We start from the raw sequence: 57,671 nt of genomic DNA, 5'->3' as shown, positions 1-57,671 counted from the left end.
CAGTTTGTCGGAACCTTCCACGAATTCGGCGTTTTCAATCAACGCTACGCGCAGGTCAACTTTGGCGAAATCGTCAAAGGTGATGGTTTCCTGAATCGGGTCATCCGCCAGCGGACCGGTTACTGGTGCGGCAGCGGCTTTCACTTCTTCTTTCGACGCTTCCACCAGCGCTTCAACTTGTTTCATGTCGATGCGATTGTACAGCGCTTTAAAGGTGTTGACCTTGTGACCGAGCAGTGGCTGCTCAATGGCATCCCAGCTCAGTTCGCAGTTCAGGAACGCTTCCACACGTTCAGCAAGCGTTGGCAGAACCGGCTTCAGGTAGGTCATCAGCACACGGAACAGGTTAATGCCCATGGAGCAAATTGCCTGCAGGTCGGCATCGCGGCCTTCCTGTTTAGCCACAACCCACGGTGCTTGTTCGTCAACGTAGCGGTTTGCCACGTCGGCCAGCGCCATGATTTCACGAATAGCTTTACCAAATTCACGGCTTTCCCATGCTTCGCCGATCACTGCTGCGGCGTCGGTGAAGGTTTTATACAGCGCCGGGTCGGCCAGCTCAGTCGCCAGAATGCCGTCAAAACGCTTAGCAATAAAGCCTGCATTACGGGATGCCAGGTTGACTACTTTGTTGACGATATCGGCATTAACGCGCTGGACAAAGTCCTCCAGGTTCAGGTCGATGTCATCAATACGTGAAGATAGTTTCGCCGTGTAGTAATAGCGCAGACTGTCGGCATCGAAGTGCTTCAGCCAGGTGCTTGCCTTAATGAAGGTGCCACGAGATTTAGACATCTTCGCGCCGTTCACCGTCACATAACCGTGGACGAACAGGTTGGTCGGCTTACGGAAGTTACTGCCTTCCAGCATGGCAGGCCAGAACAGGCTGTGGAAGTAAACGATATCCTTACCGATGAAGTGATACAGCTCGGCGTCGGAATCTTTCTTCCAGTATTCATCAAAGCTGGTGGTGTCACCGCGCTTATCGCACAGGTTTTTGAATGAACCCATATAGCCAATTGGCGCGTCCAGCCAGACGTAGAAGTATTTGCCAGGCGCATTCGGGATTTCAAAACCGAAGTACGGGGAATCGCGGGAAATATCCCACTGTTGCAGGCCGGATTCGAACCATTCCTGCATTTTGTTGGCGACCTGCTCCTGTAACGCGCCGCTGCGCGTCCACGCCTGCAGCATTTCGCTGAATGACGGCAGATCAAAGAAGAAGTGTTCGGAGTCACGCATCACCGGCGTCGCGCCAGACACAACGGATTTCGGCTCGATAAGTTCGGTCGGGCTGTAGGTTGCGCCGCAGACTTCACAGTTATCGCCGTACTGATCCGGAGACTTACATTTCGGGCAGGTGCCTTTAACAAAACGATCCGGCAGGAACATGCCTTTTTCCGGATCGTAAAGCTGGGAGATTGTACGGTTCTTAATAAAACCGTTTTCCTTCAGGCGCGTGTAAATCAGCTCAGACAGCTCACGGTTCTCTTCGCTGTGCGTCGAGTGGTAGTTGTCATAGCTGATGTCAAAACCTGCAAAATCAGTCTGATGCTCCTGACTCATTTCACCGATCATCTGCTCTGGCGTGATCCCAAGCTGCTGTGCTTTCAGCATGATTGGCGTACCGTGTGCGTCGTCCGCGCAGATGAAGTTAACCTGGTGGCCGCGCATTCGCTGGTAACGGACCCAGACATCAGCCTGGATGTGCTCCAGCATATGGCCGAGGTGGATTGAGCCGTTGGCGTACGGCAGCGCGCACGTTACCAGAATTTTCTTCGCGACTTGAGTCATAGTGGGCAATTACTTCTTTTGTAGTGAAAAGGGCTTTGATAGTACCAAAATGGTAATTACTGCGCCAAGCGATAAGGGCATTTATCCGTAAATGAATAATTGTTGCGGTTGGAGTAAACTACCTGGTGACTATTGTATATTCAGAACAACAAAAAGGAGTCGGGATGAACGCACAATCCCAGGCCAAATCACCAGAGACCCTGCGCGCCATGGTTGCCGGGACGCTGGCGAATTTTCAGCATTCAACCCTGAAGCATAATCTGACGACGCTTAAAGCGTTGCACCACGTCGCCTGGATGGATGACACGTTGCACGTTGAGCTGGTCATGCCGTTCGTCTGGCATAGCGCGTTTGAGGACTTAAAAGAGCAATGTAGCGCCGATCTGCTGCGTATTACCGGCGCGAAAGCGATCGACTGGAAACTGTCGCATAACATCGCGACGCTGAAACGCGTGAAAAACCAGCCAGGTATTAATGGTGTGAAAAACATCATCGCCGTCAGTTCAGGTAAAGGTGGAGTGGGTAAATCCTCTACCGCCGTGAACCTGGCGCTGGCGCTGGCTGCAGAAGGGGCGAAGGTGGGGATTCTGGACGCCGATATTTATGGTCCGTCTATCCCGACAATGCTTGGCGCGGAAAACCAGCGTCCAACCTCGCCAGATGGTACCCACATGGCGCCGATCATGTCTCATGGTCTGGCAACGAACTCCATTGGTTATCTGGTCACTGACGATAACGCGATGGTGTGGCGCGGCCCGATGGCCAGTAAAGCGCTGTTGCAGATGTTGCAGGAAACCTTATGGCCGGATCTTGATTATCTGGTACTGGATATGCCGCCGGGCACTGGTGACATCCAGCTGACGCTGGCGCAGAACATTCCGGTAACGGGCGCGGTTGTTGTCACTACGCCGCAGGATATCGCGCTGATCGATGCGAAAAAAGGCATTGTGATGTTCGAAAAAGTCGAAGTGCCGGTATTGGGTATTGTTGAGAATATGAGTATGCATATTTGCAGCAATTGTGGTCACCATGAGCCAATCTTTGGCACCGGTGGCGCGCAGAAACTGGCCGAGCAGTACCACACCCAACTGCTGGGACAAATGCCGCTGCATATTTCTCTGCGTGAAGACCTCGATCGCGGTACGCCGACGGTTATCAGCCGTCCAGACAGCGAATTTACCGCCATTTACCGCGACCTTGCAGGGCGTGTGGCGGCACAGCTGTATTGGCAGGGAGAAGTTATTCCGGGCGAGATTGCTTTCCGCGCGGTGTAATTTATAGCGTTACAGATATTCACCGTATTAATGTATTATTGATGCGGTGAATATATTAAATTTAAAAATATTACGATATTGTTCATTCTGCGTTTATAATTCATACCTTTTTCCGAATAAATCATCTCAATGCATCATTGTAATTGATCAAATCTATCTCATTAATCTACAATTTCAATTGGTTCAAACAGGGTAGTTAACCCATAATTCACAGTGCAGGCAGTTTGTATGCTGTTTTCCACCCATTACAGGAATAATGAACACAATGAAGAAAAGTTTATTCTTGGGAGTTATTACTCTGGCTTATGGAATGAGTTTGCAGGCTTTGGCTTCTGATACAATCGATGGAAAGCTAACAATCATCGGGCATATTGTTGAGTCCACATGCCATATCGATATGACAGGTGGCGAGCCTCAAAATGATTGCCAGTCAGATGCGGCTCGATTGACGGCTGGAAACGACAAACCAAACTACCAAGGGGTCAATACGAACCGTGTGATGTTACCGGGTGATACGACACGGCAAATAGTGCTCAATACCTACGATTAATGACCTCAGAATGAATCTTGTCAAACGGCAGTTTTACCCAGCGTAATACTGCCGCTTCTTTAATTTTTCCTTCTATTACATTTGCTTTCCGTTATTTATTATTATCGTCAATTACTTAAATATGTATTATCTAATTCTTGAATAATGCTTAGTGAAATTTGCTTTAAATCAAATAAAACATCATTTCACATTGCGGTAAAATTATTCTCGTGACATTTTGATTTCGAAGTTGTTAAAAGGATGTGTTTATTAAAGTTAATAAGGAATGACCAATGAAAAGATCCATTATTTTTTCGGCAATGTTACCATTTTTATCTGTCGGAATGGCGCATGCTGCGGATATCACTGATGAGGGACAGTTAATCATTCAAGCAACTGTAGAAGGGTCTTCTTGTCATTTTAATTCCAATGGTGGTGACTCGGCAATTATTGATATGGGTACAATTTCAACTTCTGATGTGTATAAAATTGGTATCGGAGCTATTAGCAATACAAAAGTTTGGAATACCGATGCAGATTCAATTGAAATTATTTGTCCGTCTACGGTAGAGTTAAAAAATATTACCTTTTCACCAACTAAATTCTCAGAACATCCGGGACTATTACAGGATGATGAGGACGATACTACCGGCGTAGGGTTCGCTGTTGATTTTTATAACACCACCACGAGTTTCGTTAATATCAACGAGAAAGACCAGGTTGTGGATGTTAGTGGGTTGAAAGGTGAGTCCATTGGAAATGAAGGTGTCAAGTACACCTTAAAATTTGATGCCCGATGGGCACGACTGGCTCAGGTTGTTAACGCTGGCGATGTAAAATCTACGATAAAATTTACTGTTGAAACTGATTAATTCTAAATGGCTATATTGTCGGGATGACTCGACAATATAGCGCTATCAATAAGGTAGTGTATTATGAAACGGATTTTACTTTCAGGCCTGATAGCATTGACGCTCCCGGCACACGCTGATATCGTGATTTATGGCACCCGTGTTATATATCCGGCAGAGAAAAAAGAGATTATCGTTCAGTTGATGAATGAGAGTACCAAGGCATCACTGGTACAATCCTGGATTGATGATGGCGATACTACATTACCTCCGGAAAAAATAGATGTACCATTTTTGCTGACTCCGCCAGTTATCCGTGTTAAAGGTAATTCAGGGCAGCAAATAAAAATCAAAAAAATTGCCAATAACTTACCAAGTGATAAAGAAAGTCTTTTTTATTTTAATGTGCTGGATATACCCCCAAATACAAATAATCAAGATGGGAAGAATACGCTAAAATTTGCCATGCAGAACAGATTGAAATTGCTGTACCGACCTAAGAGCGTCGAGTCAGTCACACAAAATAGTATTAAAAAGTTAAGTTTTTCTCGCAGCAACGGTGGGCTAAATTTAAATAATGCTACTGCGAATTGGATTACCATTCCCAAGATTGAAGCGAACAGAAATCAGCTAAATGGTAAAACTATTTTATTACCACCGTTATCCAGTCAACTGCTCCAACTGAGAAATAATGGTAGCAATCAGTATGTTGTGACCATTATTGATGATCGCGGTAATTATGTTAGCGATACGCTCAGAGTTAAATAATATGAGGTGTGGCCATGTTAAGGATAACTCCACTTGCTTCCACGATATTTTTTCTGTTGTTCTCGGGTCAGCTATTTGCTGAAGAAGAAACATTTGATACCCATTTTATGATGGGGGGATTAAAGGGTGAAAAGGTCAGTGATTTTAGATTTGATGGTGAAAAACCGATTTCTGGAACCTATGATCTAGATATCTATCTTAACAACCAATGGCGTGGAAAATATGAGTTGAATGTCAAAGATGAACCTGATGACACGTGTTTGACATGGGATCTCATTCATCGTCTTGGGATTAAGTCTGAAGGGATTAAAGTCGATAAAGAAGCACAATGTGTGCCTTTAAAAACTGCACTTAAAGGGGGAACTTCGACTTTTGATGTGAGCCGATTTCGCCTTGATCTCAATGTCCCGCAGGCTTTTGTCAATGAACTTGAATACGGTTACGTCGAGCCTGAAAACTGGGACAGGGGGATTAATGCGCTGTATACTTCCTATTATGTGAGCCAATACTATAGCGATTATAAAGACTCCGGTAACAGTAAAAATACTTTTGCTCGTTTTAATAGCGGGTTGAATTTATTTGGTTGGCAACTACATTCTGATGCCAGTTACAATAAGACTGATGATAGTAATGGTGAGTGGAAGAGTAATACGCTTTATCTGGAGCGCGGCCTCCCGGAAATATTGGGCACATTGCGCGCGGGTGATATGTACACATCATCAGATATTTTTGATACCGTTCGGTTTTGCGGGGTGCGCTTGTATCGCGATATGCAGATGCTGCCGAACTCAAAACAGAATTTTACGCCGTTAGTTCAAGGGATTGCACAAAGTAATGCCCTTGTCACTATTGAACAAAATGGTTTTGTTGTCTATCAAAAAGAGGTACCGCCGGGCCCCTTCTCGATTGCCGATTTGCAGTTAGCAGGCGGCGGGTCGGACCTCGACGTTAGCGTGAAAGAAGCGGATGGTACCGTTACGACCTATCTGGTTCCTTATTCGTCTGTACCTAATATGTTACAGCCTGGCGTGTCTAAGTATGATTTTGTTGCGGGTCGCAGCCATATTGAAGGCGCCAGCAACCAAAGTGATTTCGTTCAGGCCAGTTATCAGTATGGCTTTAATAATCTATTAACGCTGTATGGCGGTACAATGCTGGGGGATAACTATAATGCTTTTACGCTGGGAACTGGCTGGAATACGCGCATTGGTGCTGTTTCTTTTGACGCCACGCAGTCACATAGTAAACAGGATAATGGTGACATTTTTGATGGCCAGAGTTACCAGGTTGCGTGGAATAAATATGTTACGCAGACAGGGACGCGATTTAGTTTAGCGGCATACCGATATTCTTCTCGTGACTATCGTACATTTAACGATCACGTATGGGCGAATAACAAAAACAGTTATCATCGTGATGAAAATGATGTCTACGATATTGCTGATTATTATCAGTATGATTTCGGTCGTAAAAACAGTTTTACAGCCAACATCAATCAGTCGCTTCCTGAGGGGGGGGGAGCCGTATCGCTAAGCACATTATGGCGTGACTACTGGGGACGTAGCGGTAGCAATAAAGATTATCAACTGAGCTACACCAATAGTTGGCAACGGATTAGCTATACGCTTTCTGCTAGCCAAACCTACGATGAAGATCATAATGAAGATAAACGTTTCAACATCTTTATCTCCATACCCTTTAACTGGGGAGATGGCATATCCACGCCACGGCGACAGGTATATCTCTCGAACTCGACCACATTTGATGATGATGGTTTCGCATCAAATAATACCGGTATCAGTGGGATTGCAGGCGATCGCGATCAATTTAACTATGGTTTAAACCTGAGCCATCAGCGACAAGACAGCGAAACCAGCGCTGGGGCAAACGTTACGTGGCGTGCTCCTGTTGCAACGGTTAACGGTAGTTATAGTCAATCTACAAAATATAAACAAAGCAGTGGCAGCATCTCCGGTGGGGTTGTGGCGTGGGCTGGTGGTATAAACCTGGCAAACCACCTTTCTGAGACTTTCGCCATCATAAATGCCCCCGGACTTGAAGGTGCTTATATCAATGGGCAGAAATATCGGGAGACCAACAGTAAAGGTACGGTGGTATATGATGGGATGAGTGCGTACCGTGAGAATATGCTGACACTGGATGTCTCTAATACCAATAGTGAAACAGAATTACAGGGTAACCGTAAAAGTGTTGCGCCATATCGTGGGGCAGTGGTCAAAGCGCAATTTGATACCGACCAGCGTAAGCCCTGGTATTTTAAAGCACTGCGACCGGATGGTTCCCCATTAACCTTTGGTTATGAAGTGGAAAGCGAACAGGGCGAAAATATTGGTCTGGTTGGGCAAGGCAGTATGTTGTTTATTCGTACTAATGACGTACCTGCAAAAATAAAAGTTGCCATTGATAAACAACAAGGACGTTACTGCACAATCTCCTTCAATCAGGAAATTGATGTCAGTAAGACATACTCATGTCAATAAAAGGATAATGATGATGAGATGGATACTGTTAACGGTATTAACATTATGCTCTTTTTGGGCACAGGCTGATAAATGTGATTTTGTTCCTCCGCCAAATATTACGGGAGCATATTCTTTCACCCCAGATTCGATGTCCGGTGTACTTGATGGTAGTGTTTTTGCTTCTGGCCAGGATAGCACTGTTGTACTGGACTGTAAGTCACAGGAGAGGGCATGGTTGAAGGCCGCAATGGCCATCTTGCATAGCAGTGAATATGCTTTTAAGGTAGGCAGTCAATATTATATTGTTTCCTTTTCAGTGAGTTATCAAGCAAAGGATATTGTTGCAAATAAAGCAAAGTATACATTGTCAGATTTTTTTGACATGGCGGGTTTAGTACTGAACTATTCAATTGTTGCGGCCCCAGACCGCGGGGCCGCAACGATCATCGCCCCTGGTGCGACTATCCCTCTCGTTACTGAGTTGAGCCTTGAATACTGTCAGGGAAATAAGGATAACTGTAGTTCAAAAAAATTAAATTATAATTTAAATGTTACGATTATGGTCGATATCACAACCTGCTATTTTGGTAATCAGGAAATTGATCTGGGGAGGATAAATATTAATGATCTTGATAAAAAAGAATTTGAGCTTCACCCGGTAATATTCACCTGTCAGACAAGTGGGGCCGGGAATCTGAAGTTTACGCCTGTTAATCTATTATTTTATTTTGAACCGATGAGTCCGTTGGCGGAGGATTCGATAACCCTGACCAACGATTATGGTACTGCGGCGAATAGCGCAGGGTCGGTAGGATTTCAGTTATCAATGGACGGTTCAACCAGTATTGGCTATGGCAGAAGTAACCTGTATCGTTCTGACACTGTGAAAGGGAATACAGTACCAATCAATATTTACGCCCGCACCAGAACGTATGCAGGGAAAGTCACTGCGGGAGAAACAATGAGTCGGGTAAAGGTCGTTATTGACTATAATTAAAAAGTAAGCAAAGCAGGAAATTCACGCACCCAACTATACTGGGTGCGTTTATTTTACCGGTGATAAAAAATCTCGCCATCGTAAGCTTTAATGATCTTAGCATCGGCATCATTGACCAGCACATACGCGCCGCCCATGTAGGTCCAGTGGGTGCCTGCCGTCGGCGCGGGCAGATTGCGTAGATTCCACTGTTTAATGGTGTATTCTTCGGTGAGATACAGTGGTGGGACCTTGTCACCGGGTTTGAAATGGGTGAAGTCAGCAATAAAGCTGCTCAGTTCATATTTATCGATACCGGTGGGGGCAGCTGTTGCGGTTGGCGCGGCCCAGACGACGCTGCTTGCAAGCAGAAGTGCACCCAGCAACATTTTATTCTTCATACCCATCCTCTCTACCTCTTCGGGTCATCAAAATCAGTCATGTATCATTCCTGGCATACCGGATGTCTGACAAGCACTATTTTGTGATCACTCCAGTCATTTCGTAAAAAGTGTAAATGAAAGTACAGAATTGCAGCAACCTTGACCAGTAGTTTCACTGTGGGGGCGGGTAGTACGCCAATTTACATCGCTAAGCACAGGCAGTATCCTGTTACTGAAACCAGCATATTACGTTTGTGTTTCAACGACTCGGGGTGCCCTTCCTGGTGAAGGCTGAGAAATACCCGTACCACCTGATCTGGATAATGCCAGCGTAGGGGGCCGAAATTCGGCCTACTTATCATGAGATTGACTCTCTTTTTGTCGGTGCGTAATGCACTTGAGGTACAAAAAGGGTGTATTCATGGGGTACAAAACTCTTCCATACACGTTTCAGCGAAACGGCAACTACTACCTGCAAATCCGGCTTTCAAATGGCAAGATGTATAAGAAATCTCTCCTCACTGACAGCTATCGTGAAGCATCTGCTTTGATGATTGGCGTTACGCCACACATTCCTTTTGTTCAATCATTAGCTACGCCGCTCCTCGTGTTCGAATCATTTTTGTCTAATCTGATTGCGTCAGAACGCAAGGCTGCGAGAAATCCATTTTTGGCCCACCAGCAGATCGCTCCTCCTGTTGAAATCGTGGAATCTCAACCGCCAGCCGAACCGGAAAAAGTGCTAACTCTCTCGGATGCGTGGACGATGTACAAAGACGAAAAGGGACGCAACTGGACGAAATCGATCTCAATGGCAAATGAGCGATACATGGAAGTGCTGTTAACGGTCTTGGGAGGGGAAACTGATGTAGCGACGATTAGCAAACAGGACATTAAACAGGTGATGGAAGTTGTTGAGAACCTCCCTAAGCGCGTTGTACAGCCTTATCGCTCAATGAGCATTCAGCAATTGATAGAATGTGACGATGTCCCAGCTGATGAACTGGTTGGGGTTGAAGCCATCCATAAACATCTAAAGCTCTACAAATCACTGTTCAAAACTTTTCTTACTGAAAGCAAAGACGTTTTGCTGAAATCGCCAACTGATGGAGTAGTGGCTGCACCATCGAAAGCAAGATTTGGCGCATACAGTACAGCCGAGATGAAAAAGTTTGTAGGGTGGGCGCTTAAGCAACCCGATAATTGGCAAAAATGGATCACGTTGTTATTGGCATACACGGGAGCGAGAAGAGGCGAGATAGGAAAGCTGGAGAAGTCACAGATTAAATTTGACGAAGATAGCCAGCGTTACTATTTCCTGATTGCTGAAGGAGGGCAGGGGAAAACTGAGAACGCTACGAGGCAGGTAGTCATCCACCCTAAGTTAATCGAATGGGGTTTCATGGAGTACGTTGATCGCCAGTGGAAAGAGCGGATTTTTTCAGAAGTGGCAGGTACAAACATGACTAAGATCGGTAAAGTCTTTGCTGATGTTCGAGATCAGTTGGGTATTCCTTATCTGGACGATTATGGACAACGGCGATTACTGCATTCCATCCGTCACTCAGTTTGTTCTACAGCTATGGCTGGATGGGTGAAAAACATCCTGCACCTGCAGCAAACAGTAGGCCATGAGAAGAGCGGAGGGATCACTAAACGATATTTACATACGTTTCCTCTATCTACAGTCTCCTATGTAGTTGATGGACTTTGCTGGGTCTAACATCGAAGACATGAGAAATCAATCGTAGGGACGCAAAGTCAGCGATGGCTACTGGGCTATCTTAGCTCATATATGTTTGTCTACATGATTGATTTGTCAAGCAGTCAAGATAGAATGTTCTGACTTATCAGAGGGGGTGACATGAATATCCGGGAATTTATAGGCCAGTATCGCAACCACCCAGTGCTTTTCATCGGAGCAGGTGTTAGTTTGAGATATCTTAACAATTCGCATACATGGGATGGATTGTTAAAGTATATTGCTTTTGAGTTGAAAGGAAATAATGAGTTTTATTTAGATATTAAAGCTGAATGCCAAGTTGATGGTAAATATAACTATTCCCTAATTGCTACTAAATTAGAAAAAGCATTTAACCAAGCATTAGGTGAAGATCGTAATGGTAAATTTAAAGAGATAAATGATTATTTCTATGCTGAGATGGAACGTGAAAATAATCTGAGCAGATTTAAAATATACATTTCAAAGTTAGTAGGGAGCCTTGATTATAGAGAGAATAAAAAAGAGGAATTGGCAGAGTTAAAGAAAATCAGGAAAAATGTAGGCTCAGTTATAACTACAAACTATGATGGTCTTGTTGAAGACGTATTTAGCTTTGAACCGTTAGTAGGGAATGATATATTGTTGAGCAATCCCTATGGTTCAGTATACAAGATTCATGGCTGTATTAAAGACCCATCTAAAATCATCATAACTGAAGATGACTATGCTCATTTTGATAACAAGTATGAGTTAATTCGTGCTCAATTACTCTCAATTTTCATTCATAACCCTATTATATTCATGGGGTATGGAATTGGTGATGAAAACATAAAGAGCTTACTGAAAACTATTTTTACTTATGTCGAACCAAACTCACTTACTGCACAACGTATTAGAAATAACTTTCTCTTGGTTGAGTTTGAAAAAGATTCAGCATCACATGATATTACTGAGCATGACATTGATTTAGAAGGTTTTTCCACAATAAGAATTAATAAAATAAAGACAGATGATTTTATAGAAATATATAGATCACTATCTAACTTGAATCTACCAGTGTCTGCTATGGATATACGGAAAGTTCAAAGTATTGTTAAGGATATATATTCTGGTGTACATGATGATGGTACCAGTATAAAAGTCAATATTACAGAGGATATCGACTCTCTGAATAATAGCGATAAAATATTAGTAATAGGATCAAATAATTCTATAAAATACGAGCATAAGAACTCGTCGAATTTCATGACGGATTATTTTGATATAATTGATGAATCAAACCATCAATTGTTACAATTGATCGACAAAATAAATATAACATCTACCCAATGGTTTCCAATATATGGCTTCTGTCAGGTTTGCCATGAGCTTGCTAAGTGTGAACCGCTTAAAAATCAACAAAGAAGAAAAATCGAAGAGTATCTTGCTGGTTTGCCAATTGCTGTGCAAAATACGCATGATAATTGGGGTGATATTTATTCCGATGAATCAATAACTCGAACTAATAAAATAAATTCTATTATATGGTCAACATGGAACAATATTATTGTTCCTGATGATGTCGAAGGGCTTTTACGTTCGATGCCAGACAAAAAAGGAACAGATTATAGGCGTTTACTCTGTGTGTACGACTATAAAAAATATGGTGATCCTCATTAGCAATATAACTGTCAGTTAGTGTTGTATAACTATATGAAATAGAAGATGCCCACATCAGTGGGCATCGTCAATTTACAATTTATATTTCTTCTGCATGTTTTGCTGCTTTGATACGGTTGAATTCTAAGACTTCTTCAACAACATAGCTGATGTGATGATTAGTATCAAATCCGATCCAGTCCTGTGGCCTGCCTTTCAATTTCTTCATACTGCAATCAAGTATTTTCTCATCGCCCCATGAAAATTCCGGCCCTAAGTAATGAGACGAATTTACAATAACCTTGGCGAGGTCATAAATTTGCTCACCTTTATTGCCTTTTTGCTTAGAATGTCCTCGAGCCACAAAATATCTATTAGAAATAGTGTAACGAATTTTCCCATTTGCATGAGTTGCAATAATGTCATCTGCTGCTGAAGGATTTCGTATCCCATAATCCGCGAATATGAGGTTGTGATTACTATCTTCCATAAGTGTTTTCCAAACAACCATTTCACGGCGTTCGACATAGTCAGTAGAATCTTCATCCTTAACGGCTTCGTTAATAATCATTGGAAATGAAGCACCAGCCATCATCACAGTGCTAAATTTATATTCACTGACAATCTTAAGAAGATGTTGCAGATCTGCAAGTAATGAAACGATAGATTTTTTAGTAACATCGCCAAAATCAAGCAAAATGATGATTTGCTGGTTTGTGAGATTTAATCCCTGAATTATGCTGTCAATGCTATCTTTGAAATAATCTTCATCATAAGCATCTTCTATTGTTTCCGAGTCAATACGCAAACAAAAATATGTGTCGTCTGCAATGGATAAATTACACAACGCATTCTGATAATCAACATCATCCCATCGGTCAAATCCCACAACTGGATGAACTTTCAAGCCACTTTCTGAGAGTTTACGATACATGTAACCGTATACATGCTCTCCTGTTTCGGTATATTCATTTGGCTTCCATTCAAAATGATCAAAAAAGATTGCCGAACTTTTACATGATTTTGAAATTTCATTTGAAATCTTATCGAGATAATGTTTTTTAGGCTGGGTGGAGTCACGATAATAAGCCTGTTCACGCATTTTTTGTGTGAATTTAGGGATCTCGAAAAAAGGTGTTATCCTTTGTGAATATGCAGTTTTAAGTTTTTCTAATGCCGCAAATTCACCAGGCTTTGCTTTCAGTATAGGAACATAAGTAGGATACATATAACGGCCTCCGGAAGCTATTCGATAACTGCTGTAGATAAAATTCTACTAACCTCACCCTGACCGATGAGATCTGCAAAAAGACGGTAATTTCCTAACTCTCTTCTTAATCTTCCCGCAATGATTGCTGGTGTTATTTTTAACTCCCTTGATAAAATGTCTATGTTTTCTTTTGTTGGGGATATATAAGCATCACTTCTTTTCCAGACGGCTCTTGGTATAAATGCTTCCCTTGCCAACCTATTTGCTTCTGATTCTTTTTTATCATCCGAAGATGCATCTAAATCATCCAGAAATGTTTCTTCATTATGAACATGCTTCCAGATATGAGCGACTTCATGAAGCAAAGTAAACCAGAAATTATCAAGACGATCATATCTTAGGCTAAGGCCAATGATAGGTTGTCCATCAATATCTTTTAATGCGGCACCATCAATACGAGTACCTTTTAAACTTGGCTCTATTATAATTGCTATCCCATGTTTCTCGAGAAATTCTACCGCAAGAAGTGGGCCTTTTTCGAACCAGCTTAACTGTGCGAGATCTCGTAGAAAACTTGCCGATAACACATTTGGGTCGAAAATCCCGAGAGAGTTTTTTTTCTTCCGCGCTTGCTGCACAACTCTACTAACCCACGCATACAATGCATATTGTGTTGAAGGCGAGTAAGCATCACCAGACAATGTTCTTTTGAAAGAAAGGCTTCCGCTTTGCCAGCCTAACTGGTTTATAAAACCTTTGATAATGTCTTCAGCCGAACTTTTTAGAGCATTTCCGTTTTCAGCAATCCATCCACGGTTGATCATTTCTTTTAAGGGAAATTTGGACCAATCTACACCTTCCTCATGAGATTGATTATCATCTGAATTTATGCCTATCAGTGTATCAGTAGAAATCCCCAATCCAATGGACAAGGCTTTAATCATTGAGACTGTTAAGGGGCGCTTCCGGGAAAGAATTTCAGAAACACGGCTTCTTGTTCCCAAATAGGGAACGAGATCAACCTGTTTTAAACCCTTTTCATGCATCCTAAACAAAATTGCATCAATAGGATCAGGTGGCTCAATCGGATACTTCGAGTTTTCATAGGCTTCTACGACCGTGATTAGAAGCTCGAGTTCTTCATGCTCGTCCGAGCGAGTCGGTGGCATCATAAGCATCAAAGAATGGATTCGCTCCAGGTAGTCCTGATGCTGTTGTTCTGTCTTTATAACTTTAATATCCATTCATGTGACCTTTACAGCAATAATCAATACAGTCAACGCATTGAAATCCATGATGGTTTCAATGACCATATCACAGCCATCAACTTTGAATGTGAACATACAATTCTCAATACAAACGACTGATGGGAATCGATCTTTCACCTCATCAACGGATTTCCAACTGCATGAATCAATCTCAGATGACCATGCGGTTACCCAAACTTTAGTGGCGGAACTCTTACTTTTAAGCTGGTTCAACCGATTTCTTCCAAGCAACTTCATAATTTGTTCCTAATATGGGAACATCTTAGTGTTCTTTGATTGCTATGTCAATGTGTTCCCAAAAGTGGAACTCAATGTGTGAGGGGCTACAGTTTCTATGATAACAATAGGGTCTTTTATGTACTGAATCAATGAAATATTCATATTTATCAAACCGATCCAAGGATGGGTGTTATTGCATTCCTATCCCAAATGGATGTTTGTGAATTTATTTACATCATGGATGATAGAGGCGGAATTGATTGATGATCTACGCGTTTACTTAGACTGCTCAGCACTTTTTTCCTGCCCCCCAATTTTAAACTACACAATTTTCAAATATCGGAGAGATGACCGGATGTCTTTAATCGGTAGAAGGTGGCTTTGCTGATCGCTAACCTTTCTTGGACTGCTGCTGGTGGTAAACCTTGTGCTAACAACTCTTGTACCTGTTCAACTGTCGCTTTAATAGGTCTGCCGCAATGCTTACCTTCTGATTGTGCACGTTTTATTCCTGCTGTTCTACGTTCTGCTATCAGATCTTTTTCCAGGCTGGCAAGTCCTGCCATCATAGTCAGCATCGCTTTACCAACTGGTGTTGATAGGTCGAACCCTTCACGCAAGCTGACAACTTTCACGCCTTTTGTCTGCAACATTTCCACGGTGGAAAGAACATCAATCGTGTTACGCCCCAGGTGGTCTATAGCAATCACGATCAGCGTATCGCCTTCTCGCACATAGCTTAGTAGTTCACCAAACCCTGGACGTTCTCCTGCCTTGACTGCACCACTCACCGCTTCATCGCTGAACCAGCGAGTGACGCTATAACCAGCATCGGCAATCTGCTGCTTCTGGTTTTCAACGTTCTGGTCGCTGGTGGAAACTCGCACGTATCCGATCACAGTAGTCATGATGTTCTCTAAGTCTCAAAAGGTAGTATCAAAATAATAACTGTCTCAAAATAAAAGATCAACCTTTTGAGATAAGGCGAAACCGCATTCTGTGGTTGCGTCGATGTGGTCTTAAAAGGAGATGGTTTTGAGACTTGAAACGAGGAGTTGAATTCGTTTTGACGAGCGAAGATGAAAATGGCGTGATCACTCACGCCAGTCGTTGCATGAGATGATTATTTTTTGAAGAACTGTGTGACTGCCCATCCACCATGACCGCCTGGGGTAATGAAGAAAACAAACCCCTTATCGTCTACGTTTTGAATCTCAACTGCCATCGATTCTTTTAGGAGACGGCATTTACCGGAAGTGATGAGGCCCATCATACCCTGTTGGTCTTTGTCCTGGATGTAACTGATCATCTCGTAAAAGTCGGTCAGCTTTTTACAGTTAAATGTACCTTCCTTTAGGGTTGCGGTATCTCCATGACTCAATGCATAAGCGTTCGGTATCACTGACAAAAATATGGCGGCTGCGAATAGTTTTTTCATTACCGCCCCTTATAGCTCGGAGCATTCGCTGAGGTTGTAAGTGCCTTTTCTACCGTCATCATTAACCAGATGCAGAACAAAAATGAGCGGGTTGCCGTCAATGAAAGACACGGCGACATTGCCGTTGTCGGTGCTATAGAGCTTGGCAATTTGCTTCTCCCCGATGTACGAGAGATCCCAGCTTGCGTTATTTAAACTGAAGTGCATCTGAGAACCATCAATTTCAATGCTGGATTGTGCTGTGACTGTCTTCCCATTGCTACCCAGTTGCCCTTGCTGAAGAGCTTCACATTGATAGGAGCTTGCATAAGTTGACAGAGGCAGCAGTAAGAGTGCAGCAAGAGTTATCCCCTTCATAACGTTCCTTTATTCGATTGGTGTTAGACATTCATCGGGAATCAGTATAAAACCATCAATTGATAAAAACGATCGGTTTATCATTTATCGATCGATAAAATTGATCAATGTTGAAACTATAATGTCTTGCACAGTTCTTCGCTATGGATGAGTCTTGATAGACGAAAGAGCATGCACAGGAGAAATGCAGTGAGAAGAGCACTGATAGTGATATTTGGGTTACTGGTTTCACAGATGGCAGCAGCAGGACAGATCACAATGACCGATCCCCAGCAGGATACGACCGAGAATGGTAAGACGCTTTGCACCTACGAAAACAGCATCTATCTGTTCACCTACGTTACCAAAGGAAAATGCCCGTATGCGAAGACGTTTGATACTGTAGATTCAGAGTGAAGGGGGCTTAAAATATAGGTTTGTTTAAATTTCCAAGTTAGGTGGAGTTGCTTAGCAAAAGAATCATGTTTTTTTCTTCGATTGTGCTGAAACCCTTATAGAATAAGGGGTGGAGGGATTTTCATCAATAGGTTAAAGCGCTGTAAGAGTGTTATAGACTGGTTAATATGAGTAGAATTAGCATAGATTAAACCTATTAATAATCATCATTTATTAGTTGATTATCGCTTGTAATTTAGTCAACTTTTCCGGCTCTATGGAGAGTTGTTTCATGGTGAGCACTGCGACCATGAAAAGTATGCTGCATGAGTAGCATGTAATGCGGAGCATGAAAGATATCAATTACAGGAGAGCAACCTTTGCACCAGAAGCGATTTTAAGGAGTGATTCTCCTGTAAAAGTAATCTGCTATGCTCGCATTGCTCACATAATGAACATTAAAACCAACAAAACCGCTAACTACTGTTTAAATAATAAACAGTTATTGATTCCATTTTATGTGCTCGTACAACTCGCCCATGCGTTAACTGTGCAAGATACGCTTAAAAAAATGAGTTTATGCAACCACTCCACACCGATAGTGTTCCATTGTAAGCCTTCACTTTTACCGAAGATGCAAATAACTCTAAAGAGACTTTAGACTTTTCTGCACCCTCTGTATCAGGTTACTTGTGCAAATGGCATAGCCATAAGATCGGCTTACTTGCATAATAAGCCGGAAATCTCATTGCTAACATTATCGGAGCTGCCGCCGCGTTAGCGACTTAATGGAGCAGGCGAGCGCCTCTTAACGCATCCATCGTTAGGGTAGTCGGCTGGGCGTAAGTAATGGAGCTACATAATGAAACGATGGTTTCAATGTCCTGGATGGTGATCTGATAGGTTCCAGTGCCGGGGTTGCCAATGTCCCGACAGATTATCCAGCCCGCATTTTCCAGATCGCCAATGACGGTAATCACTCGTTTTTGCGTCATACCGAGGTCACGGGCCGCACAACTTAGGTCGAACATCACACATCCGGCTATCTCGCTCTGTTGGCTTCTGAGGTATGCCCACATCTGTTTATGATCGGTGGTGAAAGTCAGCACCTTGGGGTGTCTGCTGCGTTTCTGTGGATGCGTTACTTCGGTGAAATACGGCACGAGACTATCAAACATCTGTTCGATGGTGTTCGTTACTTGCGTTGGGGTAGTGCTGGAGTGGGTGGTAAATGTCTCTGTGAAGAGTGCTTCAACTTCGGTTGGGGAAAGTCCCTGGTTATCTGTCATATTAATCCTCCTGTATGTTTTGTAGTCAATAAATCCTCATAGTTGAGTTGTTAACGTTCATTTTTTATTTGCTTGTTTTTTTAAAAAGAAGCGTTCAAATAAAGGTTGGCAAAACTAACATTTATTTATGTTAAATGCAATCTCAAATCGTGCTTGTTTTATTAACGTGTTGAAAATGATCATAAAATAGTTGACTTTGCAACCGATTTGATGTACAATGAATAGTAGGTAGTTAATAATCGTTATAATAAGGAGGTACATGTACCAAACGAAAACTGATGTGCTCGAAGCTCTGCGTAGCGGAAAGCTCCTTCCCAAGATTTGCCAGCAATACTCCCACAACAAAAATCTCTCCGACGAACGACGCAAGATGTTCAGGGTGGCCTTGATCAGCTACCGCATTGAACAGCTTCAGGAGAGTTTACGTAACGAGGAACAACCGAATGAACATCCGATTCACTGATGAAACCCACAAGGCGCTTGTTGAACGTGCTAACCGTGAAGACAAATCAGCCGCCGCGCTGGTTAGTGAGTTAATAACAGCAGTCCTAAACCGAGAGGAACCTAATGACCGAAAAGAAACCAGTAGTAAACTTTGTTAATGCGATTTGCGGCTCAGGAAAGAGCCACCGACTGAAAGAGTACATTCTCAGCTTCAAGCGCGAAGCTGTCCCAGAAAAGTTCTTAATCGTAGTACCAACCCACGCTTTAGCCGAGCAGTTCAAGCAAGATCTGAATCTCTTGAGAATCCCAAACCATCACATTTTCGTTGAAGGGGCGACTCTCAACCTGAAAAGCACCCTGGCTGATAACTTCCAGACAAATGTGGTGATAACCACCCACGAATGTTTCACCAACTACTGCCACCTCGCTACGTTCAATCCTGAGATGCGTTCTCTACTGGCAGAACACAATGTGGTGGTAGATGAGATTCCTGATGGTTGGTTTGGAGCAGAAGCGACGATCCGCCATGCTGACAGGACGGCAGAAAACTTCCCATTCCTGGAATGGCTGGAAGAGCGAAACGGGCTGCTGTACCTGCGCGAAGAGCACTACGACAATCTGTACAAGTATTACCACGAGAAGCACGCTAACAGTGACAACTTGAAGAAGGTTCTTTACGTGGCGCTCGACGGTTGTGGTGTGATGCACACCGAATGTGATTCGTCATACAGCTTCTTTGCCTACACCTATAATCCGATACTGAAGGCCGCAACATGGGCGAAGAGCTTCACTGTGCTCGGCGCTGGCGTGAATCGCAGTGGGTTTGTCTGGATGGCAGAGAACGTCGCTCAGATGGCGGTTCAGGAAGCGGGTGAACACCTTCAGCCTGATCCCGAGAGACGCAAACATAAAAACGTGCCTATCAAAATCGTTGCTGTCCTCTCAGAAGATATCAAAAGAGCGGGGCAGTCAGAACTCGCTAATATCTTTAACAACCACTTGAGGGAAATACGCCAAATCGTCGGAAAGGATTTTATCTTTGCAACCAACAACGACAAAGCTATCTGCGATTTTAAGACCATTGGACTCACTGAACTTGGTGATCGCATGGGTGGTGTTGACGTTTCAATGTCCAGCTACGGGATAAACAGCTATCAGAGCATTCATTGTGCCGTGTTCCTCGGATGTGCAAATCTGGGCGATAAAGACCGTAAGCGATGGGCAGACTATTGCGAACGTATCGGTTGGGATTTTGAAACGGTGATGGAGAAGAAGCGGCAGGCAATGTATTTTGAACGGTGCTACCAGTTTCTTAGCCGAACATCCATTCGCAACACTGATACCGATCACCCTCTCGTGTTTGTCGTTCCCGACATGGCGGCAGCGGAATACCTCAAAAACCATTACTTCCCTGGCTCAACCATCGAATGCCTTGGAATCAAGAAAGCTGGAAAGCAGCATGAAACGCGTTTGAAGGTTCTGGAATACAAGGCGCAAGGACTAACTCAGAAAAAGGCTGCGGAAGAAATGGCGGTGTCTCTGAGGACGGTAGCAACCTACTGGAACCAGGACACTCGCGTATGATCACCGCGCTTTACTGGTATGTGCTGTTCCTGTTTATCTGGGGTGTAATCCGCACCTTTGAACGACGTAGAAAAACAGAACGCAAAACTGAATCTCGGAATCCATGAGATCTTGGGTTATGTCACAAAGGAGCTTAACGGCTCCTTTTTTTGTTTCTGTGGTGGGGTACAAACTGAGGTACAAGCTGGGGTACAGCGTGAAGAAGCGATAACCGGAAGGGCGGGCTTGCTTCAGCAAGCAACTTCCCCTAAGCTGGCAAAAAGTATAGAGATTCAATTTTCATGACTCGGGGTGCCCCATCGCTGATGGGCTGAGAAATACCCGTACCACCTGATCTGGATAATGCCAGCGTAGGGAAGTCTGACACTGCCCGTGTCCCTTCTTCGCGCGGGCAGGAGCTGAACCATGCAGCCTGACCTGCACAGCCGCGCGCTCGCGGCTCACACTTTGCACCAATTTAGAACCCTATCCCCGCTCACACACTGTATGACCAATGAGGTCGTGCAAAGCTTTACTGCCAATACATTACTGGCACTGGGCGCATCGCCGGCGATGGTGATCGAACCTGAAGAAGCCAGCCAATTCGCCGCTATTGCCAGTGCATTGCTGGTTAATGTCGGCACCTTAACTCAGGAGCGGGCCACGGCGATGCGCGCCGCCGTTGAGCGGGCTTATCATGCTAAAACCCCGTGGACGCTCGATCCCGTTGCCGTAGGCGCGCTTGAGTTTCGCCGACGCTTTTGTCTGGATTTACTGTCGCTACAGCCTGCTGCTATTCGTGGCAACGCTTCGGAAATACTTGCTCTCGCCGGCATGAACGGTGGGGGACGCGGCGTGGATACAACCGATACAGCTGTCGCTGCGCTTCCGGCAGCGCAGGCGCTGGCTCGTCAGATTGGGACTATTGTCGTGGTTACCGGCGAAGTGGATTACGTCACCGATGGTCAGCGTACCGTTGGCGTGGACGGCGGCGACCCGTTAATGACTCGCGTGGTGGGCACCGGATGCGCGCTATCAGCTGTTGTTGCAGCCAGTTGTGCCTTGTGTGGTGACCGACTTGATAACGTCGCCTCCGCCTGTAGCTGGATGAAACAGGCCGGGCAAATCGCCACCGAGCAATCAAACGGACCGGGCAGCTTTGTCCCGGCATTTCTCGACGTCCTCTATAACCTGAACACCCAGGAGTAAGCATGAAACGGATTAACGCATTAACGATCGCCGGAACCGATCCAAGCGGTGGCGCGGGTATTCAGGCCGATTTAAAAACCTTCTCGGCGCTGGGCGCATACGGCTGTTCCGTTATTACGGCGTTGGTGGCGCAAAATACGCGCGGGGTGCAGTCGGTGTATCGTATTGAACCTGACTTTGTCGCTGCGCAGCTGGACTCTGTGTTGAGTGATGTGCGTATCGACACCACAAAAATTGGTATGTTGGCGGAGACGGATATTGTTGAAGCGGTCGCCGAACGTTTGCGTCGCCATCGGGTACAAAATGTGGTGCTGGACACGGTGATGTTGGCAAAAAGCGGCGATCCGTTGCTGTCACCCTCGGCGGTAGAAACGCTGCGTACCCGTTTGCTGCCACAGGTTTCGATTATCACCCCTAATTTACCCGAAGCTGCTGCACTGCTCGGGGCATCGCATGCGCAGACTGAGCAGGAGATGTTAGAGCAGGGAAGAGCGCTACGGGCGCTGGGTTGCGAGGCGGTGTTGATGAAGGGCGGTCATCTGGATGACGCGCAAAGCCCCGACTGGCTCTTTACTCGCGAAGGCGAGCAGCGTTTTACCGCGCCGAGGGTGATGACCAAAAATACCCATGGCACCGGCTGTACGCTATCGGCGGCGTTGGCAGCCCTGCGTCCGCGCCATAACAACTGGGCCGATACCGTACAGGAAGCCAAACTGTGGCTTTCAGCGGCGCTGGCACAGGCAGACACGCTGGAAGTTGGCGAGGGAATTGGTCCGGTGCATCATTTTCACGCGTGGTGGTAATGGGTATACTGGCTGCAGAAACGGCGGCCAGGGAAAAGATAAATGGAACAAGCGCATACCCAGCTTATCGCACAACTGAATGAACGTATTTCAGCGGCGGATAACACGCCGCTGTATATGAAATTTGCGCAGACGGTGAAGAATGCTGTGCGCAGTGGGATCCTGGAACACGGCAATATCCTGCCCGGCGAGCGCGACCTCAGCCAGTTGACCGGCGTTTCTCGGATTACGGTACGCAAGGCGATGCAGGCCCTGGAAGAAGAGGGTGTAGTAACACGTGCCCGCGGTTACGGAACGCAAATCAACAATATCTTCGAGTATTCGCTCAAAGAAGCGCGCGGTTTTTCTCAGCAGGTGGTGTTGCGCGGTAAAAAACCGGATACGTTGTGGGTTAACAAAAGAATTGTACCTTGCCCGGAAGAGGTGGCACAGCAGTTGGCAGTTGTCACAGGAAGTGATGTCTTTCTGCTCAAACGCATTCGTTACGTTGACGAAGACGCAGTATCTATTGAAGAGTCTTGGGTACCCGCACATCTAATTCATGATGTGGATGCCATTGGTGTTTCTCTGTATGACTATTTTCGTAGCCAGCATATTTTCCCACAGCGTACGCGCTCACGCGTTAGCGCCAGAATGCCGGATGCAGAGTTCCAGGCGCACATTCAAATGGATAGTAAAGTGCCGGTACTGGTGATCAAGCAGGTAGCGCTTGACCAGCAGCAACGGCCTATTGAATACAGCATCAGTTACTGTCGTAGCGATCTATACGTTTTTGTGTGCGAGGAGTAGCGCCTCGCGTGATGGGGCGCAATCGCCGCCACGATGCCCAACTACCCAGGACGCCACCGCGTTACCTAACAGCACTGAGTCGGCCAGCGTCCAGCCAGACGCTAGTCCGGCCAGCATGCCGCCGGCGTGGCTGTCTCCTGCGCCGATAGTATCAATGACCGCCGTTGCAAATGCCGGTACGCAGCCGGATGTCTGTGCGCTGAAATACCATGCGCCGTCTTTATCCTGACGCACGACCACCGGTGCGGTGAAACGCTGCACCCATTCTGCGCCAAAACCTTCCACATCCTGACTCAATGCAAATCGCTCGGCAGCAATTTCCGCCTCCTGACGATTAAGTGACACCAGCGGACGGCAGGCCATAATTCGTACCAGTAAGGGCTCGGGAATGTCGCCGATGCGCGGGCCAAAATCGATAAACGGTGTCACCTCTTCCAGTCCTTCCAGCCACTGCACCAGCAATTCACCGCACGGGGACGCTAGCTGATAACCCGAGAGATACACCAGGCTATGACGCGGGATATCCAGCTGTGCCAGCCAGGCGGCATTCCACTGATTCTCAACGCCGCTAAAGGACATAAAGGTACGTTCGCCATCCGGTTCCACCAGCGCCAGACACCAGCCGTTATCGCCTTCGGCGTTGTCGATCAGGCTGTGCAGCCCCTCTTTTGCCATCCTATTGCGGATAATGTCGGCCCACACCCCCTGACCCAGCGGTAACGCATTACTGGCGTCGATACCTAAGCGCTTGAGCGCTACGGCAATATTGAGCGCGCAGCCGCCAACGTTCACGCCTTGCTGTTTGAGTTCGATGTCACAGCCTCGCCAGGGAAGGGCATACGCATCGGCAATGACATCAATCACCGCTGCACCCACCACCGTTACTGGCCGCTGTGTATGTAACTGCGAGAGAAGTTGTTGCAGATGCGTATTGCTCATAGCGCCTCCCGCTGCTCACGCAGTCGCATTAACCCACTGGCGTAGCGGGTAAAGTCCAGCTGATTAACCGCATCCAACTCCTGCTTCAATGCCGGGTCAATCGCGCCGACGCCGTGCAGCGCGCCACAAATGGCGGTAGCCATCGCTCCGATGGTATCGGTATCGCCGCCGAGGTTCGCGCACAGAATGGCGCAGCGGTTGGGATCGGTCTGCGCCAGTTCGACCATCGCGATGGCGCAAGGCACGGACTCAATCGTACTGGTTCCGGCTCCCACCACCTGATACAGCTGTTCGCTGGCAGACTCAATGCCGTCGGCATTACGGACGATTTTCAGCGCCATCTCAAGGCGTGCAGAGAGAGAGGCGCTAAAGGTAGTGATCCGCTTTTGCTGCGCATGCAGGGCAATGGCAGGCAGCGCATCAACAATCTCTGACCATGTTCCTCCGTCGATGGCGCGCGATACCGCCCACGCGACGACAACGGCTCCCGCGATAGCCAGATCCGATTTATGCGTCGGGCTGGAGGCCAATGCCACATCATCGATAAAGGCATCAAGATTGCGGGCGGGTAGCAGGCATCCCAGTGGCGAAACGCGCATTGCCGCACCGTTGGTCACGCCATTATTTTCCAGTTCGGCGACAGGTTTGCCGTCGCGAATGGCTTTGAGCGCAATTTTTGAGGTCGGGCCGAGCACGTTTTTATTAAAGGCATCAAAACGCTCGGCCCAGGCCAGAATATTGCGACCAATTACGTCTGGTACAATTTCGCCGTCGCATTCAAGCAGGGCATCTGCCAGACACAGCGCCATAGACGTGTCATCAGTAAACTCTGCCTGGTTAAAGTAGCAGGCAGCATTATTTTCCGCCGGACCAGGCAAAAAACTGTCGATCCAACCGAAATGGGCTTTAACCCGGGTTCTTGGCCACAGTTCCGACGGCATGCCCATCGCATCCCCTAACGCCTGCCCATAAAGAGCACCGAGAATACGTTCTGCTTTCATTTTACTTCCCCTTGTTTCAACGCTACATCGCGATCGTCCACCTTAATGGCGGTGATTTCTTTGTCAGATTCGCGAAAGAAAATCATAAACATCACGGCAATGACGGCAATCATGACCGCGCCAAATCCCCACATGCCAGCCCAGTTAAAGGTGAGACCATTAACCGGTTCCTGGTAAGCAAACATTTTTTCCATCATCACGCCGCCCAGACGGTAACCGAGCAGGCTGCCGAATCCCTGACAGCAGAGGGTGATAAGCCCTTGCGCTGCGGTGCGCATGTGAACCGGCGCTTTTTTATCGACATAGATGTAGGCCGTGACGTAATAGAAGTCGTAACTGACACCGTGCAGCAGAATGCCGAGAAACAGCAGGGCGTAAGTGAAATATTCTTCCGCACCACCGTAAACGAAAAATCCGTAGCGGATCGCCGCAGTAATAAGACCAAGCAATAATACCTTTTTAATGCCAAATCGTTTGGTGAAAAACGGTAGTGCCAGCATAAAGAAGATTTCAGAGAACTGGCCCAGCGTCATCCAACCGGTGGCGTTTTTCATTCCGACTTCTGTCAGGTAGCCGTTGGCGAAGATGTAATAGAACGCCAGTGGCATCGCAAACAGGAAAGAACAAAAGAAAAAGACGAGGAAATTTTTATCGCGCAGCAGGATCAGCGCATCCAGACCCAGCATGACTTTGAAATCCATTTTGCCGGTACTTTTTGGTGGCGTATCCGGTAAGAAGAACGCAAAGACGCCCAACAGTGCAGAGCTTCCGGCAGTGATCAGCAGGGGAATATTGGTGGGTGAAATGTCGCTATAGCCAAGCATTTGCGGTAAGAAACCACAGGCCAAACCAGAGGCAATCCAGCCGATGGTTCCCATCACTCGGATGCGCGGGAAATCACGCTCAACGTCCGGTACGTTGGCAAAAGCAATACTGTTAGTCAGCGCAATCGTCGGCATATAGGTCAACGAATAGGCCAGTAACAGCGGGAAGAATCCGCTGAAGGTTGTTTGCTGGGCGGCGAAGTACATCAGAATAGCGCCGACGAACATCAACACCGCCAGCACTTTTTGCGCGGAGAAAAAGCGGTCAGTGATTGAACCGACCAGAATGGGCGACAGGATCGCGGCGATCGCGGTACAAGCGTAGGACCAGCCGATCTCCCCGGCGCTAAAGCCGCTTTTACTCAGCCACAGCCACAGCGGTACAAACCAGGCGCCCCAGATAAACCACTCTACAAACATCATGAACGACAGCTTAACTGTAGTTTTCATCTTTAAATCCTTCATGACAGGTAAGGTACGCATTGATAGTACCATTAGATAATACCTTTAAAATACCTTTGTGGTCTAAATTTGACCGCCTTAACATTATTTCTTCCTGAATCGAGCCAGCAGAAGTTGCTGAAAAGTGCGCTAAAGATGGAAAAAATACGCAGTCGGTACCAGGCTTAATGCTGCCCGCAAAAAGGCGGGTCAGGACAATCCACATTCCGGTTTCAAATCGGAAATTACGGGAGCATAGCTATGACTGATATTGCGCAGTTGCTTGGCAAAGACGCCGACAACCTTTTACAGCATCGTTGTATGACCATTCCTTCTGATCAACTTTACCTGCCTGGACATGATTACGTCGACCGTGTGATGGTGGATAACAACCGGCCGCCTGCCGTGCTGCGTAATATGCAGACGCTGTATAACACGGGTCGACTGGCCGGGACAGGGTATCTGTCGATTCTACCGGTGGACCAGGGGGTAGAGCACTCCGCTGGCGCATCGTTTGCGGCTAACCCGCTGTACTTTGATCCGAAGAATATTGTGGAGCTGGCTATCGAAGCAGGGTGTAACTGCGTGGCATCGACCTATGGCGTGCTGGCTTCTGTCTCCCGTCGCTACGCGCACCGCATTCCGTTCCTCGTTAAAATTAACCACAACGAAACGCTGAGTTATCCGAATACGTTCGACCAGACGCTGTATGCCAGCGTAGAGCAGGCGTTCAATATGGGCGCGGTTGCGGTAGGGGCAACCATCTATTTCGGTTCTGAGGAATCTCGCCGCCAGATTGAGGAGATTTCGGCCGCGTTTGAGCGCGCCCATGAGCTGGGTATGGTTACCGTGTTGTGGGCGTATCTGCGTAACTCCGCGTTTAAAAAAGATGGCGTGGATTACCATGTTTCTGCCGATCTTACCGGACAGGCTAACCATCTGGCTGCCACTATCGGAGCGGATATCGTTAAGCAGAAAATGGCGGAAAATAACGGTGGGTATAAAGCGGTTAATTTTGGCTACACCGACGATCGCGTCTACACCAAGTTGACCAGCGAGAATCCAATTGACCTGGTACGTTATCAACTGGCGAACTGTTATATGGGGCGCGCCGGGTTAATTAACTCCGGCGGCGCGGCTGGCGGCGAAACCGATCTCAGTGATGCGGTACGTACGGCGGTGATTAACAAACGAGCAGGCGGCATGGGGCTGATTCTTGGACGCAAAGCATTCAAGAAAACCATGGCCGACGGCGTTAAGCTGATTAACGCCGTGCAGGATGTTTATCTGGACAGCAAAGTTACCATCGCCTGATTACAGCCGGGGTGTCGTTGTGTTAGCGCAACAGTGGACAACCCGGCGGCAGTCTGCAACGTAACGCCTCAGGCAGGATTTCAATATGAAACTCCTGTCCGCTGAGCGGTTCGCCGTCAAGATTAAAGGTAATTTCGTGTGGGGCGCGGATATCAAACCACGATGATGCGCCCTCGATGATGTTAGGGTTGTCTTCGGATTGCGTTAACGCCGAAAGCAGCCCTGGCAACAGTTCTTCGCCGGTAAAAATGCGCAGTTGCAACAGACCATCGTTGATCAGCGCCGTTGGGCAAAGCTGTTGCCCGCCTCCAGCCTGACGACCATTACCGATACCAATCACCAGCGCCTTACCTTGCCAGTGAAAATCTTCCCCACGAATATCGCAGACGTCGGGTTTGAGCGTATCCATGCGCATTAATCCGTGGATAAAGTATGATACGCCACCCAACGCAGCTTTGAGTTTTTCCGGCGTTTCGGTAGTGATACGTGTGCCGAAGCCGCCGGTCGCCATGTTGATAAAACAGGTTTTATCATTGACCTGCACCATATCGATCGCTGTCGCATTTGCGGCGATAGCCAGCTTTAATGCCTTATCGAGGTCGTCGGGTATCCCCACGCTGGTGGCAAAATCATTTGCCGTTCCCAACGGTAAAATACCCAGCGCCGGAATATTGTCGCCCTGCGACTGGATCAGCGCCGTCGAAACTTCGTTGATGGTGCCGTCGCCGCCGCCGGCAATCACCGTTTCAACGCCTAGCTGACGAGCTTCATCAACGTAGCGTTGGGCATCGCCTTTTTCCCAGGTCACGCGAACATGGATTTCCACGCCTTCATCGCGAAGCTTCGCAATGGCATCACGCAGGGGGAGATTATCAGCACTTTTTCCATTGAGGATCAGTAAACTGGCAGGGAACGCTATCATCCGTTTGCCTCACTTTTTTTCGTTTTAACAAGTGTATGCCAGGAAAGTGTTTATGGCGTAAGAACTGACTGAAAGCGCAGGCGAAGAGATAAAAAAAGCCGCAAAGCGCGGCTTTTCAGATTGGGCAGACGTTACTGCGGGAACCACTGATCGCTGATTTTCTTGTACGTGCCGTCAGCTTTGATTGCCGCCAGCGCGCTGTTCAGTTTTTCCAGCAGGGCTTTGTTATCCGGGCGAACCGCGATGCCAAGGCCAGTACCGAAGTATTGCGGGTCGGTTACTTTGTCAGTGGCTACGCCTAACTGCGGGTTGGTTTTCAGCCACTCGTTAACCACAGCAGTATCGCCAAATACGCCATCAATACGGCCATTTTTCAGGTCGATAATCGCATTCTGATAGCTATCGTAGGCCACGGTTTTCACCTCAGGATGTTTATCCTGCAGGTATTTCTGATGGGTGGTGCCGTTTTCCATACCGATGCGCTTACCTTTCAGGTCGGCAAAGGTTTTATAGGTGTCTTTTTTCGCAATCACCAGCGCGGAGTTGGCATAGTAAGGCTGAGTAAACGCAACCTGCTTGCTACGCTCAGGTGTGATATCCATTCCGGAAATAACCGCATCATACTTCTTGAATTTCAGCGCGGGGATCAGGCTATCGAAAGCGTGATTGGTGAAAGTACATTCTGCCTGCATTTGTTTGCACAGCGCCGTTGCCAGGTCGATGTCAAAACCGACAATTTTATTGCTCGCATCCAGTGATTCAAATGGCGGATACGTGGCTGATACACCGAAACTAATTTTATCAGCAGCTGAGGCGCCAGCGGCGAAAGTAGCAAGTAATGCGGCCAGTACTAACTTTTTCATGGTGGAACTCCCGTCTGTCAATCTTATGATTATTACCGTGTCTGCGGCATGGAGTAACAATGCCATTTAATGAATTTATATGCAATAAAAATGATTAAGTATTTTTATTGGCATAAAAAAAGACGGACAATTTAGGTTGTTGTCCGTCTTTATTATTTTAATTTATGCATATTTGCCGGATGGTGGTGCTAGCACCTTATCCGGCCTACAAAAGGTGCATGAACCGTAGGCCTGATAAGCGTAGCGCCATCAGGCATATGCTTAATTCCGGTGTTCAAACGCCAGCGCTTTACGTTCGATTAAGCGCATCATCAGTGTCAGCAAGCCGTTGACGATCAGGTAAATCACACCCGCCGCACCGAAGACCATAACGTCGTATGTGCGGCCATATAGCAGTTGGCTATAGCCCATGACTTCCATCAGCGTAATGGTGTAAGCCAGTGAGGTACTTTTAAATACCAGCACTACTTCGTTGGAATACGAGGAGAGGGCGCGTTTAAAAGCGTACGGCAACAGAATCGCCAGCGTATCCTTTTTGCTCATCCCCAATGCACCGCAGGACTGCCACTGGCCTTCCGGGATTGCACGGATAGCGCCGTAGAACAGTTGCGTAGTGTAGGCCGCACTGTTTAACGACAGCGCAATTAAGGCGCATAACCAGGGTTCAGAGAGCAGATGCCACAGTACCGGATATTCTTGCAATGCCGGAAACTGTCCTGGTCCGTAGTAGATCAGGAAGATTTGCACCAGCAGCGGTGTACCGGTAAACAGTGTGATATAGGCGCGAACCAGCCACACCAGCACCGGCGTTTTCAGCGTCAGGATGACGGTGAAAATCAGCGCCAGCACCAGAGCAACTACGATGGAGGCGACCGTCAGCGTCAGGCTGGTATGCAGCCCTTTCAACAATTCAGGTAAATACTCAAGCATCAGCCTGGTCTCCGCTCAAAACGTGTCGCGCGCAGGTCAATGCGTTTGAGAATGTACTGACTCACCAGCGTAATCACCAGGTAAATAGCGGCTGCCACAATGTACCAGGTAAACGGCTCCTGGGTACGGGTGGCAATACTCTTCGTTTGCAGCATCAGATCGTTCACGCTGATAAGGCTGACCAGCGCGGTATCTTTCAGCAATACCAGCCACTGGTTACCCAGTCCCGGTAAGGCATGACGCCACATCTGCGGCATCACCAGACGAAAGAAGATCGCTGCTTTAGACAAACCTAACGCCTGACCTGACTCCCATTGCCCGAGTGGCACGGCCTTCAGCGCGCCACGCAGCGTTTGCGACGCGTAAGCGGCATACAGCAATGACAGTGCAATGACACCGCACAGGAACGGGCTGACGTCGAAGTTTTCGATCTGCATCTGAACCGGGATTTGTACAAACCCGAGATTGATTGTAAAGCCATCGGCCAGCGTCAGCAGCAGTTGTGAGGAGCCGAAATAGATAAACAGAACCACCAGAATTTCTGGCAGACCGCGCAGGATGGTGACCAGGGCCGAGCCCGCCCATGCCACCGGGCGCCATTTTACTGACTCCCAGACGGCAAAAAACATGGCGAGCGCAAGGCCAATGATCAGCGCACAAACGGCAAGGCCGACGGTCATCCCGGCGGCGCTTGCTAAAGGAAAAAATTCATTCATCAAATATTACTTCTGGAACCATTTGTTGTAGATGGTCTCGTAAGTCCCATCTTTCTTCACTTTTTCCAGCGCAGCGTTAAATTTCTGCTGCAGCTCGGTATTGCCCTGGCGCACAGCGATGCCCAGACCAGTACCGAAGTAATCTTTATCCGTGACTTTGTCGCCAACCGCGGCCAGTTTTGGATTGTCTTTCAGCCACTCTGTTACTACTGCGGTATCACCAAAGACGCCGTCAATACGACCGTTTTGCAGATCGAGTTTGGCATTCTGATAGCTGTCATACGGCACGGTAGTCACTTCCGGATGTTTATCCATGATGAATTTCTGGTGCGTCGTCCCGTTTTGAACGCCGACTTTTTTGCCTTTCAACTGATCAATGCTGGTGTATTTACCCAGTTGGCCAACAAACAGCGCAGAGTTGTCGTAGTAAGGGGTGGTGAACAGAACCTGTTTTTCACGCTCAGGCGTGATGTCCATACCGGCCATCACCGCGTCAAAACGACGGAATTTCAGGCTCGGGATCAGGCTGTCGAAGGCCTGATTGGTGAAGGTACAGGTAGCGTCAATCTCTTTACACAGCGCATTCGCCAGATCAACGTCAAACCCGACGATCTTGTTGTTAGCATCGATCGATTCAAACGGAGGATAAGACGCTTCGGTGGCGAAACGAATGGTTTGGGCTGCGGTAGCGGAAAGACTAAAACCTGCGATTAGCGCGGCAATCAGAACTTTTTTCATTGTATTGTCCCGAATCTTAGTGAGAAAGATAGTTTTTAAACGCTTCGGTTTGCGGGTTGGCAAAGCAGCTCGCATCCCCAAACTCGACGATATGACCGTTTTCCATGTACACCACGCGACTGGCCGTTTTACGAGCAACTTCCACTTCGTGGGTGACGATCACCTGAGTAATATTGGTTTCCGCCAGCTCACGAATGATGCTGACGATTTGGGCGGTGATTTCCGGGTCAAGCGCTGCGGTAGGCTCATCAAACAGCAGCACCTGTGGTTCCATCATCAACGCGCGGGCAATGGCCACACGCTGCTGCTGGCCGCCGGACAGATGCAGTGGATAGCGATCGCTGTATGGCTTCAGACGCAGTCGTTCCAGCAGTTTCTCGGCACGCGCCATCGCTTGCTCTTTTGTCAGACCCAGTACGCGGCAGGGCGCTTCAATCAGGTTCTGCACCACCGTGAGATGCGGCCAAAGATTATATTGCTGGAAGACCATGCCCACGTTTTGACGCAGATCCCGAATGGCTTTATCTGACGGGGTTTTCGTGAAGTCGAAACGGTTACCCGCAATAGAGAGCGTGCCCGAGCGCGGCATCTCAAGCAGGTTGAGTACGCGCAGTAGCGAGCTTTTCCCGGCTCCACTTGGGCCAAGTAACACCAGTGTTTCACCCTGAGGGCAATCCAGCGTGATATCGAACAGCGCCTGATGTGCGCCGTAGAAGCAGTTAATGCCGTTTAATTGAATACTCATTGACACTCGATACTGGCAGTCTGATAGCTATTGAAGCCGCAGATACTACCTTTGACAGAATAGTTATGCAATATTTATGCGTTAAAAGTTAAATGCAAACCGCATTCTTCTCTAAACATAGCACAAAATAGCGGGGCCACCAGTGGGCAAGAATAATTGTCGGCATTCTATGCAGAATGCCAGACAATTAATGGGGGTTATGATTTGGGCGAGTAAATGGCGCGATTAACGGTTTTCGACAGACTGGCGCAACGTCCCGGCTGGCGCGTGTACGCTGCCGCCCAGATAGCGGACATCATCAACGACCCAGCACTGGCCTTCGCGGATCATCAGCACTTCATCACGCCAGCTCTGGTCACCCTGTTTCAGTTCTACGCGTAGCGGAATGTTGCGTGCATCACTATTCGGAATAGTCGATGCGCTGGCGACGCTGGCACTGTCCGGTAACGTAGCCCGACTGGAGAACGGATCGCTGTTAAACAGCTCGCGGTGTGCGTTATCGCGACTGGCATCGTTCAGCAGTTTAGCCAGGTTGTCGCTAAGGTATGGACGAAGTGGGGTAAGATCATTGTTTCGATGCTGAATACGGTAATCATAGAATTGTTGAGCCACGCTGTCTGGCCCGCCTTCTACGCATGAACCGCTACGCGTGCCGTTATCTTTATAGACCGGCGTCACGGTCGTACAGGCGCTGAGAAGTAGTGCACATGGAACCAGCAGAGAGAGTTTCGAGTAGCGCATAATGATTTCCTTATTAGCTTTCTACTATTAGTGTTCTACGTTGATAGAATATATCCTTTCAATGATAGTGGATCGGTTCAATAATGCTTTTGAGATCGTGCTCTTAGCGCAAAAAGGAGATTAACCATGCAGTTTTCGACTACCCCTACGCTGGAAGGGCAGAGCATCGTGGAATACTGCGGTGTTGTGACTGGCGAAGCCATTTTAGGTGCGAATATTTTCCGCGATTTTTTCGCTGGCATTCGCGATATTGTCGGCGGTCGCTCCGGCGCGTATGAAAAAGAGCTGCGTAAAGCGCGTGAAATTGCTTTCCAGGAGCTGGGCGAACAGGCCAAAGCGCTGGGTGCTGATGCGGTGGTCGGTATTGATATTGATTACGAAACCGTGGGCAAAGACGGCAGTATGCTGATGGTGAGCGTCAGCGGTACCGCGGTGAAAACTCGCCGATGAAGCGTCTGTTGTGTCTGCTGGCATTTACGCTGTTGCTGGTGGGATGTGCTGGCGAAAAAGGGATTGTCGACAAAGACGGGTATCAGTTAGATACCCGCCGTCAGGCACAGGCTGCTTATCCACGCATTAAAGTGCTGGTTATCCATTACACGGCCGATGATTTTGACTCTTCTCTGGCTACGCTGACCGATAAAAACGTCAGCTCGCACTATTTGATCCCGGCTGTGCCGCCGCTCTATCACGGCAAACCGCGTATCTGGCAACTGGTGCCGGAAAAAGATCTGGCCTGGCATGCGGGGATTAGCTTCTGGCGTGGCGCTACGCGTATTAACGATACCTCAATTGGCATTGAGCTGGAAAACCGCGGCTGGCAAAAATCGGCAGGGATAAAATATTTTGCGCCGTTTGAGCCCGCGCAGATTCAGGCGCTGATCCCATTGGCGAAAGATATTATCGCCCGCTACGACATAAAACCGCAGAACGTGGTAGCCCATGCGGACATCGCGCCGCAACGTAAGGACGATCCTGGACCGCTTTTCCCATGGAAAGTGCTGGCCGAACAGGGAATTGGCGCGTGGCCGGACACTCAGCGCGTAGCGTTTTATCTTGCCGGGCGAGCGCCTCATACGCCGGTAGCAACCGAATCTTTACTCGATCTGCTGTCGCGTTACGGCTATGAGATAAAATCTGATATGATGCCGCGCGAACAGCAGCGGGTGATTATGGCCTTCCAGATGCACTTCCGCCCGACGCTGTGGAACGGCGTGGCGGATGCGGAAACTCAGGCGATTGCCGAAGCGTTACTGGAAAAATACGGGCAGGGTTAACGCAGAACACCAATGCCTGATGGTGCTTCGCTTATCAGGCCTACGGCTAATTTAGGCTGGATTTTGTAGGCCGGATAAGGCGCTTGCGCCGCCATCCGGCAATGGTTAACGCGGCAGCTTACCGTGGTCGCGCAACCAGGCCGCGGTACGTTCAATCCCTGCATCCAGCGTCACAATGGGCTGATAACCCAACTCTTCCTGAGCGCGGGTAGTATCCAGCGTAAAATCAAAATTTAGCTTCGAGACGCCGTAATGCGTCAGCTTTGGCTCTTTTGCCGATTTATTGCCTAAGCGCTCCATGCTGCGGGCAATCATGTCCAGCATCGGGTAGGGAACGGAGCGGATCCGACAATCAATATTCAGCTCGTCGATGAGTTTCTGCACAATGCTGCGCAGAGTGCGATGCTCGCCGTTGGTAATGTTGTACGCGCGACCTGACGGCAGCTTATCGCAGGCTTGCTGACTTGCCAGCCACATCGCGTGCACTGCATTTTCGTAGTAGGTCATATCTACCAGCGCACTTCCGCCGTGCGGCAACAGGATGCTGCCATAGTGGTACATCATATGGGCCAGGCGCGGGATAAAGACCTTATCGTGTGGTCCGAACAGGCTTTGCGGACGCAATACCGTAAAACGCGTCTGCGGGTTGGCCTGCGCCAGCAACGCGATCACGTCTTCGCCAGCTGCTTTGCTGCGGGCAAATTCATTGGCGAAGCGGTGCGGGCGAAAGTCCTCTTTGATATCGCGATGGTGGTGATAATCAAAATAGAGCGACGGCGAGGAGATATGAATGAAGTTGCGAACGCCCCAGGCTACGGCCCACTCGCCCAGACGGCGAGTTGCGCGAACGTTGGCCAGATCGAAGGCTTCCTGAGTTCCCCACGGTGAGGTAAAACTGGAGCAGTGCCACAGCGTGTCGATGCCGGCAAGCATCACTTTTGCTTGCGAAGAAACCAGCTCGGTCAAATCCGCATGCACAAATTCTGCGCCCATTTTCTCCAGCAGCTTGCCCATCGCTTCGTTGCGACCGGTGGCTCTGACGCTGACGCCTTTGCTGCATAAAAACTCAACCGCGTTTCGGCCCAAGCCGCTGGTGGCTCCGGTAACCAGTACCTTCATATCAATCCACTGTGTTTAAAAAACGTCGTGCGCATTCTTCCGTGAAATACGCCTGTATGCAATGGGAAACATGAAAGAATACAGGCTCTTTTTATCATTAGTCTGTGATTTGTTCTGCAAGTTTGGCTATACGCTTCGCCATCCCCCTGAAAATGAACAGGTGGGCGGGGATCATCAACAGCCAGTAGAAGAGGCCAGGCATACCGTGTGGATGCCACCAGGCGCGTACATCAATGCGTCGATGATCGCCTTTATCTTCCAGTGTGAAACTCAGGCGACCCAATCCCGGCGCTTTCATCCCAAACAGCAGCGTCAGCTGTTTCTCCGGCTCAACGATGATGACTTTCCAGCTATCAACGGTGTCGCCAACTTGCAATAGTGGGTGTTCGGGACGACCTTTTGCCAGCTTATGGCCGACCAGCAGGTCCAACGCCGCGCGCGTCTTCCATAGAATATTGCCAAAGAAATAGCCTTCTTTGCCGCCGAGTCGATTCACTACCTGCCACAGTGCTTTTTTGCTGGCGGCGGTTTCAACGCTAAAGCCAGCTTGTTTGGCGAAATAGCCATATTCTGGACGCCAGCGGGCAAACGCCTGTGCGTCGTAACCCCAGTCGCTGGAGTTGACCAGCTTTTCTTCTTCCTTCAACGTACTGCGCACCGCATCATCAAAGGCAATCAGCTTTTGCGGGATCAGCGCACGTAGTTTGGTGTCATCGGCCAGCAGGTCGTGTTTTAAGCCCTGGATCAGCGCCTTGGCCGTGGTTGGCGGTACTGACGTAATGACGTTTAAAAACCAGACCGAAATCCAGCGGGTAGGGAAGGGGATGGGGATGAGCAGGCGATGTTTACCGCTGACCGCCATAAAATGCTCGAACTGTTCCTGATAGCTCAACACCTGCGGGCCGGCTGCTTCGAGTACGCGGTGATGTTGCGTGGGATGATCCAACAACGCCACCAGGTAGTACATCAAATTCTCCAGCGCGATGGGTGTGGTACGTGAGCGCACCCAGCGCGGAGGGGTGAGTACCGGCAGGTTGTAGACCATGTCGCGCATCACTTCAAAGGCAGCGGAACCTGCCCCCACGATAATGCCCGCACGCAATTCCGTCATTGGCACGCCTGATTCACGCAGAGTATCTGCGGTTATCTGTCGCGCACGCAGATGATCGGATTGTTCATGCCGGGGAGCCTGTAATGAGCTCAGGAAAATAAGCTGTTTGACCGGTGTATTACGCAGTGCATCGCGGACGTTCATCGCCACCTGACGTTCGTGGGCGATAAAATCACCGCCTTCACCCATGCCATGGACCAGGTAATAAACCGTATCAACACCCACCAGTAGCGGGGTGAGGTTATCTGGCCAATTCAAATCGACCTTATGGCAACTGACGTTGGCCAGTTGCTGCTTTTCCAGTCGTTCAATGCGACGTGCCGCAGCCAACACCTGATGCCCTTGCTGACTGAGCGCCTGTACCAAATGCTGACCAATGTAGCCACTGGCGCCAAGAACCAAAATCCGTTGCGGCACGCCCATCTCCTTATTGGGTTAAAAAAGTGCGCCAGTGGGCGACGACTTCAGCAAGTTGTTCACGTGATACGTCCAGATGCATCACCAGGCGCACAATCGGGGAGGCGTTAATCAGCACACCCTGCGCTTTCATATATTCACCGAGCGCGGCCGCGTGCTCTTCGCCAACGCGCACAAACAGCATGTTGGTGTCGTGGCGCATGACGTCCGCCCCTGCTTCGCGCAGTTGCTCCGCCATCCAGGCGGCGTTGTCATGGTCTTCCTGCAAACGCGCCACGTTATTTTTCAGCGCATACAGTCCGGCCGCCGCCAAAATACCCGCCTGGCGCATTCCGCCGCCGGTCATTTTGCGCCAGCGAATGGCACGCTTGATGTACTCGTGGCTGCCGACCAGCAGCGAGCCTACCGGCGTTCCCAGACCTTTGGAAAGACAAATGGTGAACGAGTCGCAGTATTGCGTGACATCTTTAAGCTCACAGCCATAGGCGACGACGGCGTTAAAAATACGCGCGCCGTCGACGTGCAGGGCAAGATTGCGCTCCCGGGTGAATTCCCAGGCCTCTTTCAGATACTCGCGCGGCAGCACTTTTCCGTTATGCGTGTTTTCCAGACTGAGCAGACGGGTGCGGGCAAAATGGATATCGTCTGCTTTGATTTTTGCTGCCACTTTGTCCAGCGGCAGGGAGCCATCCGGCGCGGCATCGATGGGTTGCGGTTGAATGCTGCCGAGCACCGCTGCGCCACCCGCTTCGTAGAGATAGTTATGCGCGCCCTGACCGGCGATATACTCTTCGCCGCGCTGACAATGGCTGAGCAGTGCAACCAGGTTCGCCTGAGTGCCGGTAGGTAAGAAAATGGCGGCTTCTTTGCCAGAAAGCTCGGCCGCGTATTGCTGGAGGGCATTAACGGTAGGATCATCACCGTAGACGTCGTCCCCGATCGGGGCGGCCATCATCTCTTCGAGCATGGCGCGACTGGGTCGGGTGACAGTATCACTGCGTAAATCAATCACGGGCATTCCTTTTTAAGTGAGGTAATGCCCTCTGTTTTACCTGAGCCAGTTAGTTTTCGCTAGTTCGATCACTTCATCACCGCGTCCGCTGATGATTGCGCGCAGCATATACAGGCTAAAACCTTTGGCTTGTTCGAGCTTGATCTGCGGCGGGATCGCCAGCTCTTCTTTCTCCACCACCACATCGACCAGCACCGGACCGTCAATTGACATCGCCCTTTGCAGCGCCTCATCAACCTCTGAAGATTTCTCCACGCGAATGCCCGTGATGCCACAGGCCTCGGCAATCCGCGCGAAATTCGTGTCGTGTAGTTCGGTGCCGTCAGTCAGATAACCACCAGCTTTCATCTCCATCGCCACAAATCCCAGCACGCTGTTGTTGAAGACAATAATCTTCACCGGTAACTTCATTTGTACCACCGACAGAAAATCGCCCATCAGCATGCTAAAGCCGCCGTCACCGCACATTGCCACAACCTGACGTCCTGGTTCGGTCGCTTGTGCGCCGAGTGCCTGCGGCATGGCATTAGCCATCGACCCGTGGTTAAACGATCCGAGCAGGCGACGTTTGCCGTTCATTTTCAGATAGCGTGCTGCCCACACCGTTGGCGTGCCAACGTCGCAGGTAAAGATGGCATCGTCAGCGGCAAAGTGGCTGATCTGTTGAGCCAGATATTGCGGGTGAATGGCTTTATCGCTGGGTTTGGCTAAATCATCCAGCCCTTTGCGCGCCTCGCGGTAGTGCTCCAGTGCTTTGTCCAGGAACTGCCGCTCGGTTTTCTCTTCCACCAGAGGTAGTAGGGCACGTAACGTGGATTTAATATCGCCTACCAGCGCCATATCAACTTTACTGTGCGCGCCAATACTCGCCGGATTGATATCAATCTGAATAATTTTGGCGTCGGTGGGGTAGAACGGGCGATAGGGGAACTGGGTGCCGAGCAGGATCAGCGTGTCGGCATTCATCATGGTATGGAAGCCGGATGAAAAGCCAATCAGCCCGGTCATACCCACGTCATAGGGGTTATCGTACTCAACATGCTCTTTCCCGCGCAGAGCGTGCACGATCGGGGCTTTGATTTTAGCCGCAAACTCAACCAGCTCTTTATGCGCACCGGCGCAGCCGCTGCCGCACATCAGGGCGATGTTGCTGGAGTAGCGCAGCAGTTGCGCCAGTTTTCTCAGCTCTTCCTCTTCCGGGGTGACTACCGGGAGCGGCGCATGATACCAATGCGTGGTGGCGCTTTCAGGGGCGGGCTTCAGCGCCACGTCACCGGGTAATACCACCACGGAGACGCCACGGTTGAGCACCGCTTTACGCATAGCTATAGCCAGCACCTGGGGGATCTGCTCAGGGCTGGAGACCAGCTCGCAATAGTGGCTACATTCACGGAACAACTCCTGCGGGTGGGTCTCCTGAAAATAACCGCTGCCTATCTCACTGGAGGGAATATGCGCGGCAATCGCCAGCACCGGGACATGGTTGCGGTGGCAATCAAACAGGCCGTTAATCAGGTGCAGGTTTCCCGGTCCGCATGAGCCGGCACAGACGGCCAGCTCACCGGTCAGTTGGGCTTCTGCGCCTGCGGCAAAAGCGGCAACCTCTTCATGGCGGGTTGGCATCCAGTCAATCGTGCCCATACGATTCAGACTGTCACTAAGGCCATTGAGCGAGTCTCCCGTCACACCCCAAATACGTTTAACGCCAGCTTGTTCGAGTGTTTTAGCAATAAAAGCGGCAACCGTTTGTTTCATGGTTTTCCTTCTCCTCTAATGTGATACCGGTTACAAGTTTAGATGAAGATAATCGTTATGCTTCTCATTACCCCTTATTTCCGGCAGGTTTCATTTAATCTGTATTAAGCGTAGTTTGTTATTGGACATGGTGAAACAAGGAATAAATTCAAATGGTTATAAAACTATTAAATACAGTTAACCGGATACTGGCTCACGAAGATTTTGGCAAGTTTTTGTTACGCCTTGCCGTCGGTGGGCTGATGCTGTTTCATGGGCTGCATAAACTGTTTGCTGGTATTGATGGCATCAGCGGTATGTTGATAGCGAAAGGTTTCCCGGGCTTTATTGCGTACGGCGTTCTGCTGGGAGAGGTTGTAGCGCCGTGTCTGATTATTCTAGGCATCCTGACGCGTCCGGCAGCGTTGGGGCTGGCGTTTACGATGGTTGTGGCATGGCTGATGGTCGGGATGGGCGAAACCTGGACACTGGATAAAACCGGTGCATGGGCGATTGAAAGTCTGGTGTATTTCTTCATCGGTGCGCTGGCCGTGGCGTTTTTGGGGGCGGGGCGTTACTCCGTTGCAGGAAATTCTGCCTGGCGATAGTTACCATTTGAGAGTCAATACCGAGGCGGGGGGCGCTAACGGTTTGCCCGCCTCGTCGTTCAATCTGTCGCTAATCTATATGTCATCACTGTTCCATAGTTTGTGCCGACGTCTCAGCGCTCGCTGCGTCAATGCCCTTGCCATCGCGGCGCCTATTTCAGCACTGACAACCAGTCCCTGAATAAACGGACGATCGTGCATCAACCACGGCAGCCCGCCAAAAGCGATGCGATTGCGGGCGTTTTCCGGCGCTTGCAGCGTGTAATCTTCGCCGATGTCCGGGATCTCATCGCCACAGGCCAGCAGTTGATGGCGTAGCGTTGGGAAAGGGATATCTTTGCTCTGCAATGCCCGTTGCCCTCGGGCATCAATAAACACATCGAATTCGCTGCGTCGACCGTGGTGGTAAATTACCGTCATTTCCTGCTCATTCGTACGCTCATAATCCGCACCAAGTGTGAGGATCTCAATCAGCCCGGCGTCGTGCAGCGCCAGCAGTCGGCGGACTGATTCAGACGGGATTGCCGCATAATTATCGATAAACACGCGCGCCAGTCCTTGCTTAAAGCGCTTTTCATCAGGCGGATCAAGATGTGGGACGATCTCTTCGATTACCTCGTGTAGCCGCAGCAGGGTATAGCGCCACGCGACGGTACGCTGTTCCTGTTTGTTGCGTTCAACTTCAATCAGGTTGCGCTTCGCCCATTCAAAAGGTTCGTGCTCAAGCCTGTCGGCAAAGTAGGCCTCGGGGAATGTATCGGCGTTGAGCGTCTCAAGTGCTATCTCTTGGCTCCATTGCGGGGCTGCATCTTGCAGTTGTTGTACAATAATCCGGAAAATGCGGTCCAGTAATCTTTTTTGCCCATAGACAATGACGTCTTCAATTGCTTCAGGCGTTGCGATATTCAACGATTCATAGGGCAGAGGGCAGTAAAAATCCGCTTCAGGCAGCACACCGTTGCGCGACATTAGGGTCAGCTTCAGGCTTTGGCTGTCGGATTTACAGATAAACTGGAGTGCGTTATCAGCCCCGGTGGTGAAGGCACCGTGTTGGCAGGCCACGGCCATCGCTGCGTCAATCGCGCTGAGCGAGGTGCCGAGAATTCCTACCCGGCAAGCGCTAATCTGGACGTCCATCAGACCGGTCCACGGGCTGGGGAAAAACTTCCGTGTCTGTACATCCGTTTCAGGCCACAGATGGCCGGTGGCGATAGCGGCGAAGTCCACCTCGACAGGCTGTGAAGCATGATTGATCCACAGAGAGACCCCATTCGGGTTTGCGCACAGGTCGGTGACTTCGCTTGATTCGTTTATGCTAATCGCGAAGCCTGAGCCTCGCGCTTTCTCGACGATAGCGAATAAACGATCGCGATAATAGTCACCGAGGATCACGCGGGGCAAAAATTGCCGTTCATGCAAAGAATTACGTTCAATCCGAAACTGCGCCAGATAGTCATCACTTTGATTCTGTAGCCACGTCAGATAACTGATATAAATCGGTGGGATCTCTATGCTGGCTATATTTGCCAGCATGAAGTCTGCGTTGTTGTCGCTGTTATAAGGCATGCCAACGCCCGCCTGTTCAGCTTGCTCATAAAGCTCTATTTCCAGCGGTTCACCGCGCTCAACCAGGGCATAAAACGTATAAATGCCGGTGGGACCGACGCCGACAATGGCCACTTTTTTCATGGGGATCCTTGTAGAAAGTTCGACGTGGTAGTCCTGGATTATGCTTAATCTGCGAAGTGTAAGTGTGGTCGATAATTTACGGGGGAAGGAGGTATTTTGCCGGGGAGAGTGAAAATATCAGAATTTTGCGGCGCCTGAGAGCATAAAAAAGGCCACCCGGTACAGCCAGGCAGCCTTTTGCACATCAGATACCGGCCAATTACGCCAGCACTAAATCACCCTGCGGATGGCAGGAACAGGCCAGCACATAACCTTCAGCGATTTCTGCGTCGGTCAGCGTCATGGTGCTGCTGACCGTGTAGTTACCGTCAACCACTTTGGTTTTGCAGCAGCCGCAAACGCCTGCACGGCATGCGGCGACAACCGGAACCTTGTTGCTTTCCAGCGCTTCCAGCAGCGTACTGCCCACCGGCGCATAGAACTCTTTCGCCGGCTGTAGCTTAGTAAACTTCAGACCACTGGTGGCGGCTTCGGCAACAGGTGTGAAGAACTGCTCTTTAAAGAAGCGCGTCACACCCAGTGCTTTGACTTCTTTCTCGACCAGATCCATATACGGTGCCGGGCCACAGGTCATCACTGTACGCGAGGTCAGATCCGGTACGCTTTTCAGCAGTTCGGTAGTCAGTCGGCCAGAAACAAAACCTTCGGTGGCATTGTTTTCAGCAACTAATGTCACCGGATATTCACGCCACTCGTCGGCAAAAATGACATCTTGCGGCGAGCGAACGTTAAAGATTACCTGTACATCCGCTTGCGGGCGGTACTTTGCCAACCAGCGACGCATTGACATGATTGGCGTAACACCACAGCCTGCGGCCAGCATCAGGAACTTGTCTTCCGCTTTATCTTCACAGGTGAACTCACCCATGGCATCGGACAGCCAGATATAGTCGCCGCGCTTCACGTCGCGGGTTAGCCACTGTGAACCTGCACCATCGTCAATCCGGCGGATGGTCAACGTAATGTACTCGCTAACGCCCGGCGTTGAGGAAATGGTGTAAGCACGCAGCGTATCCGCTGAATTACGTACGCTGACCAGTGCATACTGCCCGGCGCGGTAAGGATAATAATCGTGGCACAGCAACGAAATTGTCCATACATCCGGCGTTTCCTGATGGATGTGGTGAACCTGCATCCGCCATGGGCACTGATGAGTTGGCATTGTCATTCTTTACTCCTTACGCGCTCAGCAGTTGCTTCATGTCTTCTTCAACGGTGGTCACGGAACGCAGACCAAATTTCTCGTTGAGAACTGCCAGCAGATCCGGTGTGAAGAAACCAGGCGCAGTCGGGCCAGTTACGATGTTTTTCACGCCCAGAGACAGCAGGGTCAGCAGAATAACAATCGCTTTCTGTTCGAACCAGGAGAGTACCAGAGACAGCGGCAGATCGTTCACGCCACAGCCCAGTTTCTCAGCCAGGGTTACCGCCAGGATAATGGCAGAGTAGGCATCGTTACACTGACCGGCATCGACCAGACGCGGCAGACCTTCGATATCGCCGAATTCCAGTTTGTTGAAACGGTATTTACCGCAAGCAAGGGTCAAGATCAGGCAGTCATCCGGCACGCTGGTGGCGAAGTCGGTGAAGTAGTTACGTTCACCACGTGCGCCGTCACAACCGCCAACCAGGAAGATGTGACGCAGTTTTTCACGGCTCACCAGGTCGATCAGGGTATCAGCAGCGCCCAGCAGGGTCTGACGACCGAAACCTACGGTGATCAGGTGCGGAATTTCACTGTACGGGAAGCCAGCCATCTGCTGCGCCTGTGCGATAACCGGACCGAAATCGTCACCTTCAAGGTGGCTCACGCCCGGCCAGCCGACGATGCTACGGGTCCAGATACGGTCGTCGTAGGCGCCAACGGTTGGGTCGATGATGCAGTTAGAGGTCATCACGATTGGGCCAGGGAAGCGGGCGAATTCAACCTGCTGGTTCTGCCAGCCGCTGCCGTAGTTACCGATTAGGTGTTTGAACTTACGCAGTTCCGGATAGCCGTGTGCTGGCAGCATTTCGCCGTGGGTATAAACGTTAACACCGGTGCCTTCAGTCTGCTCAAGCAGGTTGTAGAGATCTTTCAGGTCGTGACCGGAGATCAGGATGCACTTACCTTCGGTTGCTTTTACGTTGACCTGAGTCGGGGTCGGGTGACCGTATTTAGTGGTTTCACCGGCGTCCAGAATGCTCATCACTTTGAAGTTCATCTGGCCGATTTCCATTGAACACTCCAGCAGAGCGTTCATATCGGAAGGCCAGGTACCCAGCCACGCCATGATTTTGTGGTACTGAGCATAGATATCGTTGTCGTACTGACCAAGAACGTGGGCGTGCTCCATGTAAGCTGCCGCACCTTTCAGGCCGTACAGACACAGCAGACGCAGGCCGAGGATATTATCGCCGATGGTCGCTTTGTCTTTATTCGGGGTGAATTCAGCGGCCTGACGTTGCAGGTCGCCCAGATCGTCGCTGACCAGTTGCAGATCGGCCATCGGGTTATCGACGGTGGCGTTAGCGTCTTTAGCCAGGCATTGTGCTTTCAGGGCGTCGCGCATGGCGATAGCTTCACGGGCATAGCCAACAATACGCGGGGAATCGAAGTTTACGTTAGTCAGCGTGGAGAAGAACGCACGCGGCGCAAAGTTATCAACCTCATGGTCGATGATGCCGTATTCACGTGCTTTAACAGCCCATGCAGACAGACCTTGTAGGGAAGCAATCAGCAGATCCTGCAAATCGGAGGTTTCAGCCGTTTTACCGCACATACCCTGCGCGTAAGAGCAGCCGTTTCCTGCCGGAGTACGGATGGTTTGTTCACATTGCACACAAAACATGGTCACACCTTTTAAAGTTATATTTAATATACATGTTTAAGATTATGCCTGTGCGCGTAGGGATAAAAGGGATTTCTGCTACTACTTGCAGGGAGATTGATTTAGCGCAATTTTGGCGGTAGCTGACTACCGCCAGAGAGGTATTTGCCCGAGCGTCAGGCGGAGAAAAACGCCATCAGCAGAGGCACTAACAGACTCAAAATAAAGCCGTGGACGATGGCTGCCGGGACCATTTCCAAGCCGCCGCTGCGTTGTAAAACGGGCAGGGTGAAATCCATTGATGTCGCGCCGCATAATCCCAGCGCGGTAGAGCGGCTGCGGCCCACCATTCCTGGAATCAACATAATGGCGATCAGTTCACGGGCCAGGTCGTTAAAGAAGGCGGCGCTACCAATTACGGGTCCGAACGATTCGGTCAACAGAATACCGGACAGGGAATACCAGCCAAAACCTGATGCCATCGCCAGCGCGGTTTTCAGCGGCAGACCGAGGATAAATGCATTGATAACCCCCGCCAGCATCGAACTGGCGACGACGACGACGGCTACGATCATCCCCCGACGGTTCAGTACAATTTGCTTTAAGGTCATACCGCTGTTGCGCAGTTGGATCCCCACCAGGAACAGTAAAAAGATTAACGTATATTCGCTGGCTTCGGTGGCATGCTGCAGAATGGGAAGCCCAGTGAGGCCGAGCAGGAAACCGATGACGACGACGCCGCAAAGCTGGAGCGACTCAAGCGCCATTGCAATTCGCGAGGGGAGTTTTTCTTGCTTGTGGTTGTGTCTCCAGGGCAGCGAACGCTCCAGCCAGAACAGCGCCGCAATATTACACAGTATAATGACCGTCACGCTGACCGCAGAATAATGAAGAATAGCTAACAGGTTGCTGGCGAGATTATCCAGAAACGCCAGGCTAATACCCATAAAAAAGAGAATAAGGTAGACGATCCAGCTCAACAGGCGATTGATAAGTTGTAATGCAGTCCTGTGCCGGAGCGGAATAAGGTAGCCCACAATAAGGGGAACCAGAATGATTAACAGCCCTGAAAACATGAAAACCAGATCCTTGCTGAGAAGTAAGACGAAATGCGCTAGCACACACTACTCAAAGCAAAGAGGGGAGTAAAGTTGCAAATAAAAGGAAATATAGAGAGGATAAAAAAGACCTGACTTGCGCCAGGCCTTTTTTGTTAGCGATTAATCGCGTTTTTCCAGCAGAGTGCGGTAAATAAGGCCGCCGAGTACCCCACCGATAATCGGCATAACCCAGAAGAACCACAATTGTTGCAATGCCCAGCCGCCCTGGAAAATGGCTACTGCGGTACTACGTGCCGGGTTTACGGAGGTGTTGGTGACTGGAATACTGATCAAGTGGATCAAAGTTAATGCCAGACCAATTGCGATAGGTGCAAAACCTGCCGGAGCATGTTTATCGGTCGCGCCGTGGATCACTAATAAGAAGCCTGCGGTCAGAATAATTTCAATGACGACGGCAGAAAGCATGGAATAACCGCCTGGTGAATGTTCACCAAAGCCGTTTGATGCAAAACCACTGGCCGTTGCATCAAAACCCGCTTTACCGCTGGCAATAAGATACAGTGCCGCTGCTGCAACAATACCGCCTACAACCTGAGCAATAACGTAACCAATAACATCTTTTGCCGGGAAACGACCGCCAGCCCATAAACCGAAGGTTACCGCCGGGTTAAAATGCCCACCTGAAATATGACCCACGGCGAATGCCATGGTTAATACGGTCAGGCCGAATGCCAGCGCGACACCGGCAAATCCAATTCCCAATTCCGGGAATGCGGCTGCCAGCACTGCACTACCGCACCCACCAAAAACGAGCCAAAACGTACCGAAGAATTCAGCTGCTAATTTCCTGAACATAACCACCTCAATTAAAAGTTCCGGGTTCGTATTCCTTGCCCGGTAATTCATCGCTAAAAGGGACGATGATGAAAGAGCGGGTATTTTAGAAAAAAATATCATCCCTTCGCCAGTTAAATTGATGAAAAAATTTGATTTAAGGCAATATGTTGCGATTCCTTTTTGAATCTTGGGTGAATGAAGCATAGTCCAATTAGCGAAAGGACGATGATTAAGTTCTGAAATTATATTCAGGAGAAAACATAAGAAGAATATTCTTATTTTTTTTGCTTTTGCGATTCACGCCAGATTGATATCGGGTGTCCTGAGCCCCCGCTTGCCGTTATACTCCTGATAACTTGAAGGAAAAAGTTAGCATTTCCGGAGGCTATATGATTCTCGAACGCGTTGAGATTGTTGGATTTCGTGGTATTAACCGTCTGTCGTTGATGCTGGAGCAGAGCAACGTGCTGATTGGGGAGAACGCGTGGGGTAAATCCAGTCTGCTGGATGCCTTAACCCTGCTGCTGTCGCCGGAGCCAGACTTGTATCATTTTGTCCGCGAGGATTTCTGGTTCCCGCCGGGCGACATACAGGGCCGGGAACACCACCTGCACATTATCCTGACGTTTCGTGAATCCCAGCCGGGGCGTCACCGGGTACGTCGCTATCGCCCTCTGGAAGCCAGCTGGACGCCGTGCCAGGATGGCTATCACCGCATTTTTTATCGTCTGGAAGGCGAGTGTGCGGATGACGGTAGCGTTCTGACCTTGCGCAGTTTTCTTGACGGCGACGGCCATCCATTACCTCTCGATGACATTAACGATCAGGCGCGGCATCTTGTGCGCCTGATGCCGGTACTGCGTCTGCGCGACGCGCGATTTATGCGCCGGATCCGCAACGGTACCGTGCCGGATTCGGCGGACGTCGAAGTCACCGCCCGCCAACTGGATTTTCTGGCGCGTGAGCTGGCTACCCGACCGCAAAACCTGACCGACGGACAGATCCGCCAGGGGTTATCGGCCATGGTGCAGTTGTTGGAGCACTATTTTTCCGAGCAGGGGGCTGGCCAGTCCCGTTACCGTCTGATGCGCCGTCGCTCCAATAACGAACAACGGAGCTGGCGCTATCTGGACATTATTAACCGCATGATTGATAAACCCGGCGGACGTACGCATCGGGTTATTCTGTTGGGCCTGTTTTCGACCCTGTTGCAGGCCAAAGGCACGCTGAGGCTGGATAAAGACGCCCGACCTTTATTGCTGGTGGAAGATCCGGAAACGCGTTTACATCCCATCATGCTTTCGGTGGCCTGGCACTTGTTGAATTTACTGCCTCTGCAGCGAGTGGCGACAACCAATTCCGGTGAGCTGTTGTCCCTTACGCCCGTGGAACATGTTGTTCGTCTGGTTCGTGAATCATCCCGCGTCGCCGCCTGGCGGCTGGGGCCGGGTGGGATCAGTGCAGAAGATGGTCGGCGAATCGCATTTCATATTCGTTTTAATCGTGCGTCATCGTTGTTTGCCCGCTGCTGGTTGCTGGTAGAAGGCGAAACGGAAACCTGGGTTATTAACGAACTGGCCCGTCAGTGCGGACATCACTTTGATGCAGAAGGGATTAAAGTTATTGAATTCGCCCAGTCCGGCCTTAAGCCGCTGGTTAAATTCGCCCGCCGGATGGGTATCGAGTGGCATGTGCTGGTCGATGGTGATGAAGCCGGGAAAAAGTATGCGGCCACGGTACGTAGCTTATTGAATGACGACAGAGAGGAAGAGCGTGAGCATTTGACCATGCTCCCCGCGCTGGATATGGAACACTTTATGTATCGCCAGGGGTTTGCTGACGTCTTTCACCGGGTGGCGCAAATCCCGGAGAACGTGCCCATGAATATGCGCAAAATTATCTCCAAGGCGATACATCGTTCGTCAAAACCGGATTTAGCCATTGAGGTAGCGATGGAAGCCGGGCGGCGCGGCGTTGACGCAGTGCCAACGCTGCTGCGAAAAATGTTTTCCCGCGTGCTGTGGCTGGCACGCGGCAGAGCGGATTAGTGGTGAAACATCGACGACAGCTGCGAATGGATGCTGTCCAGTAGCTGATAGCGGCGGCGGTATTCTGCGCGTTTTTTGCTGGCAATATCCGCCTCGCTTTTTCGCGCCAGCGTGCGCGGAATATGATAGTACCCGTGTCTGTCGCACTCGCCGCCAACCGATTCCCAAAATGCGTTGTAGTCGGAATGAATTACCTTATTTTTATCGTGGTAGCGTTGGCTGCGAAAGATATGCTGTTCATTGCTGACTGCCATAACATTATCGATATTCAATCGCTCTGCTAACCGGCAAATGGCTTCCATTACAATACGTTTTGGGAATATCCCGTGACAAGACTTGGTCGCTTTTTGGATTGCTTCGTGAGGAAGTTGCGCATTGCCCTGCACACCGCCAATAAATAATGTACTTTTGCCATTATATTCGCAGAACGTAAACGTCATTTTAGTCAGTACGTCGCCGTCGCCATTTTGCACCTGAATAGTGCTCTCTCCCTCTTTATCCAGCACCGGGAACATCATCATGGTTACGGTAAATATATCGCCATCTTTGCCTTCAATTTGCGCCAGTTGTAAGCCGTCATTGCTTAATAAGGCGTTAAATTCTGCGGGTAAAAATGCATGGCGGATAACATTATAATGAAAACGCACCGCGTCTAAACGCATTTTACGGGTGAAGTTTGCGGCAAGGTAAGGACGATGCAAACGCACCGGCAATCGGGGTTGGTGGGATAGCAGGTTTTCAAGATCCGGCCATTGGGACAGTTCTGTCATCCATTCCTGGGTGAGGCGAGGTATCAAGAGTGAGCGCCAGATAAACTTACGACGAAAGCTCCGCTTATCCCAGCAATGTGCGGGACGTAAATGACCGCTGCTCAGGCTGTAAAAAAGACCAAAGCTGGTGACGGGTTTGGTGGAAAGAAAAGTGCTTTCAGTTAGTTGACTCATAATATAAATCCGATTGATACCCTGGTACTAATTTCAGCACAGCGGATCTTAACCATTCATCAATAACTCTGTTATTCTTGCGCTTTTCAACGGCGATTTATTTAACGTTGATGTTTAGCACTCCACTCTGGTGGACGTATTGGGGGAATTGGGACATTTATGAAGCTCAAGGGAAAAATCAAAAAACGCTATTTTCTGTTCGCCATCATCCTTATTGTGGCGGTAATTGCACTTTGGCGAACGCTTAATGCGCCTTTACCTCAGTATCAAACATTAATTGTTCGTCCGGGCGATCTGCAGCAAAGCGTGCTGGCTACCGGTAAACTGGATGCGCTGCGTAAAGTTGACGTCGGGGCGCAGGTCAGCGGGCAGTTAAAAACGCTGTCGGTCGCGATTGGCGATAAAGTCAAAAAAGATCAGTTGCTCGGCGTAATCGATCCTGAACAGGCGCAAAACCAAATCAAAGAGGTTGAAGCGACGCTAATGGAATTGCGCGCCCAGCGTTTACAGGCAGAAGCTGAGTGGAAACTGGCGCGGGTGACGCTTTCCCGTCAGCAACAGCTGGCAAAAACCCAGGCCGTTTCACAGCAGGATCTCGACACGGCGGCCACCGAAATGGCGGTCAAACAGGCGCAAATTGGCGCAATTGACGCGCAAATTAAACGTAATCAGGCTTCTCTCGATACGGCAAAAACCAACCTTGATTACACCCGCATTGTCGCGCCAATGGCAGGCGAAGTAACGCAAATTACTACCCTACAAGGGCAAACCGTTATTGCCGCTCAGCAGGCACCTAATATTCTGACGCTGGCGGATATGAGCACCATGCTGGTAAAAGCGCAGGTTTCTGAGGCTGATGTAATTCACCTGCAACCTGGGCAAAAAGCCTGGTTTACCGTACTGGGCGATCCGCAGACACGCTACGAAGGCACGCTGAAAGATGTTCTTCCGACGCCAGAGAAAGTGAATGATGCGATTTTCTACTATGCCCGCTTCGAAGTTCCCAATCCGAAAGGGATCCTGCGTCTGGATATGACCGCGCAGGTCCATATCCAGCTCACTGATGTCAAAAATGTTCTGACGATCCCGCTGTCGGCACTGGGCGATCCTATTGGTAACAACCGCTATAACGTCAGGCTACTGCGTAACGGCGAAACCCGCGAACGTGAAGTGGTTATCGGCGCGCGGAATGACACCGATGTGGAGATCGTGAAAGGGCTGGAAGAGGGTGATGAAGTCATTACAGGCGAGGGCAACGCTGGAGCTGCAAAATGACAGCATTGCTTGAACTGAGCCATATCCGCCGCAGCTATCCCTCAGGTGAAGGCCAGGTTGAGGTGTTGAAGGACGTATCCTTGAGCATTCAGGCCGGGGAAATGGTGGCGATTGTCGGGGCGTCGGGTTCGGGTAAATCGACGCTGATGAACATTCTCGGCTGTCTGGACAAACCTACCAGCGGTACGTATCGGGTTGCCGGACGGGATGTCTCCACGCTGGATAGCGATGCGCTGGCACAGCTGCGCCGTGAGCATTTCGGCTTTATCTTCCAGCGCTATCATTTGCTGTCACATTTAACCGCGGCGCAAAATGTCGAGGTGCCTGCGGTCTACGCTGGCACCGAGCGTAAGCAGCGCCTGGCGCGTGCGCAGGAATTACTCCAGCGGCTGGGTCTGGGCGACAGGGTTGATTATCAACCTTCTCAACTTTCCGGTGGTCAGCAGCAGCGGGTCAGTATCGCACGTGCACTGATGAACGGGGGACAGGTTATTCTTGCCGACGAACCCACCGGTGCACTGGATAGCCATTCCGGCGAAGAGGTGATGGCGATTTTGCATCAGCTGCGCGATCGCGGACACACGGTAATTATCGTCACGCACGACCCGCAGGTTGCCGCACAGGCCGAGCGGGTCATTGAAATTCGTGACGGCGAGATTGTGCGCAATCCGCCGCCACAGAAACCCTCTGGTGGACGCGATATCGCGGAGCCAACGGTGAAAACGGCATCCGGCTGGAGCCAGTTTGTCAGCGGATTTCGTGAAGCGCTTACCATGGCCTGGCTGGCAATGGCTGCGAATAAGATGCGAACGCTACTCACCATGCTTGGGATCATCATCGGTATTGCTTCTGTGGTGTCGATCGTGGTGGTAGGCGATGCGGCTAAACAACTGGTACTGGCAGATATTCGCGCTATTGGTACTAACACCATTGATATCTATCCTGGCAAAGATTTCGGCGACGACGATCCGCAATATCAACAGGCATTGAAGTATGACGATTTGACGGCGCTACAGAAGCAGCCCTGGGTCAGTTCGGTAACACCTGCAGTGTCGAAGAACCTGCGGTTACGCTATGGCAATATCGACGTTGCTGCCAGTGCTAACGGCGTTAGCGGCGACTATTTCAACGTCTATGGCATGACATTTAGCGAAGGGACCACCTTTAACGCCGAGCAACTGGCGGGGCGCGCTCAGGTGGTGGTGCTCGACAGTAATACCCGGCGCCAGTTGTTCCCCAATAAAGCGAAAGTTGTCGGCGAAGTCGTGCTGGTGGGAAATATGCCGGCCACGGTAATTGGCGTTGCAGAAGAGAAACAGTCGATGTTCGGCAGTAGCAAGATCCTGCGGGTCTGGCTGCCCTACAGCACCATGTCCGGACGAATTATGGGGCAGTCGTGGCTGAACTCGATCACCGTGCGAGTAAAGGATGGTTTTGACAGTGCCCAGGCCGAACAGCAACTGACCCGACTGTTGACGTTGCGCCACGGTAAGAAGGATTTCTTCACCTGGAATATGGACGGTGTCTTGAAAACCGCTGAAAAGACCACACGTACATTACAACTCTTCCTGACGCTGGTGGCGGTGATTTCGCTGGTGGTTGGTGGGATTGGCGTGATGAATATTATGCTGGTTTCGGTAACCGAACGAACGCGTGAGATTGGCATTCGTATGGCGGTAGGCGCGCGTGCCAGTGATGTGCTGCAACAGTTCTTAATTGAAGCGGTGTTAGTGTGTCTGGTTGGCGGCGCGTTGGGCATTAGCCTGTCGATGCTGATCGCCTTTACACTTCAGCTATTCCTGCCGGGCTGGGAAATTGGATTCTCACCCGTCGCGCTGTTGACGGCGTTCCTGTGTTCGACTGCAACCGGGGTGTTGTTTGGCTGGCTACCGGCGCGGAATGCGGCACGTCTGGATCCAGTAGATGCTCTGGCGCGGGAATAATGCCACAGAGATAAAAATGCCAGCCGCAAAGGCTGGCATTTTGACTGCAGGATGTACACAATGAGACAGAAGAGCTATGCGACAGCTTCTGCTTCAATGACAGGCACGATGACACTGGCATGATTGCCTTTTGGCCCCTGGTGGACATCAAACTGGACAGACTGTCCGGCTTTTAGCGTTCTGTAACCATCCATCTGAATGGTGGAATAATGGGCGAAAATATCTTCGCCGCCGCCTTCGGGGCAAATGAAACCAAACCCTTTGGCGTTGTTGAACCACTTAACAGTACCCGTTTCCATACTTCGACATCCTTCGTAAATCTTATATAAGTAAGATGGAATGAACCGGTGGCGGAGTGGGGGCTGTTCAAAACCTCGCCAACTCTCGAAACTACAATTTAGAGAAATCAGGCGGGGCGTCAAGCGCCAGGCAGACAGAATAGGGTAAAAATGCATCAAAATTTGAAGCAGTTAACGCTATTGTCGGTTATGTGACAGATGTCGCGGATGGCACTAATAGATGATAGTTATCTAATACTTGAGGTAGATTGATTGTGCGCATAGGCTGCTTGTCAGCGGCAAGATTTTCTGCCGGAAACCGTAACTGAAGATGACGACTGACAATGGGTAAGACGAACGACTGGCTGGATTTCGATCTGCTGGCGGAAGACAAATTGCGCGACGCGCTAAAACCGCCATCTATGTATAAAGTGATATTAGTCAATGATGATTACACTCCGATGGAGTTTGTTATTGACGTGTTACAAAAATTCTTTTCTTATGATGTAGAACGTGCAACGCAATTGATGCTTGCAGTTCACTATCAAGGCAAAGCGATTTGCGGCGTGTTTACTGCCGAAGTGGCTGAAACCAAAGTAGCGATGGTGAACAAATATGCGAGGGAGAACGAGCATCCGTTGCTGTGTACGCTGGAAAAAGCCTGAATGCAGGCATAAACATTGGGGGAGGTGCCTATGCTCAATCAAGAACTGGAACTCAGTTTAAACATGGCTTTCGCCAGAGCGCGCGAGCACCGACATGAGTTTATGACCGTCGAGCACTTGTTACTGGCGTTGCTCAGTAACCCGTCGGCCCGCGAAGCGCTGGAAGCGTGTTCTGTGGATCTGGTGGCGCTCCGTCAGGAACTCGAAGCCTTCATTGAACAGACCACACCTGTATTGCCTGCCAGTGAGGAAGAGCGCGACACGCAGCCGACGTTGAGTTTTCAGCGTGTACTGCAACGTGCGGTCTTTCATGTTCAGTCCTCCGGACGTAATGAAGTTACCGGCGCAAATGTGCTGGTTGCTATCTTCAGCGAGCAGGAATCTCAGGCGGCTTATCTGCTGCGTAAGCATGAAGTAAGTCGTCTTGATGTGGTGAATTTTATCTCTCATGGCACGCGTAAAGATGAACCCAGCCAGTCTTCTGACTCTGGGAATCAGCCAAATAACGAAGAGCAAGCTGGCGGGGAGGACCGTATGGAGAACTTCACGACTAACCTTAACCAGCTTGCCCGAGTGGGCGGAATTGATCCGCTCATTGGCCGGGACAAAGAGCTGGAGCGCGCCATTCAGGTACTGTGCCGTCGCAGAAAAAACAACCCGCTGCTGGTGGGAGAGTCTGGTGTCGGTAAAACCGCCATTGCCGAAGGCCTCGCCTGGCGTATCGTCCAGGGTGATGTGCCTGAAATCATGGCTGATTGTACCCTTTACTCCCTGGATATCGGCTCGCTGCTGGCAGGCACTAAATATCGCGGTGATTTTGAGAAACGCTTTAAGGCGCTGCTGAAACAGCTGGAACAGGATACTAACAGCATTCTGTTTATCGATGAGATCCACACCATTATCGGTGCGGGTGCGGCATCGGGCGGCCAGGTGGATGCGGCTAACCTGATCAAGCCGTTGCTCTCCAGCGGTAAGATCCGTGTTATAGGCTCCACAACCTATCAGGAATTCAGCAATATCTTTGAAAAGGACCGCGCGTTAGCGCGCCGTTTCCAGAAAATCGATGTCACTGAGCCATCGGTAGAAGAGACCGTGCAGATAATCAATGGTCTGAAGCCGAAATACGAAGCGCACCATGACGTCCGCTATACCGCCAAAGCGGTGCGTGCAGCGGTCGAACTGGCGGTGAAATACATTAACGATCGTCATCTGCCGGATAAAGCGATTGACGTGATTGATGAGGCGGGCGCACGTGCGCGTCTGATGCCGGTCAGCAAGCGCAAGAAAACCGTCAACGTGGCGGATATTGAGTCCGTAGTCGCCCGCATTGCGCGGATCCCGGAGAAGAGCGTATCGCAGAGCGATCGCGACACGCTGAAAAACTTGGGCAACCGTTTGAAAATGCTGGTATTCGGACAGGATAAAGCCATTGAGGCGCTGACTGAAGCGATCAAAATGAGCCGTGCCGGTCTGGGACACGAGCATAAGCCTGTCGGTTCGTTCCTTTTTGCCGGACCAACTGGCGTCGGTAAGACCGAAGTCACGGTGCAGCTCTCCAAAGCCCTCGGCATTGAACTGCTGCGTTTTGATATGTCCGAGTACATGGAACGCCACACGGTCAGCCGTCTGATTGGTGCGCCTCCAGGATATGTCGGTTTTGACCAGGGCGGTTTGCTGACTGATGCTGTTATTAAGCATCCGCATGCGGTACTGCTGCTGGATGAAATCGAAAAAGCGCACCCGGATGTCTTTAACCTGTTGCTGCAGGTGATGGATAACGGCACGCTGACCGACAATAACGGGCGTAAAGCGGATTTCCGCAACGTGGTGCTGGTCATGACCACCAACGCTGGTGTACGTGAAACTGAGCGTAAATCGATTGGGTTGATTCATCAGGACAACAGTACTGATGCGATGGGCGAAATCAAAAAAGTGTTTACGCCGGAATTCCGTAACCGTCTCGACAACATTATCTGGTTCGATCATCTCTCTACCGAGGTGATTCATCAGGTTGTTGATAAGTTTATCGTCGAGCTTCAGGTTCAGCTGGATCAGAAAGGTGTCTCTCTTGAAGTGAGTCAGGAAGCACGTGACTGGCTGGCAGAGAAAGGCTATGACCGCGCAATGGGCGCACGTCCAATGACGCGTGTTGTCCAGGATAACCTGAAAAAACCATTGGCTAACGAACTGCTGTTCGGTTCGCTTGTGGATGGCGGTCAGGTGACCGTTGCGCTGGATAAAGAGAAAAATGAGCTGACCTATGGTTTCCAGAGTGCACAAAAGCACAAGCCAGAAGCAGCACATTAATCTTTAATCACCTAATGAGCCGGGCGTAATGCCCGGTTTTTTTTCGCCTGAAAGTAAAGATTTGAATTGGGGAGATTCGGAGAGTTTAAATGGCAGGCAAAAAATAAGCCTGCGTAAGGGCGTTTTTCAGGGTAGGTAACATGGGCTTTCAGCGGTGCAATGCGGGTTTGCGCGGCACGCAAGACCACTGAAAGCCATAATAAACTACCCTACTGTGGACACAGTGTGGACACTCTGGGAGTCAACACCACCACGTAGCGGATTGAGTGAAACAGCATCCTGAAGATACTCCGGGGCAAAGTGCGCATAGACCATTGTCTGCTCTATCCGTGAATGTCCCAGTATTCTCTGCAAGGTGATGATACTCCCGCCGTTAATCATAAAGTGGGTAGCAAAACTGTGACGCAATGCGTGAGTTGCTTGCCCGTCCGGTAGATCCGGTTTTACATCTTTCATTGTTCGCCTGAATTTCGGATATGAGGCATCAGGGAACAGATACCCCTTACCCGCAATCATTACAGCTACTTCCTCAGAGATAGGGACAGTACGTGGTTTGTTCGTCTTTGTTTTAACGAACGTCACCCGATTCTGTATTACGTTCTCAGCTTTCAGTTTCGCGGCCTCACCCCATCGAGCGCCGGTACTTAAACAGAGAATCGCGATTTTCTTGTTGTCCCCGTCAAGATTGGCAAGCAACAATGTTATTTCTTCCTGCGTCAGATAGCCTGTTTCTGGTTTCTGTTCCTTGAGCTTTTTCATCCCTCTGAAAGGGTGTTCGCCAAAAAACAACTCCGCATCAATTAGCGCAGTAAACATACCACTCAAGCAGGTAAGGTCGCGGTTAATACTGGCCGGTTTTATGCCTTGCCCTCTGCGAGTCATACTGTACTGGCTAATAAGCGCTTTGGTTATCTGGAACGCGCAAGGGTCATCAGTGATCCGAGTAAAGATTTCAATCTTACCCAAATTGGATTTTCCG

Annotated in this window: 54 protein-coding genes and 2 riboswitches (2 of these 56 only partly in view); of the genes, 23 read left to right on the top strand and 31 right to left on the bottom strand. The window is 49.4% G+C overall.

The window, feature by feature from the left end:
- On the bottom strand, positions 1-1,794 hold the 5' portion of the coding sequence (gene metG, locus WN16_RS19015) for a methionine--tRNA ligase (protein WP_003844377.1). Its footprint begins 240 nt before the window's first position; the window shows 1,794 of its 2,034 coding nt (coding positions 1-1,794); its start codon is at positions 1,792-1,794; its stop codon lies off the left edge, out of view.
- 164 nt (positions 1,795-1,958) lie between these two features.
- Here metG and apbC point away from each other — a divergent pair, with 164 nt between their 5' ends.
- The 6 genes from apbC to WN16_RS18985 all read left to right on the top strand — a co-directional run bounded on the left by apbC (position 1,959) and on the right by WN16_RS18985 (position 8,696).
- Positions 1,959-3,068 (top strand): iron-sulfur cluster carrier protein ApbC, encoded by a 1,110-nt coding sequence (gene apbC / locus WN16_RS19010; protein WP_003027343.1) that lies wholly within the window; start codon positions 1,959-1,961, stop codon positions 3,066-3,068.
- A 265-nt stretch (positions 3,069-3,333) separates the two neighbouring features.
- Positions 3,334-3,618, top strand: coding sequence for a DUF2574 family protein (locus WN16_RS19005; RefSeq protein WP_044702105.1), 285 nt, complete (start codon positions 3,334-3,336; stop codon positions 3,616-3,618).
- A gap of 272 nt (positions 3,619-3,890) precedes the next feature.
- Entirely contained in the window at positions 3,891-4,469 is a 579-nt protein-coding gene (locus WN16_RS19000) for a fimbrial protein (protein WP_044702107.1), read from the top strand.
- Between the two features lie 63 nt (positions 4,470-4,532).
- Entirely contained in the window at positions 4,533-5,216 is a 684-nt protein-coding gene (locus WN16_RS18995; RefSeq protein ID WP_044702109.1) for a fimbria/pilus periplasmic chaperone, read from the top strand.
- Positions 5,217-5,230: 14 nt separating this feature from the next.
- The gene (locus WN16_RS18990) at positions 5,231-7,717 is read left to right on the top strand and encodes a fimbrial biogenesis outer membrane usher protein (protein ID WP_044702112.1); all 2,487 of its coding nucleotides are present in this window, start codon (positions 5,231-5,233) and stop codon (positions 7,715-7,717) included.
- Positions 7,689-8,696 (top strand): hypothetical protein, encoded by a 1,008-nt coding sequence (locus tag WN16_RS18985; RefSeq protein ID WP_127746369.1) that lies wholly within the window; start codon positions 7,689-7,691, stop codon positions 8,694-8,696. Before WN16_RS18990 ends, WN16_RS18985 begins: the two co-directional genes overlap by 29 nt.
- A 53-nt stretch (positions 8,697-8,749) precedes the next feature.
- Here the strand turns inward: WN16_RS18985 and WN16_RS18980 are convergent, their stop codons facing one another.
- Positions 8,750-9,082: an RcnB family protein gene (locus WN16_RS18980; RefSeq protein ID WP_016150637.1), complete on the bottom strand. Its 333-nt coding sequence runs from the start codon at positions 9,080-9,082 to the stop codon at positions 8,750-8,752.
- Between the two features lie 234 nt (positions 9,083-9,316).
- Positions 9,317-9,412, top strand: a riboswitch (TPP riboswitch).
- Positions 9,413-9,479: 67 nt separating this feature from the next.
- On the opposite strand from WN16_RS18980, the gene WN16_RS18975 reads away from it, so the two are divergent.
- Together WN16_RS18975 and WN16_RS18970 are read left to right on the top strand one after the other, a co-directional pair.
- Entirely contained in the window at positions 9,480-10,781 is a 1,302-nt protein-coding gene (locus WN16_RS18975; protein ID WP_088731931.1) for a tyrosine-type recombinase/integrase, read from the top strand.
- Between the two features lie 141 nt (positions 10,782-10,922).
- The gene (locus WN16_RS18970) at positions 10,923-12,440 is read left to right on the top strand and encodes an SIR2 family protein (protein WP_088731933.1); all 1,518 of its coding nucleotides are present in this window, start codon (positions 10,923-10,925) and stop codon (positions 12,438-12,440) included.
- A gap of 79 nt (positions 12,441-12,519) precedes the next feature.
- Here WN16_RS18970 and WN16_RS18965 read toward each other — a convergent pair whose 3' ends face one another.
- The 6 genes from WN16_RS18965 to WN16_RS18940 all read right to left on the bottom strand — a co-directional run bounded on the left by WN16_RS18965 (position 12,520) and on the right by WN16_RS18940 (position 16,911).
- Positions 12,520-13,647 carry a beta family protein gene (locus WN16_RS18965; RefSeq protein ID WP_049014284.1) on the bottom strand — a complete coding sequence of 376 codons (1,128 nt, stop codon included), beginning with the start codon at positions 13,645-13,647 and terminating at the stop codon, positions 12,520-12,522.
- A 17-nt stretch (positions 13,648-13,664) separates the two neighbouring features.
- Positions 13,665-14,873 carry an ImmA/IrrE family metallo-endopeptidase gene (locus WN16_RS18960; RefSeq protein ID WP_103790824.1) on the bottom strand — a complete coding sequence of 403 codons (1,209 nt, stop codon included), beginning with the start codon at positions 14,871-14,873 and terminating at the stop codon, positions 13,665-13,667.
- The gene (locus WN16_RS18955) at positions 14,874-15,134 is read right to left on the bottom strand and encodes a type II toxin-antitoxin system HigB family toxin (RefSeq protein WP_049014279.1); all 261 of its coding nucleotides are present in this window, start codon (positions 15,132-15,134) and stop codon (positions 14,874-14,876) included.
- Positions 15,135-15,448: 314 nt separating this feature from the next.
- Positions 15,449-16,024, bottom strand: a complete 576-nt coding sequence (locus WN16_RS18950; RefSeq protein ID WP_088731935.1) for a recombinase family protein — start codon at positions 16,022-16,024, stop codon at positions 15,449-15,451.
- A gap of 215 nt (positions 16,025-16,239) precedes the next feature.
- Positions 16,240-16,554 (bottom strand): hypothetical protein, encoded by a 315-nt coding sequence (locus tag WN16_RS18945; RefSeq protein WP_088731937.1) that lies wholly within the window; start codon positions 16,552-16,554, stop codon positions 16,240-16,242.
- 9 nt (positions 16,555-16,563) lie between these two features.
- Entirely contained in the window at positions 16,564-16,911 is a 348-nt protein-coding gene (locus tag WN16_RS18940; protein WP_088731940.1) for a hypothetical protein, read from the bottom strand.
- A 171-nt stretch (positions 16,912-17,082) separates the two neighbouring features.
- On the opposite strand from WN16_RS18940, the gene WN16_RS18935 reads away from it, so the two are divergent.
- A complete protein-coding gene (locus tag WN16_RS18935; protein WP_046275908.1) occupies positions 17,083-17,307 on the top strand; it encodes a hypothetical protein in 225 nt (74 codons plus the stop codon).
- A 764-nt stretch (positions 17,308-18,071) separates the two neighbouring features.
- Here the strand turns inward: WN16_RS18935 and WN16_RS18925 are convergent.
- A complete protein-coding gene (locus WN16_RS18925) occupies positions 18,072-18,575 on the bottom strand; it encodes a hypothetical protein (RefSeq protein ID WP_008324552.1) in 504 nt (167 codons plus the stop codon).
- A 259-nt stretch (positions 18,576-18,834) separates the two neighbouring features.
- Here WN16_RS18925 and WN16_RS18920 point away from each other — a divergent pair, with 259 nt between their 5' ends.
- From WN16_RS18920 to WN16_RS18900, 5 genes are all read left to right on the top strand, one after another.
- On the top strand, positions 18,835-19,038 hold the full coding sequence (locus WN16_RS18920) for a hypothetical protein (protein WP_088731942.1): 204 nt from the start codon (positions 18,835-18,837) through the stop codon (positions 19,036-19,038).
- 104 nt (positions 19,039-19,142) lie between these two features.
- Complete coding sequence (locus tag WN16_RS24610) at positions 19,143-20,603, top strand: DEAD/DEAH box helicase family protein (protein ID WP_230319962.1); 1,461 nt, start codon at positions 19,143-19,145, stop codon at positions 20,601-20,603.
- A gap of 277 nt (positions 20,604-20,880) precedes the next feature.
- Positions 20,881-20,977, top strand: a riboswitch (TPP riboswitch).
- A 31-nt stretch (positions 20,978-21,008) separates the two neighbouring features.
- A complete protein-coding gene (gene thiM, locus WN16_RS18910) occupies positions 21,009-21,791 on the top strand; it encodes a hydroxyethylthiazole kinase (RefSeq protein WP_044701867.1) in 783 nt (260 codons plus the stop codon).
- A 2-nt stretch (positions 21,792-21,793) separates the two neighbouring features.
- Entirely contained in the window at positions 21,794-22,594 is an 801-nt protein-coding gene (thiD, locus tag WN16_RS18905; protein WP_003027328.1) for a bifunctional hydroxymethylpyrimidine kinase/phosphomethylpyrimidine kinase, read from the top strand.
- A gap of 42 nt (positions 22,595-22,636) precedes the next feature.
- On the top strand, positions 22,637-23,383 hold the full coding sequence (locus tag WN16_RS18900) for a GntR family transcriptional regulator (RefSeq protein ID WP_003027325.1): 747 nt from the start codon (positions 22,637-22,639) through the stop codon (positions 23,381-23,383).
- On the opposite strand, the gene WN16_RS18895 is transcribed toward WN16_RS18900, so the two are convergent.
- The 3 genes from WN16_RS18895 to WN16_RS18885 are packed head-to-tail and all read right to left on the bottom strand — an operon-like array spanning position 23,357 to position 26,597.
- On the bottom strand, positions 23,357-24,322 hold the full coding sequence (locus WN16_RS18895) for a PfkB family carbohydrate kinase (RefSeq protein WP_044701874.1): 966 nt from the start codon (positions 24,320-24,322) through the stop codon (positions 23,357-23,359). The two genes, WN16_RS18900 and WN16_RS18895, sit on opposite strands and share 27 nt — an antisense overlap.
- Positions 24,319-25,323 carry an ADP-ribosylglycohydrolase family protein gene (locus WN16_RS18890; RefSeq protein ID WP_044701877.1) on the bottom strand — a complete coding sequence of 335 codons (1,005 nt, stop codon included), beginning with the start codon at positions 25,321-25,323 and terminating at the stop codon, positions 24,319-24,321. The genes WN16_RS18895 and WN16_RS18890 overlap by 4 nt, the downstream gene beginning before the upstream one ends.
- Positions 25,320-26,597, bottom strand: coding sequence for a nucleoside permease (locus WN16_RS18885; protein WP_003027315.1), 1,278 nt, complete (start codon positions 26,595-26,597; stop codon positions 25,320-25,322). Before WN16_RS18885 ends, WN16_RS18890 begins: the two co-directional genes overlap by 4 nt.
- A 252-nt stretch (positions 26,598-26,849) precedes the next feature.
- On the opposite strand from WN16_RS18885, the gene fbaB reads away from it, so the two are divergent.
- A complete protein-coding gene (gene fbaB / locus WN16_RS18875) occupies positions 26,850-27,902 on the top strand; it encodes a class I fructose-bisphosphate aldolase (RefSeq protein WP_003027312.1) in 1,053 nt (350 codons plus the stop codon).
- A gap of 22 nt (positions 27,903-27,924) precedes the next feature.
- Here the strand turns inward: fbaB and yegS are convergent, their stop codons facing one another.
- The 7 genes from yegS to WN16_RS18840 all read right to left on the bottom strand — a co-directional run bounded on the left by yegS (position 27,925) and on the right by WN16_RS18840 (position 33,557).
- Positions 27,925-28,824: a lipid kinase YegS gene (gene yegS / locus WN16_RS18870; protein ID WP_003027310.1), complete on the bottom strand. Its 900-nt coding sequence runs from the start codon at positions 28,822-28,824 to the stop codon at positions 27,925-27,927.
- A gap of 131 nt (positions 28,825-28,955) precedes the next feature.
- A complete protein-coding gene (gene artJ, locus WN16_RS18865; RefSeq protein ID WP_003834417.1) occupies positions 28,956-29,687 on the bottom strand; it encodes an arginine ABC transporter substrate-binding protein ArtJ in 732 nt (243 codons plus the stop codon).
- Positions 29,688-29,948: 261 nt separating this feature from the next.
- Complete coding sequence (artM, locus tag WN16_RS18860; protein WP_003840185.1) at positions 29,949-30,617, bottom strand: arginine ABC transporter permease ArtM; 669 nt, start codon at positions 30,615-30,617, stop codon at positions 29,949-29,951.
- Positions 30,617-31,333, bottom strand: a complete 717-nt coding sequence (artQ, locus tag WN16_RS18855; RefSeq protein WP_003027301.1) for an arginine ABC transporter permease ArtQ — start codon at positions 31,331-31,333, stop codon at positions 30,617-30,619. The genes artM and artQ overlap by 1 nt, the downstream gene beginning before the upstream one ends.
- Before the next feature lie 6 nt (positions 31,334-31,339).
- Positions 31,340-32,071 (bottom strand): arginine ABC transporter substrate-binding protein ArtI, encoded by a 732-nt coding sequence (gene artI, locus WN16_RS18850; RefSeq protein ID WP_044701878.1) that lies wholly within the window; start codon positions 32,069-32,071, stop codon positions 31,340-31,342.
- A gap of 16 nt (positions 32,072-32,087) precedes the next feature.
- On the bottom strand, positions 32,088-32,816 hold the full coding sequence (artP, locus tag WN16_RS18845) for an arginine ABC transporter ATP-binding protein ArtP (RefSeq protein WP_003027295.1): 729 nt from the start codon (positions 32,814-32,816) through the stop codon (positions 32,088-32,090).
- A 225-nt stretch (positions 32,817-33,041) separates the two neighbouring features.
- Entirely contained in the window at positions 33,042-33,557 is a 516-nt protein-coding gene (locus WN16_RS18840; RefSeq protein WP_044701881.1) for a lipoprotein, read from the bottom strand.
- A gap of 126 nt (positions 33,558-33,683) precedes the next feature.
- On the opposite strand from WN16_RS18840, the gene WN16_RS18835 reads away from it, so the two are divergent.
- Both WN16_RS18835 and WN16_RS18830 read left to right on the top strand, forming a co-directional pair.
- Entirely contained in the window at positions 33,684-34,007 is a 324-nt protein-coding gene (locus WN16_RS18835; protein ID WP_001160725.1) for a heavy metal-binding domain-containing protein, read from the top strand.
- Positions 34,004-34,834: an N-acetylmuramoyl-L-alanine amidase gene (locus WN16_RS18830; protein WP_044701884.1), complete on the top strand. Its 831-nt coding sequence runs from the start codon at positions 34,004-34,006 to the stop codon at positions 34,832-34,834. Before WN16_RS18835 ends, WN16_RS18830 begins: the two co-directional genes overlap by 4 nt.
- A 105-nt stretch (positions 34,835-34,939) precedes the next feature.
- Here WN16_RS18830 and WN16_RS18825 read toward each other — a convergent pair whose 3' ends face one another.
- The 4 genes from WN16_RS18825 to poxB all read right to left on the bottom strand — a co-directional run bounded on the left by WN16_RS18825 (position 34,940) and on the right by poxB (position 40,248).
- A complete protein-coding gene (locus WN16_RS18825; protein WP_003840192.1) occupies positions 34,940-35,953 on the bottom strand; it encodes an NAD(P)-dependent oxidoreductase in 1,014 nt (337 codons plus the stop codon).
- A 97-nt stretch (positions 35,954-36,050) separates the two neighbouring features.
- Complete coding sequence (locus WN16_RS18820; protein WP_044701955.1) at positions 36,051-37,481, bottom strand: SDR family oxidoreductase; 1,431 nt, start codon at positions 37,479-37,481, stop codon at positions 36,051-36,053.
- A gap of 10 nt (positions 37,482-37,491) precedes the next feature.
- Positions 37,492-38,493, bottom strand: coding sequence for a low-specificity L-threonine aldolase (ltaE, locus tag WN16_RS18815; RefSeq protein ID WP_044701886.1), 1,002 nt, complete (start codon positions 38,491-38,493; stop codon positions 37,492-37,494).
- A gap of 36 nt (positions 38,494-38,529) precedes the next feature.
- Positions 38,530-40,248 (bottom strand): ubiquinone-dependent pyruvate dehydrogenase, encoded by a 1,719-nt coding sequence (poxB, locus tag WN16_RS18810; RefSeq protein ID WP_103790823.1) that lies wholly within the window; start codon positions 40,246-40,248, stop codon positions 38,530-38,532.
- 152 nt (positions 40,249-40,400) lie between these two features.
- Here poxB and WN16_RS18805 point away from each other — a divergent pair, with 152 nt between their 5' ends.
- Positions 40,401-40,835, top strand: a complete 435-nt coding sequence (locus WN16_RS18805) for a DoxX family protein (RefSeq protein WP_044701888.1) — start codon at positions 40,401-40,403, stop codon at positions 40,833-40,835.
- 75 nt (positions 40,836-40,910) lie between these two features.
- Here the strand turns inward: WN16_RS18805 and WN16_RS18800 are convergent, their stop codons facing one another.
- From WN16_RS18800 to aqpZ, 5 genes are all read right to left on the bottom strand, one after another.
- The gene (locus tag WN16_RS18800; protein WP_044701891.1) at positions 40,911-42,524 is read right to left on the bottom strand and encodes an FAD-NAD(P)-binding protein; all 1,614 of its coding nucleotides are present in this window, start codon (positions 42,522-42,524) and stop codon (positions 40,911-40,913) included.
- Positions 42,525-42,723: 199 nt separating this feature from the next.
- Positions 42,724-43,692, bottom strand: a complete 969-nt coding sequence (gene hcr / locus WN16_RS18795) for an NADH oxidoreductase (RefSeq protein ID WP_003027256.1) — start codon at positions 43,690-43,692, stop codon at positions 42,724-42,726.
- A 10-nt stretch (positions 43,693-43,702) separates the two neighbouring features.
- Positions 43,703-45,355, bottom strand: coding sequence for a hydroxylamine reductase (hcp, locus tag WN16_RS18790; RefSeq protein WP_044701892.1), 1,653 nt, complete (start codon positions 45,353-45,355; stop codon positions 43,703-43,705).
- A 155-nt stretch (positions 45,356-45,510) separates the two neighbouring features.
- Positions 45,511-46,410: a lysine exporter LysO family protein gene (locus WN16_RS18785; RefSeq protein WP_044701893.1), complete on the bottom strand. Its 900-nt coding sequence runs from the start codon at positions 46,408-46,410 to the stop codon at positions 45,511-45,513.
- 144 nt (positions 46,411-46,554) lie between these two features.
- The gene (gene aqpZ / locus WN16_RS18780; RefSeq protein WP_003840208.1) at positions 46,555-47,250 is read right to left on the bottom strand and encodes an aquaporin Z; all 696 of its coding nucleotides are present in this window, start codon (positions 47,248-47,250) and stop codon (positions 46,555-46,557) included.
- A 371-nt stretch (positions 47,251-47,621) separates the two neighbouring features.
- On the opposite strand from aqpZ, the gene WN16_RS18775 reads away from it, so the two are divergent.
- Positions 47,622-49,280, top strand: a complete 1,659-nt coding sequence (locus WN16_RS18775; protein ID WP_003036822.1) for an ATP-dependent endonuclease — start codon at positions 47,622-47,624, stop codon at positions 49,278-49,280.
- Here the strand turns inward: WN16_RS18775 and WN16_RS18770 are convergent.
- A complete protein-coding gene (locus WN16_RS18770) occupies positions 49,277-50,224 on the bottom strand; it encodes a VirK/YbjX family protein (RefSeq protein WP_016150622.1) in 948 nt (315 codons plus the stop codon). The genes WN16_RS18775 and WN16_RS18770 overlap by 4 nt on opposite strands.
- Positions 50,225-50,383: 159 nt before the next feature.
- On the opposite strand from WN16_RS18770, the gene macA reads away from it, so the two are divergent.
- The gene (macA, locus tag WN16_RS18765) at positions 50,384-51,499 is read left to right on the top strand and encodes a macrolide transporter subunit MacA (RefSeq protein ID WP_016150621.1); all 1,116 of its coding nucleotides are present in this window, start codon (positions 50,384-50,386) and stop codon (positions 51,497-51,499) included.
- Complete coding sequence (gene macB / locus WN16_RS18760) at positions 51,496-53,442, top strand: macrolide ABC transporter ATP-binding protein/permease MacB (protein ID WP_003840216.1); 1,947 nt, start codon at positions 51,496-51,498, stop codon at positions 53,440-53,442. Before macA ends, macB begins: the two co-directional genes overlap by 4 nt.
- 74 nt (positions 53,443-53,516) lie before the next feature.
- Here macB and cspD read toward each other — a convergent pair whose 3' ends face one another.
- Positions 53,517-53,741 (bottom strand): cold shock-like protein CspD, encoded by a 225-nt coding sequence (cspD, locus tag WN16_RS18755; protein ID WP_003036813.1) that lies wholly within the window; start codon positions 53,739-53,741, stop codon positions 53,517-53,519.
- A gap of 323 nt (positions 53,742-54,064) precedes the next feature.
- On the opposite strand from cspD, the gene clpS reads away from it, so the two are divergent.
- Together clpS and clpA are read left to right on the top strand one after the other, a co-directional pair.
- Positions 54,065-54,385, top strand: coding sequence for an ATP-dependent Clp protease adapter ClpS (clpS, locus tag WN16_RS18750; RefSeq protein WP_003036810.1), 321 nt, complete (start codon positions 54,065-54,067; stop codon positions 54,383-54,385).
- 30 nt (positions 54,386-54,415) lie between these two features.
- Complete coding sequence (clpA, locus tag WN16_RS18745; RefSeq protein ID WP_003036804.1) at positions 54,416-56,692, top strand: ATP-dependent Clp protease ATP-binding subunit ClpA; 2,277 nt, start codon at positions 54,416-54,418, stop codon at positions 56,690-56,692.
- A gap of 204 nt (positions 56,693-56,896) precedes the next feature.
- Here the strand turns inward: clpA and WN16_RS18740 are convergent, their stop codons facing one another.
- Positions 56,897-57,671 carry the 3' portion of a tyrosine-type recombinase/integrase gene (locus WN16_RS18740; RefSeq protein WP_049002085.1) on the bottom strand. The gene runs 233 nt beyond the window's last position, so only the last 775 of its 1,008 coding nucleotides appear in the window; its start codon lies beyond the right edge, outside the window; its stop codon occupies positions 56,897-56,899.

Source organism: Citrobacter sp. ABFQG, from assembly GCF_004322975.1.
Classification (GTDB): domain Bacteria; phylum Pseudomonadota; class Gammaproteobacteria; order Enterobacterales; family Enterobacteriaceae; genus Citrobacter; species Citrobacter freundii.
Note: the sequence above shows the minus strand (reverse complement) of the source record. Positions and strands in the feature narration are given on the sequence as shown.

Coding starts and splice junctions, on each gene's coding strand:
- artI (WP_044701878.1), bottom strand. CDS start 32,071: ATGAAAAAAGTTCTGATTGCCGCGCTAATCGCAGGTTTTAGTCTTTCC.
- WN16_RS18970 (WP_088731933.1), top strand. CDS start 10,923: ATGAATATCCGGGAATTTATAGGCCAGTATCGCAACCACCCAGTGCTT.
- WN16_RS18995 (WP_044702109.1), top strand. CDS start 4,533: ATGAAACGGATTTTACTTTCAGGCCTGATAGCATTGACGCTCCCGGCA.
- artQ (WP_003027301.1), bottom strand. CDS start 31,333: ATGAATGAATTTTTTCCTTTAGCAAGCGCCGCCGGGATGACCGTCGGC.
- WN16_RS18825 (WP_003840192.1), bottom strand. CDS start 35,953: ATGAAGGTACTGGTTACCGGAGCCACCAGCGGCTTGGGCCGAAACGCG.
- WN16_RS18895 (WP_044701874.1), bottom strand. CDS start 24,322: ATGAGCAATACGCATCTGCAACAACTTCTCTCGCAGTTACATACACAG.
- WN16_RS18775 (WP_003036822.1), top strand. CDS start 47,622: ATGATTCTCGAACGCGTTGAGATTGTTGGATTTCGTGGTATTAACCGT.
- WN16_RS18840 (WP_044701881.1), bottom strand. CDS start 33,557: ATGCGCTACTCGAAACTCTCTCTGCTGGTTCCATGTGCACTACTTCTC.
- hcp (WP_044701892.1), bottom strand. CDS start 45,355: ATGTTTTGTGTGCAATGTGAACAAACCATCCGTACTCCGGCAGGAAAC.
- WN16_RS19005 (WP_044702105.1), top strand. CDS start 3,334: ATGAAGAAAAGTTTATTCTTGGGAGTTATTACTCTGGCTTATGGAATG.
- WN16_RS18805 (WP_044701888.1), top strand. CDS start 40,401: ATGGTTATAAAACTATTAAATACAGTTAACCGGATACTGGCTCACGAA.
- WN16_RS18960 (WP_103790824.1), bottom strand. CDS start 14,873: ATGGATATTAAAGTTATAAAGACAGAACAACAGCATCAGGACTACCTG.
- poxB (WP_103790823.1), bottom strand. CDS start 40,248: ATGAAACAAACGGTTGCCGCTTTTATTGCTAAAACACTCGAACAAGCT.
- WN16_RS18920 (WP_088731942.1), top strand. CDS start 18,835: ATGTACCAAACGAAAACTGATGTGCTCGAAGCTCTGCGTAGCGGAAAG.
- macA (WP_016150621.1), top strand. CDS start 50,384: ATGAAGCTCAAGGGAAAAATCAAAAAACGCTATTTTCTGTTCGCCATC.
- WN16_RS18885 (WP_003027315.1), bottom strand. CDS start 26,597: ATGAAAACTACAGTTAAGCTGTCGTTCATGATGTTTGTAGAGTGGTTT.
- thiD (WP_003027328.1), top strand. CDS start 21,794: ATGAAACGGATTAACGCATTAACGATCGCCGGAACCGATCCAAGCGGT.
- WN16_RS18985 (WP_127746369.1), top strand. CDS start 7,689: ATGTCAGTAAGACATACTCATGTCAATAAAAGGATAATGATGATGAGA.
- artM (WP_003840185.1), bottom strand. CDS start 30,617: ATGCTTGAGTATTTACCTGAATTGTTGAAAGGGCTGCATACCAGCCTG.
- WN16_RS18900 (WP_003027325.1), top strand. CDS start 22,637: ATGGAACAAGCGCATACCCAGCTTATCGCACAACTGAATGAACGTATT.
- WN16_RS18980 (WP_016150637.1), bottom strand. CDS start 9,082: ATGGGTATGAAGAATAAAATGTTGCTGGGTGCACTTCTGCTTGCAAGC.
- clpA (WP_003036804.1), top strand. CDS start 54,416: ATGCTCAATCAAGAACTGGAACTCAGTTTAAACATGGCTTTCGCCAGA.
- WN16_RS18955 (WP_049014279.1), bottom strand. CDS start 15,134: ATGAAGTTGCTTGGAAGAAATCGGTTGAACCAGCTTAAAAGTAAGAGT.
- WN16_RS18940 (WP_088731940.1), bottom strand. CDS start 16,911: ATGAAGGGGATAACTCTTGCTGCACTCTTACTGCTGCCTCTGTCAACT.
- WN16_RS18950 (WP_088731935.1), bottom strand. CDS start 16,024: ATGACTACTGTGATCGGATACGTGCGAGTTTCCACCAGCGACCAGAAC.
- thiM (WP_044701867.1), top strand. CDS start 21,009: ATGCAGCCTGACCTGCACAGCCGCGCGCTCGCGGCTCACACTTTGCAC.
- artP (WP_003027295.1), bottom strand. CDS start 32,816: ATGAGTATTCAATTAAACGGCATTAACTGCTTCTACGGCGCACATCAG.
- WN16_RS18975 (WP_088731931.1), top strand. CDS start 9,480: ATGGGGTACAAAACTCTTCCATACACGTTTCAGCGAAACGGCAACTAC.
- apbC (WP_003027343.1), top strand. CDS start 1,959: ATGAACGCACAATCCCAGGCCAAATCACCAGAGACCCTGCGCGCCATG.
- cspD (WP_003036813.1), bottom strand. CDS start 53,741: ATGGAAACGGGTACTGTTAAGTGGTTCAACAACGCCAAAGGGTTTGGT.
- WN16_RS18935 (WP_046275908.1), top strand. CDS start 17,083: ATGCACAGGAGAAATGCAGTGAGAAGAGCACTGATAGTGATATTTGGG.
- WN16_RS24610 (WP_230319962.1), top strand. CDS start 19,143: ATGACCGAAAAGAAACCAGTAGTAAACTTTGTTAATGCGATTTGCGGC.
- artJ (WP_003834417.1), bottom strand. CDS start 29,687: ATGAAAAAGTTAGTACTGGCCGCATTACTTGCTACTTTCGCCGCTGGC.
- WN16_RS18830 (WP_044701884.1), top strand. CDS start 34,004: ATGAAGCGTCTGTTGTGTCTGCTGGCATTTACGCTGTTGCTGGTGGGA.
- aqpZ (WP_003840208.1), bottom strand. CDS start 47,250: ATGTTCAGGAAATTAGCAGCTGAATTCTTCGGTACGTTTTGGCTCGTT.
- WN16_RS18800 (WP_044701891.1), bottom strand. CDS start 42,524: ATGAAAAAAGTGGCCATTGTCGGCGTCGGTCCCACCGGCATTTATACG.
- WN16_RS18925 (WP_008324552.1), bottom strand. CDS start 18,575: ATGACAGATAACCAGGGACTTTCCCCAACCGAAGTTGAAGCACTCTTC.
- WN16_RS18770 (WP_016150622.1), bottom strand. CDS start 50,224: ATGAGTCAACTAACTGAAAGCACTTTTCTTTCCACCAAACCCGTCACC.
- WN16_RS18945 (WP_088731937.1), bottom strand. CDS start 16,554: ATGAAAAAACTATTCGCAGCCGCCATATTTTTGTCAGTGATACCGAAC.
- hcr (WP_003027256.1), bottom strand. CDS start 43,692: ATGACAATGCCAACTCATCAGTGCCCATGGCGGATGCAGGTTCACCAC.
- WN16_RS18965 (WP_049014284.1), bottom strand. CDS start 13,647: ATGTATCCTACTTATGTTCCTATACTGAAAGCAAAGCCTGGTGAATTT.
- macB (WP_003840216.1), top strand. CDS start 51,496: ATGACAGCATTGCTTGAACTGAGCCATATCCGCCGCAGCTATCCCTCA.
- WN16_RS18990 (WP_044702112.1), top strand. CDS start 5,231: ATGTTAAGGATAACTCCACTTGCTTCCACGATATTTTTTCTGTTGTTC.
- WN16_RS18835 (WP_001160725.1), top strand. CDS start 33,684: ATGCAGTTTTCGACTACCCCTACGCTGGAAGGGCAGAGCATCGTGGAA.
- WN16_RS19000 (WP_044702107.1), top strand. CDS start 3,891: ATGAAAAGATCCATTATTTTTTCGGCAATGTTACCATTTTTATCTGTC.
- clpS (WP_003036810.1), top strand. CDS start 54,065: ATGGGTAAGACGAACGACTGGCTGGATTTCGATCTGCTGGCGGAAGAC.
- WN16_RS18785 (WP_044701893.1), bottom strand. CDS start 46,410: ATGTTTTCAGGGCTGTTAATCATTCTGGTTCCCCTTATTGTGGGCTAC.
- yegS (WP_003027310.1), bottom strand. CDS start 28,824: ATGATAGCGTTCCCTGCCAGTTTACTGATCCTCAATGGAAAAAGTGCT.
- WN16_RS18890 (WP_044701877.1), bottom strand. CDS start 25,323: ATGAAAGCAGAACGTATTCTCGGTGCTCTTTATGGGCAGGCGTTAGGG.
- fbaB (WP_003027312.1), top strand. CDS start 26,850: ATGACTGATATTGCGCAGTTGCTTGGCAAAGACGCCGACAACCTTTTA.